At 56.7% G+C, this 57671-nt stretch carries 49 protein-coding genes (1 of these 49 cut by a window edge); 41 read left to right on the top strand and 8 right to left on the bottom strand.

All coding sequences use genetic code 11. From position 1 onward, the window contains the following. The first annotated feature begins 66 nt into the window (after nt 1-66). The 5 genes from MHI24_RS29320 (at nt 67) to MHI24_RS29340 (ending at nt 7976) form a co-directional block, all read left to right on the top strand. Complete coding sequence (locus MHI24_RS29320) at nt 67-2877, top strand: calcium-translocating P-type ATPase, SERCA-type (RefSeq protein WP_340023079.1); 2811 nt, start codon at nt 67-69, stop codon at nt 2875-2877. 111 nt (nt 2878-2988) lie between these two features. Beyond that, nucleotides 2989-3825, top strand: coding sequence for a diaminopimelate epimerase (gene dapF, locus MHI24_RS29325; RefSeq protein WP_340023080.1), 837 nt, complete (start codon nt 2989-2991; stop codon nt 3823-3825). 169 nt (nt 3826-3994) lie between these two features. Then, nucleotides 3995-5659 carry a spore germination protein gene (locus MHI24_RS29330; protein WP_340023081.1) on the top strand — a complete coding sequence of 555 codons (1665 nt, stop codon included), beginning with the start codon at nt 3995-3997 and terminating at the stop codon, nt 5657-5659. Continuing rightward, on the top strand, nt 5649-6845 hold the full coding sequence (locus MHI24_RS29335) for a Ger(x)C family spore germination protein (RefSeq protein ID WP_340023082.1): 1197 nt from the start codon (nt 5649-5651) through the stop codon (nt 6843-6845). The genes MHI24_RS29330 and MHI24_RS29335 overlap by 11 nt, the downstream gene beginning before the upstream one ends. 30 nt (nt 6846-6875) lie before the next feature. After that, a complete protein-coding gene (locus tag MHI24_RS29340) occupies nt 6876-7976 on the top strand; it encodes a GerAB/ArcD/ProY family transporter (protein WP_340023083.1) in 1101 nt (366 codons plus the stop codon). Here MHI24_RS29340 and MHI24_RS29345 read toward each other — a convergent pair. Further along, nucleotides 7949-8206: a hypothetical protein gene (locus MHI24_RS29345; protein ID WP_340023084.1), complete on the bottom strand. Its 258-nt coding sequence runs from the start codon at nt 8204-8206 to the stop codon at nt 7949-7951. The genes MHI24_RS29340 and MHI24_RS29345 overlap by 28 nt on opposite strands. A gap of 166 nt (nt 8207-8372) precedes the next feature. Between MHI24_RS29345 and MHI24_RS29350 the strand changes: the two genes are divergently transcribed. The 16 genes from MHI24_RS29350 to spoVM all read left to right on the top strand — a co-directional run bounded on the left by MHI24_RS29350 (nt 8373) and on the right by spoVM (nt 25526). Further along, a complete protein-coding gene (locus MHI24_RS29350) occupies nt 8373-10247 on the top strand; it encodes a bifunctional homocysteine S-methyltransferase/methylenetetrahydrofolate reductase (RefSeq protein ID WP_340023085.1) in 1875 nt (624 codons plus the stop codon). A 35-nt stretch (nt 10248-10282) separates the two neighbouring features. Continuing rightward, nucleotides 10283-11176 carry a YicC/YloC family endoribonuclease gene (locus tag MHI24_RS29355; RefSeq protein WP_340023086.1) on the top strand — a complete coding sequence of 298 codons (894 nt, stop codon included), beginning with the start codon at nt 10283-10285 and terminating at the stop codon, nt 11174-11176. Between the two features lie 51 nt (nt 11177-11227). Then, on the top strand, nt 11228-11488 hold the full coding sequence (locus tag MHI24_RS29360) for a DUF370 domain-containing protein (protein WP_006209218.1): 261 nt from the start codon (nt 11228-11230) through the stop codon (nt 11486-11488). Between the two features lie 18 nt (nt 11489-11506). After that, a complete protein-coding gene (gene gmk, locus MHI24_RS29365; RefSeq protein WP_340023087.1) occupies nt 11507-12076 on the top strand; it encodes a guanylate kinase in 570 nt (189 codons plus the stop codon). A gap of 58 nt (nt 12077-12134) precedes the next feature. Further along, complete coding sequence (gene rpoZ / locus MHI24_RS29370; protein ID WP_340023088.1) at nt 12135-12335, top strand: DNA-directed RNA polymerase subunit omega; 201 nt, start codon at nt 12135-12137, stop codon at nt 12333-12335. Nucleotides 12336-12564: 229 nt separating this feature from the next. Then, a complete protein-coding gene (gene coaBC / locus MHI24_RS29375) occupies nt 12565-13797 on the top strand; it encodes a bifunctional phosphopantothenoylcysteine decarboxylase/phosphopantothenate--cysteine ligase CoaBC (protein ID WP_340023089.1) in 1233 nt (410 codons plus the stop codon). Continuing rightward, nucleotides 13797-16328 (top strand): primosomal protein N', encoded by a 2532-nt coding sequence (priA, locus tag MHI24_RS29380; RefSeq protein WP_340023090.1) that lies wholly within the window; start codon nt 13797-13799, stop codon nt 16326-16328. The genes coaBC and priA overlap by 1 nt, the downstream gene beginning before the upstream one ends. A 73-nt stretch (nt 16329-16401) precedes the next feature. Continuing rightward, nucleotides 16402-16887 carry a peptide deformylase gene (def, locus tag MHI24_RS29385; RefSeq protein ID WP_340023091.1) on the top strand — a complete coding sequence of 162 codons (486 nt, stop codon included), beginning with the start codon at nt 16402-16404 and terminating at the stop codon, nt 16885-16887. A 5-nt stretch (nt 16888-16892) separates the two neighbouring features. After that, nucleotides 16893-17834 (top strand): methionyl-tRNA formyltransferase, encoded by a 942-nt coding sequence (gene fmt, locus MHI24_RS29390; RefSeq protein WP_340023092.1) that lies wholly within the window; start codon nt 16893-16895, stop codon nt 17832-17834. Between the two features lie 137 nt (nt 17835-17971). Then, nucleotides 17972-19303 carry a 16S rRNA (cytosine(967)-C(5))-methyltransferase RsmB gene (rsmB, locus tag MHI24_RS29395; protein WP_340026834.1) on the top strand — a complete coding sequence of 444 codons (1332 nt, stop codon included), beginning with the start codon at nt 17972-17974 and terminating at the stop codon, nt 19301-19303. 161 nt (nt 19304-19464) lie between these two features. After that, complete coding sequence (rlmN, locus tag MHI24_RS29400) at nt 19465-20505, top strand: 23S rRNA (adenine(2503)-C(2))-methyltransferase RlmN (RefSeq protein ID WP_340023093.1); 1041 nt, start codon at nt 19465-19467, stop codon at nt 20503-20505. Between the two features lie 6 nt (nt 20506-20511). Next, nucleotides 20512-21288: a Stp1/IreP family PP2C-type Ser/Thr phosphatase gene (locus tag MHI24_RS29405; protein WP_340023094.1), complete on the top strand. Its 777-nt coding sequence runs from the start codon at nt 20512-20514 to the stop codon at nt 21286-21288. Next, complete coding sequence (pknB, locus tag MHI24_RS29410) at nt 21285-23564, top strand: Stk1 family PASTA domain-containing Ser/Thr kinase (RefSeq protein ID WP_340023095.1); 2280 nt, start codon at nt 21285-21287, stop codon at nt 23562-23564. Before MHI24_RS29405 ends, pknB begins: the two co-directional genes overlap by 4 nt. 118 nt (nt 23565-23682) lie before the next feature. Next, on the top strand, nt 23683-24588 hold the full coding sequence (rsgA, locus tag MHI24_RS29415) for a ribosome small subunit-dependent GTPase A (protein WP_340023096.1): 906 nt from the start codon (nt 23683-23685) through the stop codon (nt 24586-24588). A gap of 5 nt (nt 24589-24593) precedes the next feature. Beyond that, on the top strand, nt 24594-25262 hold the full coding sequence (gene rpe / locus MHI24_RS29420; protein WP_340023097.1) for a ribulose-phosphate 3-epimerase: 669 nt from the start codon (nt 24594-24596) through the stop codon (nt 25260-25262). Nucleotides 25263-25445: 183 nt separating this feature from the next. After that, complete coding sequence (spoVM, locus tag MHI24_RS29425) at nt 25446-25526, top strand: stage V sporulation protein SpoVM (protein WP_006675261.1); 81 nt, start codon at nt 25446-25448, stop codon at nt 25524-25526. Between the two features lie 74 nt (nt 25527-25600). Here spoVM and rpmB read toward each other — a convergent pair whose 3' ends face one another. Continuing rightward, nucleotides 25601-25789, bottom strand: a complete 189-nt coding sequence (gene rpmB, locus MHI24_RS29430) for a 50S ribosomal protein L28 (protein WP_019911441.1) — start codon at nt 25787-25789, stop codon at nt 25601-25603. 191 nt (nt 25790-25980) lie between these two features. Between rpmB and MHI24_RS29435 the strand changes: the two genes are divergently transcribed. The 4 genes from MHI24_RS29435 to MHI24_RS29450 all read left to right on the top strand — a co-directional run bounded on the left by MHI24_RS29435 (nt 25981) and on the right by MHI24_RS29450 (nt 31112). After that, the gene (locus tag MHI24_RS29435) at nt 25981-27768 is read left to right on the top strand and encodes a DAK2 domain-containing protein (RefSeq protein ID WP_340023098.1); all 1788 of its coding nucleotides are present in this window, start codon (nt 25981-25983) and stop codon (nt 27766-27768) included. Nucleotides 27769-27830: 62 nt separating this feature from the next. Further along, nucleotides 27831-28691, top strand: a complete 861-nt coding sequence (locus tag MHI24_RS29440; protein ID WP_340023099.1) for a DegV family protein — start codon at nt 27831-27833, stop codon at nt 28689-28691. A 14-nt stretch (nt 28692-28705) separates the two neighbouring features. Beyond that, entirely contained in the window at nt 28706-30757 is a 2052-nt protein-coding gene (gene recG / locus MHI24_RS29445) for an ATP-dependent DNA helicase RecG (RefSeq protein WP_340023100.1), read from the top strand. A gap of 67 nt (nt 30758-30824) precedes the next feature. After that, nucleotides 30825-31112 (top strand): stage VI sporulation protein F, encoded by a 288-nt coding sequence (locus MHI24_RS29450; RefSeq protein ID WP_340023101.1) that lies wholly within the window; start codon nt 30825-30827, stop codon nt 31110-31112. 92 nt (nt 31113-31204) lie between these two features. On the opposite strand, the gene MHI24_RS29455 is transcribed toward MHI24_RS29450, so the two are convergent. After that, nucleotides 31205-32077: a YitT family protein gene (locus MHI24_RS29455; RefSeq protein WP_340023102.1), complete on the bottom strand. Its 873-nt coding sequence runs from the start codon at nt 32075-32077 to the stop codon at nt 31205-31207. Nucleotides 32078-32363: 286 nt separating this feature from the next. On the opposite strand from MHI24_RS29455, the gene MHI24_RS29460 reads away from it, so the two are divergent. Both MHI24_RS29460 and MHI24_RS29465 read left to right on the top strand, forming a co-directional pair. Then, entirely contained in the window at nt 32364-32696 is a 333-nt protein-coding gene (locus MHI24_RS29460; protein WP_340023103.1) for a DUF2500 domain-containing protein, read from the top strand. Nucleotides 32697-32790: 94 nt separating this feature from the next. Continuing rightward, nucleotides 32791-35502, top strand: a complete 2712-nt coding sequence (locus tag MHI24_RS29465) for a cation-translocating P-type ATPase (RefSeq protein WP_340026835.1) — start codon at nt 32791-32793, stop codon at nt 35500-35502. A gap of 72 nt (nt 35503-35574) precedes the next feature. On the opposite strand, the gene MHI24_RS29470 is transcribed toward MHI24_RS29465, so the two are convergent. Continuing rightward, on the bottom strand, nt 35575-36516 hold the full coding sequence (locus MHI24_RS29470) for an NlpC/P60 family protein (RefSeq protein ID WP_340023104.1): 942 nt from the start codon (nt 36514-36516) through the stop codon (nt 35575-35577). Between the two features lie 328 nt (nt 36517-36844). Between MHI24_RS29470 and MHI24_RS29475 the strand changes: the two genes are divergently transcribed. The 7 genes from MHI24_RS29475 (at nt 36845) to MHI24_RS29505 (ending at nt 45223) form a co-directional block, all read left to right on the top strand. After that, on the top strand, nt 36845-37918 hold the full coding sequence (locus MHI24_RS29475; RefSeq protein ID WP_340023105.1) for an ABC transporter substrate-binding protein: 1074 nt from the start codon (nt 36845-36847) through the stop codon (nt 37916-37918). A gap of 68 nt (nt 37919-37986) precedes the next feature. Continuing rightward, a complete protein-coding gene (locus MHI24_RS29480) occupies nt 37987-38913 on the top strand; it encodes an ABC transporter permease (RefSeq protein WP_340023106.1) in 927 nt (308 codons plus the stop codon). Further along, nucleotides 38900-39694, top strand: a complete 795-nt coding sequence (locus tag MHI24_RS29485; protein WP_340023107.1) for an ABC transporter ATP-binding protein — start codon at nt 38900-38902, stop codon at nt 39692-39694. The genes MHI24_RS29480 and MHI24_RS29485 overlap by 14 nt, the downstream gene beginning before the upstream one ends. Before the next feature lie 544 nt (nt 39695-40238). Next, nucleotides 40239-41030 carry an SDR family NAD(P)-dependent oxidoreductase gene (locus MHI24_RS29490; protein WP_340023108.1) on the top strand — a complete coding sequence of 264 codons (792 nt, stop codon included), beginning with the start codon at nt 40239-40241 and terminating at the stop codon, nt 41028-41030. 232 nt (nt 41031-41262) lie between these two features. After that, complete coding sequence (locus MHI24_RS29495; protein WP_340023109.1) at nt 41263-41985, top strand: MgtC/SapB family protein; 723 nt, start codon at nt 41263-41265, stop codon at nt 41983-41985. 82 nt (nt 41986-42067) lie between these two features. Next, nucleotides 42068-43060 (top strand): aldose 1-epimerase, encoded by a 993-nt coding sequence (locus MHI24_RS29500; RefSeq protein ID WP_340023110.1) that lies wholly within the window; start codon nt 42068-42070, stop codon nt 43058-43060. 351 nt (nt 43061-43411) lie between these two features. Further along, on the top strand, nt 43412-45223 hold the full coding sequence (locus tag MHI24_RS29505; RefSeq protein WP_340023111.1) for an LTA synthase family protein: 1812 nt from the start codon (nt 43412-43414) through the stop codon (nt 45221-45223). A gap of 16 nt (nt 45224-45239) precedes the next feature. On the opposite strand, the gene MHI24_RS29510 is transcribed toward MHI24_RS29505, so the two are convergent. The 4 genes from MHI24_RS29510 to MHI24_RS29525 form a co-directional block, all read right to left on the bottom strand. Continuing rightward, nucleotides 45240-46235 (bottom strand): hypothetical protein, encoded by a 996-nt coding sequence (locus tag MHI24_RS29510; protein WP_340023112.1) that lies wholly within the window; start codon nt 46233-46235, stop codon nt 45240-45242. Then, nucleotides 46232-47239, bottom strand: a complete 1008-nt coding sequence (locus tag MHI24_RS29515) for a hypothetical protein (RefSeq protein WP_340023113.1) — start codon at nt 47237-47239, stop codon at nt 46232-46234. The genes MHI24_RS29510 and MHI24_RS29515 overlap by 4 nt, the downstream gene beginning before the upstream one ends. Next, nucleotides 47236-48150, bottom strand: a complete 915-nt coding sequence (locus MHI24_RS29520) for a WYL domain-containing protein (protein ID WP_340023114.1) — start codon at nt 48148-48150, stop codon at nt 47236-47238. The genes MHI24_RS29515 and MHI24_RS29520 overlap by 4 nt, the downstream gene beginning before the upstream one ends. 142 nt (nt 48151-48292) lie before the next feature. Beyond that, nucleotides 48293-48481: a hypothetical protein gene (locus tag MHI24_RS29525; protein WP_238649835.1), complete on the bottom strand. Its 189-nt coding sequence runs from the start codon at nt 48479-48481 to the stop codon at nt 48293-48295. A gap of 196 nt (nt 48482-48677) precedes the next feature. On the opposite strand from MHI24_RS29525, the gene MHI24_RS29530 reads away from it, so the two are divergent. The 7 genes from MHI24_RS29530 to mmsB all read left to right on the top strand — a co-directional run. Next, nucleotides 48678-49691, top strand: coding sequence for a substrate-binding domain-containing protein (locus tag MHI24_RS29530; protein WP_340023115.1), 1014 nt, complete (start codon nt 48678-48680; stop codon nt 49689-49691). 33 nt (nt 49692-49724) lie between these two features. After that, nucleotides 49725-51602 (top strand): sensor histidine kinase, encoded by a 1878-nt coding sequence (locus tag MHI24_RS29535; protein WP_340023116.1) that lies wholly within the window; start codon nt 49725-49727, stop codon nt 51600-51602. A gap of 2 nt (nt 51603-51604) precedes the next feature. Then, nucleotides 51605-52825: a response regulator gene (locus MHI24_RS29540; RefSeq protein ID WP_340023117.1), complete on the top strand. Its 1221-nt coding sequence runs from the start codon at nt 51605-51607 to the stop codon at nt 52823-52825. A 480-nt stretch (nt 52826-53305) separates the two neighbouring features. Then, complete coding sequence (locus MHI24_RS29545; RefSeq protein WP_340023118.1) at nt 53306-54520, top strand: IS110 family transposase; 1215 nt, start codon at nt 53306-53308, stop codon at nt 54518-54520. A 368-nt stretch (nt 54521-54888) separates the two neighbouring features. Continuing rightward, complete coding sequence (gene chvE, locus MHI24_RS29550; protein WP_340023119.1) at nt 54889-55983, top strand: multiple monosaccharide ABC transporter substrate-binding protein; 1095 nt, start codon at nt 54889-54891, stop codon at nt 55981-55983. Between the two features lie 98 nt (nt 55984-56081). Next, on the top strand, nt 56082-57611 hold the full coding sequence (gene mmsA, locus MHI24_RS29555; RefSeq protein ID WP_340023120.1) for a multiple monosaccharide ABC transporter ATP-binding protein: 1530 nt from the start codon (nt 56082-56084) through the stop codon (nt 57609-57611). A gap of 6 nt (nt 57612-57617) precedes the next feature. Continuing rightward, nucleotides 57618-57671 carry the start of a multiple monosaccharide ABC transporter permease gene (gene mmsB, locus MHI24_RS29560; RefSeq protein ID WP_340023121.1) on the top strand. Its footprint extends 1110 nt past the window's final position, so 54 of the gene's 1164 nt are visible here — the first part of the coding sequence; the start codon lies at nt 57618-57620; its stop codon lies beyond the right edge, outside the window.

A 57671-nucleotide genomic window follows, 5' to 3' on the forward strand; every position in this document is an offset into this window, starting at 1 on the left:
ATGAACAGGTGGAAAAGCTGTGCGCCGCCGGAAGTCAAGAAACGACCGGGAGGGGAAAGATGAATCATGGAACAAAAAAGCTGGCACCGGCTCGGTGCTGAGGAGCTGCAGGAGATGTTCGGCGTCCAGCCGGCTGTGGGGCTGAGCGCCGAGGACGCCGCCGCAAGACGCAAAGAGAGCGGGTACAATGAGCTGTCTGAGGGCAAAAGGGTATCCCCCTTTACACTGCTCCTCAACCAGTTCAAGGATTTCATGGTGCTGGTGCTGATGGGAGCGACCCTGGTATCCGGCCTGCTCGGCGAATATCTGGACGCCATCACGATTATTGCAATTATTCTGCTCAACGGGGTGCTCGGCTTCGTGCAGGAATTCCGTGCCGAGCGCTCGCTGCGGGCGCTGAAGCAGCTCTCTGCCCCGACGGCCAAGGTGCTGCGCGGCGGGAAGCAGGAGGTGCTGCCGGCCAGGATGCTGGTTCCCGGAGACATCGTGCTGCTGGAGAGCGGAGACCGGATTCCGGCGGATGTCCGCTGGCTGCAGTGCAGCGCTCTCTATGCTGAAGAGTCGGCGCTGACCGGGGAATCGCTGCCGGTCTCCAAGCACGCCCAGGCCATCTATGCCGAGGAGATTCCGCTGGGCGACCAGAAGAATATCGGCTTCATGGGCACGATGGTGACACGGGGCACCGGCCGGGCCGTGGTCATCCGCACCGGAATGGATACCGAGATGGGCAAGATTGCTGATCTGATCCAGAATACGGAGTCCCAGGAGACTCCGCTGCAGCACCGCCTGGAGCAGCTCGGCAAGATTCTGATCTACGTCTCGCTGGGACTGACTATTGTTGTGGTCCTGGCCGGAATTCTGCATGGCCAGCCGGCAACGGCAATGTTCCTGGCAGGGGTGAGTCTGGCGGTGGCCGCTATTCCCGAGGGCCTTCCGGCGATTGTAACAATCGCCCTGGCGCTGGGCGTGCAGCGGATGATCAAGCGTAAGGCGATTGTCCGCAAGCTGCCTTCGGTGGAGACGCTGGGCTGCGCTTCGGTCATCTGCTCGGATAAGACCGGAACGCTCACACAGAACAAAATGACAGTTACCCGGCTGTGGAATGCCGGCCGGACGCTTGAGGTGACAGGGGAAGGCTATGCCCCGGTGGGTCAGGTAATGCAGAAGGGCAGACCGGTCGATCTCAAGAACGACCAGAGCCTGCGGCGGATGCTTCAGGTGGGGGCACTGTGCAGCAATGCCGAGATTTATGAGAGCATCACAGATACGCGCGCCAAGAAGAAGGGCAAGGGGGCAGAGGCAGACAAGGCGGCTAATCCCCAATCCGTCTGGGAGCTGAAGGGCGATCCGACCGAGGGGGCGCTGGTGGCCTTATCCGCCAAAATGGGCCTGACCGCCCAAACGCTCGCCGTCACGTATACCCGGGAGACCGAGTTCCCCTTCGACTCCGAGCGCAAGCTGATGTCTGTCATCGTGAGCCATCCCGGCGGGCGGATGATCTGCACCAAAGGCGCGCCGGATGTGCTGCTGAATAACTGCACCTATATGCTGTGGGAGGGCGCTGTAGTGCCGTGCACGCCGACCCTGCGCCAGAAGGTGCTGGAGGCCAATGAAGAGATGGCCTCGGGTGCGCTGCGCGTGCTCGGCATGGCCTACCGCGATCTGCGCAGCGGCGAGAGTGCGGCCAGCGAGAAGGAGGCGGAGAGCCAACTGGTGTTCATAGGGCTGGCCGGGATGATTGACCCGCCGCGCAAGGAGGTGCGCGATGCGATCAGCGTCACCCGCCGCGCCGGCATCAAGACGGTGATGATTACCGGCGACCACGGGACAACCGCCGAGGCGATTGCCCATCAGCTCGGCATTCTGCCGCGAGGCGGCACGGTCCTTACCGGCAGCCAGCTTACCCGGATGGACGATGATGCGCTCGACAAGGTATCGGACAATGTCTTCGTCTATGCCCGGGTATCGCCCGAGCATAAGCTGCGGATTGTGAAGTCGCTGCAGCGTCACGGTCATGTCGTAGCGATGACCGGCGATGGCGTGAACGATGCGCCGGCGATCAAGGCAGCCGACATCGGGATCTCGATGGGCATCACCGGAACGGATGTCACGAAGGAAGCATCGGCTCTGGTTCTCGGAGACGACAACTTCTCGACGATTGTGGCGGCTATAGAAGAGGGCCGGAATATCTATGAGAACATCCGCAAGTTCATCCGCTACCTGCTGGCCTCGAATGTCGGGGAGATTCTGACCATGTTCTTTGCGATGATGCTGGGCCTGCCGCTGCCGCTGGTGCCTATCCAGATTCTCTGGGTCAATCTGGTCACTGACGGCCTGCCTGCCATGGCGCTGGGGGTGGACCAGCCGGAGAAGGACCTGATGGAGCACAAGCCGCGCGGGGCGAAGGAGAATATCTTTGCCCGGCGTCTGGGCTGGAAGATTATCAGCCGCGGGCTGCTGATCGGCATCTGCACGCTGGCCGCCTTCTGGATCACGCTGCGGATCGCTCCGGGAAGCGCCGGGCAGCTGGTCCGGGCGCAGTCAGTCGCTTTTGCCACACTGGTTATGGCCCAGCTCATTCATGTCTTCGACTGCCGCAGCTCCCGGTCCGTCTTCTACCGGAATCCGTTCCAGAACAAATATCTGGTGCTGGCCGTGCTGTCCTCCGTCCTGCTGATGCTGGCGGTTATGTATGTGCCTGCGCTGCAGCCGGTGTTCAAGACCGTTCCGCTCACCTTCCGCGAATGGTGTCTGGTGCTGGTGATGGCCGGCATCCCGACCTTCCTGATGGGGGCAGGCAGCGTCTGGGGCGGCAAGAAGAACCGCAGCCGCAGCGGCGGCCGCCAGATGATAAAAAGTACAAAGTTTTCAGCATAAAATCAATAGCGTCACGCCCTCCTATAAGGTATGCTGGTGTCACTGAGAAGCTTGGTTTATGATAGATCAGGCATGCGATGAAGCAGATTACTTATAGGAGTGGACTTAACCATGGAATTTACCAAAATGCACGGGCTGGGCAATGACTTCATTATCGTATTCGGCGAGCAGGAGCTGCCGGCAAATGCCGCAGAGCTGGCCGTCAAGCTGTGCAACCGGTTCTTCGGCATCGGCGCGGACGGACTGGTATACATTCTCCCTTCAGAGCGCGGCGATTATATGATGCGCATTATGAATTCCGACGGCTCGGAAGCGGAGCAGTGCGGCAATGCAATCCGCTGTGTTTCCAAATATGTATATGAACACGGGCTGGTGGAATCGGAGCAAATTGTCATTGAGACGATTGGTGCCGGAGAACAAAAGGTATCCCTGAAGGTGCGGGACGGAGTAGTTGAGAGTGTGACGGTGGATATGGGCGAGCCGGTTCTGTCGGGACCGCAGATTCCGGTAGCGGTCGATGCGGAGCCGGTCCTGGACCAGCCGGTTGAAGTAGACGGAACCGCATTCCGCTTCACGGCGGTGTCCATGGGCAATCCCCATGCTGTAATCTATGTAGACGATGCGGTCTCCTTCGACCTCACCACTTGGGGGCCGAAGCTTGAGGTACATCCGCTCTTCCCGCGCAAAGTGAACGTAGAGTTCGCCACTGTGAAGGACCGCGGCCACGTGGATATGCGCGTCTGGGAACGCGGCGCCGGGCCAACTCTGGCCTGCGGTACCGGAGCCTGTGCCACGCTCGTCTCCTCTGTGCTGAACGGGGTAACCGACCGTTCGGCAGTCATCAGCCTGAAGGGCGGCGACCTGTTCATCGAATGGAGCGAGACAGACAATCATGTCTACATGACGGGTCCTGCCCAGGTAGTATATACCGGCTCGGTGGATATCTGAGCCTGGAAGCCGTACCGGCAATAGCATACAGCTTATGCGATCCCCTGCAAGCAACTTGCAGGGGATTTGTTGTGTCCGGACGGGAGAGGACATGTGGAAGGCCAGCCGAATAATGGCAGGGATATCCGCGAATAATAGAACCTTGGATGAAACAGGGGGAGGGGCGGATATGAAGCCACGTGCAAACCGCAAAGTACAGACAGCAGGAGCAGGCTCCGCCGCAGGAGGGCAGGCGGATAAGGCTCCTCGTGAACTTGCCGATACCGTATCTCAGAGTCTGGTCAATATTCAAACTGAGCTGGCCGGCAGCCCGGATCTCAAAATCCGCAGAATCCGCACGGGCGGAGAGCACGGGACAGAGGCGGCCGCTGTCCACTTAAGCGGACTGGCTGACCCTGCGGCTGTGAATGAATTCGTCATGGGATCATTGCTGGGCCATAGCGGTGACCTGTCCCAAGGCACACCGGCGGGGAGCGGGGAAGATTGCCCTGACGCCTCAGGTAACGAAGATCCACTGCCCCGGCTCATCCTCAGCCGCGCGCTGGAGATCGGGGATGCCGAGCTGCAGGAGGACTGGACGGAGCTGATGCTGGCCATTCTGTCGGGGGACACAGTGATTCTGCTGGAGGGCTGCCAGGCAGCGATTGTATGCGGGACCCGCGGCGGGGAACAGCGGGCAGTCAGTGAACCTTCCTCCCAGCTTGTGATCCGGGGACCGAAGGACGGGTTCGTGGAGTCGGCAGCGACGAATATCTCACTGATCCGCCGCAGAATCCGCTCCTCCAAGCTTCACCTGGAGGCGTTGAAGCTGGGGTCTGAGACACGGACCCATGTCGTGCTGATGTATATGAAGGGAATCGCCAGGGAGGATCTGATCCGGGAGGCCAGGAAGCGGCTTACGCAGATTCAGCTTGATGAGGTGCTGGAGTCGGGCTACATTGAAGAAATGATCCAGGACAAGACGTTTACGCCTTTTCCGACCATCTTCAATACCGAGCGGCCGGACGTGGCGGCAGGCAATCTGCTGGAGGGCCGGGTCATTGTGATTGTAGACGGCACTCCGTTTGTGCTGATTCTTCCGGCGGTATTCACGCAGTTCTTTCAATCTGCCGAGGATTATTCCCAGCGGTTCGATATTGTGATCCTGATGCGCCTGGTACGCTATTTAAGCTTCCTGGTGCTGATTCTGGGCCCTTCCGTGTACCTTGCGCTTACTACCTATCATTATGAGATGATTCCGACCACGCTGCTGATCAATCTGCTCTCGCAGCGGGAGAATGTGCCGTTTCCGGCCTTTGTGGAGCTGCTGCTGATGGAGACCGCTTTTGAAATTCTGCGTGAAGCAGGGGTGCGGATGCCGCGGGCCATCGGGCAGACCGTCTCGGTCGTTGGGGCGCTTATTCTCGGAACGGCGGTTGTAGAGGCGGGGATCATTACACCTATTATGGTTATCGTTGTGGCTCTGACCGGGATCGCCAGCTTTGCCATCCCGGCGTATGACATGGCGATAGCCGGACGGATTATCCGGTTTGCTTTTCTAATCATGGCGAGTCTGTTCGGCTTCTATGGCATTACCTTGGGGTTAATCCTGCTGGTGGCTCATATGAACAGCCTGCGCTCCTACGGTGTCCCTTATCTGTTCCCTGTCATTCCGCTATCCGTCAAGGGGTTAAAGGATACGTTCCTCAGGCTGCCGCTCTGGGTAATCGGGCCGAATAAGCCTCCCGAGCAGATGCGTAAAGAGCTGCCCCAATATGCACAGCTGACTACCGGACATCAAGAGAATATGGCCCCGCTCATCCGCAGGACGGAGGAGGAAGGACATGAAGAGTAGAGCGTGCTGCCTGATCCTTCTGCTGGCACTTCAAGCGCTGCTCTCCGGCTGCTGGGACAGTGTGGAGCTGAACCGGCGGGCCATTGTCTCGGGAGTAGCCATCGACAGGGGGGATACCGAAGCTGACAAGTACAGGCTGTCGTTTCAGGTGATTGTGGCAGAGGAAATATCGGGGGAGAAGAGCCGGGGAATCTCCCCGGTTGCAGTGTATACAGGGGTAGGGCGGAGCATGTTTGAGGCGCTTGCGGATGCTTCCCGCCAGACGGCGCGCTTGCTGTCACTGGGACATATCAGAGTGCTGGTAATCTCCGAGACGTTCGCCCGCGAAGGGATTAAGGACATCCTGGATGTCTTGGAGCGCGAGAGCGATGCCCGGCTGAACAGCATGGTCTTCATCTCCAAGGGGCAGCCTGCGCATGAATTAATGTCTACGATGACGGTATTCAGCAAGATTCCTGCCAATGATCTGGTGGAGAAGCTGGAGACAACCTCCAAGCAGTTCGGTTATAACTTCCAGATGGCGGTTGATGATGTCATCCGGGGCATTCAGATCAGGGGCGGCGGTCCGGTAATCAACGGCGTTTTTACCACCGGAGACCGGGAGCAGGCAGGGAGCAATGAGAACCTGAAGAGCATTGTCCCCCGGTCGATCCTCAGAGTCTCCGCGCTTGCCGCCTTCAAGGATGATAAGCTGAAGGGCTGGCTTACAGGCGATGCTGCGCTGGGCACCGGTCTGCTGCACAACCGGATCAAAGATTTCCCGAGCCTGATCCGCGATCGGAGGGGCGGTTATCTGGCCTTCAATGTGTATCAGTCCCAGCTCGCGCTGAAGGTCCGGTCCAGGGACCCGGAGCATCCTGTCTTTACCGTGCGGATCACCCAGCAGGCTGCGCTGAAGGAGTCTCCCAATACACTCGACCTGACATCACCGGAGGTGCTGGATGAGCTGTCGGAGCAGCTGGCTGAAGAGACCGTCAGGAAGCTTAAGACGGCTGTGACCTCCGCCCGGGAATTCAGGAGCGATATTCTCGGCTTCGGCCAGGCGCTGCAGCGGGGGAATCCGCAAGGCTGGAAGAAGGTCAGGGATCATTGGGAGGATGTGTTTGCCCGCTGTACCGTGAACTATGAGGCCGATGTAGTCATCCGGCATACCGATATGCGCAGCAATTCTTTTCAAATCAACTAGCCTTAAGCTGGACAGGAGGTTCGATAGTATATGGGGACGGTCAAATTGGGACTGGGGGAGTTTTTTTGCCTGACGGTTCTGTTCGAGCTGGGCACGGCGCTGGTGGTGAACCTCGGGATGGGGGCAGGCCGCGATGCCTGGCTCTCCATTCTGCTTGGCTGCGCGGCAGGACTGGTCATGTTCACGGGATACGCCTATCTGTACCGCAAGCATCCCGGGCTGCCCTTCACAGCTTATACGCGTAAATTGCTCGGAAAATATATTGGCACTCCAGTAGCGTTGTTCTACATCGTTCTCTATCTCAACCTGGCCGGCCGGGATTTACGCGATGGGAGCTCTATGCTGGCCATGGCCACGATGCATAACACCCCGTTGTTTATCCTCAGCACCCTGATGCTGCTCTCGGGGGCTTATGTTCTGCATAAAGGCCTTGAGGTGCTGGGCAGAACATCGATTGTATTTGCGGTAGTGGTGGTGGGGATTGGCCTGTTCGGGACGGTTATGCTGATATTCTCCGGGACGATTAATCTGAACAGGCTCCTGCCGGTCCTTGAGAACGGTATCCAGCCGGTAATAGCTTCAGTGCTTCATCAGAATTACATGTTTCCGTTCGGGGAGATCGTCTGCTTCACCATGCTGATGCCTTATCTGGACAATGGTAAAAAAGGTCCCTGGGTCATCGCCGCCGCCATGCTGTTCTCCGCACTGCTGCTGAGCTTCACCATGGCGCTGAATGTGTCGGTACTGGGCGCCGACATCGTGGAGCGTTCGCCGCTTCCGCTGATGCCGACGATCAGCAAGATCACCATCTCGGATTTCATCCAGCGGGTGGATATTTTTGTCGTCATGGTGCTGATTATCGGGGTGTTCTTCAAGATGTCTGTGTTCTTCGCTGCCGCGATGATCGGCATCTCCGAGCTGTTCCGCCTGCCATACCGCAGAATGCTCTACCCGTGTGCGCTGATCATTCTCTTCACCTCCATGCTGGATGCACGCAGCTTCGTTGAGCATCTGGAAGAGGGGAGCATTCTGCTGTACAGGGTCTATCCCTTCATTATGATTGTTATTCCCGGGCTGCTGGTGATCGTTAACACCGTCCGGGATCACTTCTCTGACCCGCGTCCCGGCTGATTTCCGCGTATCCAGTACACGGCATCCGGCACGATCAGACACAGGAGCAGCACTGCTGCAGTCAGCTTCTCCGAGGCGGTATAGAGCAGATAATTCAGGATGTAGCCAAGATTCTCATGACTATAGCCGAGCAGCAGATCCATCAGATACAAATACAGCAGGGACAGCGCCGACAGCAGCAGCAGTACGGCGTATTTGCGCAGCAGCAGCCTTCGGGTTTTCTTTTTCATGCCAGCAGCTCCTTTGTAATTGAATTCCAGGCTAGTATGAATCAATTGGCCGGCCGTCATACAAGCGGACAAGCGGGGCAGCCCAATTGCCTGCGAAAGCTTATCAAGCCTCCCGATTTATGTTACATTAGTATGAAACTAATGAGAGTTGGGGGAGGTTCTTGCGGTGAAGCCGGATTTACGCTCTGCATGGGAGAATAACGTATTGGTCGGAGACGGGGCGATGGGAACACTGCTGTATCAGAAAGGGTTCCCGGTTGGTATCTCCTATGAGGAATTGAATCTGACCTCGCCGGGGGTCATTGAGGAAGTGCACCGGAGCTATATCGACGCAGGTGCCGTACTGCTGGAGAGTAACACCTATTCGGCTAACTTCGACAAGCTGTCCAAGTTCGGGCTGGAGTCCAAGGTTGCAGAGATTAACCGTGCCGGAGTACGGATTGCCCGCCAGGCTGCCGGAGAGAAGGGCTATGTGGTCGGGGCGATCGGCTCTATCCGCGCCGGCAAGCGGGCGAATCTGTCTGCGGCTGAGCTGAAGCGGTTCTTCTCGCAGCAGATTGCCGCCTTGCTGGAGGAGCAGCCGGACGGGATCATGCTTGAGACCTTCTATGATGTGGAGGAGCTGCATCTCGCCCTGAAGTCGGTCCGTAAGCTAAGTGCACTGCCGGTCATCTGCCAGCTGGCTGTAGACGATTCGGCGCGGACGCTGGACGGGCTGACCCTGCCGGAAGCATTCCGCATTCTGGAGCAGGACGGGGCGGATGTAATCGGCTTCAACTGCAACACCGGACCGAACGGAATCAAGCGGGCGCTGGGTACGCTTCAGGGCAGTCTGGTGCTTCCGGTATCCATCTACCCGAACGCCGGGGTAGCGGATTATGTGGACGGCCAGTACCGCTACGGCGCATCGCCGGAATATTTCGGCCAGATGGCTACGGTCTTCGCCGATATGGGCAGCCGGATTATCGGCGGATGCTGCGGTACGACACCGCGGCATATTGCCGAGATCTCCGCTGCGCTGAAGGGCTATGTGGTTGAACCGTTGCCTGAACCGGCACCGAGAGCGGCTGAGCGGATCGCCGTCCACGAGCATCTGGCCGAGGATGAGGGCCAGGGAGGCGGCGAGCCTACGCTGGTCGATCTGGTGAAGGAACGGCACACCGTCATTGTGGAGCTGGACCCGCCGCGCGACCTGGATATCGCGAAGTTCATGAAGGGGGCAGAGGCGCTGCGCAGGTCGGGAGCCGATGCGCTGACGCTGGCCGACAATTCGCTCGCCGTGACCCGGATGAGCAACATGGCGCTCGGACACCTCGTCCAGGCCCGCACAGGCCTGCGGCCGCTCGTGCACATCGCCTGCCGGGACCGCAATCTGATCGGCACACAGTCACATCTGATGGGCTTCGATGCGCTGGGCATTGACCATGTGCTGGCTGTAACAGGCGATCCTGCGCGCTTCGGGGACCTGCCCGGCTCAAGCTCGATCTATGACCTGACCTCCTTCGAGATCATCCGGATGATCCGGCAGCTTAATGACGGCGTGGCCTTCTCCGGCAAACCGCTCAAGCAGAAGGCGAAGTTCGTCATCGGCGCGGCGTTCAATCCGAATGTCAAGCATCTGAATAAGGCCGTGGAACGGCTGGAGAAGAAGATTGCTTCCGGCGCGGACTACATTATGACCCAGCCGGTATATGACCCGGAGCTGATTGTCCGCATTGCCGAGGCCACCTCGCATCTTAAGATTCCGATCTTCATCGGGATTATGCCGCTGGCCAGCGGGCGCAATGCGGAATATCTTCATAATGAGGTGCCGGGCATCCAGCTCTCGGATGAGGTGCGCGGACGGATGAAGGATCTTGAGGGGGAAGCGGGCCGCGCAGAGGGCGTCAGAATTGCCAAGGAGCTGCTGGATGCGGCTACTGCCCATTTTAACGGCATTTATCTGATTACTCCATTTATGTTCTATGATATGAGCGTCCAGCTGCTGGAGTATATCTGGACCAAGCAGGGGCGCCAATTATCCCCCTTGTTTCGCTTGTAATAATCAATTACAATAGTGTAATGGATGTGATTCCGTTGTCTTATAGTATGACCGGATACGGTCAGTCGGCCCTGCAATTCGGCGGACACAAGATTACGTTTGAAGTCAAATCGGTGAACAACCGTTACTGCGAAGTTGTGCTGCGGATGCCCCGGGAATGGACGGCTTATGAGGATCTGCTGCGCAGACTGGTTCAGAGTCATATCAAGCGGGGACGGGTAGATGTTATCATTAATAGAGAACCTGCGGATGGGGCGGCCGAGAGCTATGGGCTGAACCGCACTGCCGTGAACGCCTATCTGGAATCAGCGGAGACGCTGGTCCGGGAGTATGGCTTCAAGGGAGAATTATCTCTGGCAGAGCTGCTCGCCCTTCCCGGTGTTATGGTCTCCAGGGAAGATTCTGCGCCTGCTGGTGAGTCCTGCGAAGAGCTTCCGGGACTGCTGGAGCAGGGGCTTCAGCTTAGTCTGGATGCCCTGCTGGAGATGCGCGCCCGCGAAGGTTCCCACCTGGCAGCGGATCTGCTGCTGCGGCTTGACCGTCTGCAGGAGCTTCATGCCGAGGTCAGCGGGCTGGCGCCCCTGGCCGTCCAGGAATACCGCGAGAAGCTGCGGCAGCGGCTGGGCGCGCTGAATGACGGGGCCTTCCCGTGGGACGAGCATAAGTTCGGCATGGAGGTGGCCTTGTTCGCCGACCGCTGCAATATCGATGAGGAACTGACCCGGCTGGAGAGCCATTTCGGGCAGTGCAGAGCCCTGCTGCTCGGCGGCGGGCCTGCCGGACGCAAGCTGGATTTCCTGATTCAGGAGATGAACCGGGAGACCAACACGATCGGGTCCAAGTGCAATCATCTGGCGGTAGTGAATCTCACATTGGATATGAAGGCAGAGCTTGAGAAGATCCGCGAGCAGGCGGCGAATCTGGAATGACAGAAGCCTTATGCAAGCAATGATGGAACTTATGGGGGGAACAACCGGAACATGGCAATCAAATTAATCAACATCGGCTTTGGAAATATCGTGTCAGCGAACCGTATTATTTCCATTGTCAGCCCGGAATCGGCACCGATTAAGAGAATTATCCAAGAGGCCAGAGACCGGCATATGCTGATCGATGCCACCTACGGGAGGCGGACGCGGGCTGTCATTATAACCGATAGCGATCATGTGATTCTCTCGGCAGTTCAGCCGGAGACGGTCGCTCACCGCCTGTCCAGCAAAGACGACGATAACGACGAATAACAACAAATGGAGTGTACTATGTCAAAAGGATTGCTGATTATCTTATCCGGCCCTTCCGGTGTCGGCAAAGGCACGGTGTGCTCTGCACTGCGGCCGAGGATGCCCGAGCTCGTCTATTCCGTATCTGCCACCACGCGTTCTCCGCGTGAAGGCGAACAGGACGGCGTCAATTACTTCTTCAAATCAAGAGAGCAGTTCGCTGACATGATTGAAGGCGACAAGCTGCTCGAATATGCAGAGTACGTAGGTAATTATTACGGGACTCCGCGTGATTTCGTGGAGAAGACTCTTGAGAGCGGAAGAGATATCATTCTGGAGATTGAGGTCCAGGGCGCGCTCAAGGTCAAAGAGAAATTCCCTGAAGGCATCTTTGTCTTCCTGCTTCCCCCGTCCATGGACGAACTGAAGGACCGCATCCGCGGACGCGGCACAGAGCATCCTGATGTAATCAGCCACCGCATGTCAGTGGCCGAGGATGAGATCAGTTTGATCCGTCATTATGACTATGCCGTGGTGAACGATGAGATTGATCTGGCCTGCAAGCGAATAGAAAGCATTATTATCGCCGAACATTGTAAGGTGAGATGAGCGGTTTCCGGGAATTAACCATTGATAGATACAGATCAAAGATGAAGAGGTGTCGTACGTGCTATATCCATCCATTGATGAAATGATGAATAAGGTTGACAGCAAGTATTCTCTGGTAGTAGCTTCCGCCCGCCGGGCCAGAGCGCTCCGTGAAGGCAGTAAGACGGATATTCTTGCGCCGAAGTCGCATAAATATGTCGGTGTTGCGCTCGAAGAGATTTATGAGGACCGGATTCTGGTCACACGCGGCGAGGAATAGGCTGGCGGATGCCGGTTCAAGAATCGTTGTAGCAGGTGTTGAAATGGTGCTGCCCTCGACAGGGCGGCAGAGCCATTTCGGCCCGGCAGGCGCTTAAATGAATTGATAATGGCCCGTACCGGGCTGTTCCTGACAACCGGAAGGTTGTTATTTTTTTCTCTATAGATCAGGAAAATATTAGGAATGGCAGTAGAGCGGGTTCAAATGATGAAGCGGGGGGAGAGCGCAAGTGAAGAGCTTACAAGGGAAAACGATTATACTCGGAATTACAGGCGGGATTGCAGCATATAAGGCAGCGGCATTAACCAGCAAGCTAACCCAGCAAGGGGCAGAGGTGCATGTCATCATGACGGCATCAGCCAAGCAATTCATCACCGAATTGACGCTGCAGTCGCTGTCGAAGCAGCGGGTATACAGTGATACATTCCAGGAACGCGATCCGTCCTCCATCTCCCATATTGATCTGGCGGATGCTGCCGATCTGGTCCTGGTCGCACCGGCTACCGCCAACATTATTGCCAAGATGGCGCACGGGATTGCCGATGATATGCTGTCGACCACCCTGCTTGCCACTACGGCGCCCGTGATGATTGCTCCGGCTATGAATGTGCATATGTATCAGCATCCGGCGGTGCTCAGCAATATGGACATCCTCTATAACCGGGGAGTGCAGTTTATTGAACCGGGCGAGGGGCTGCTGGCCTGCGGATATGTCGGCAAAGGCCGGCTGGAGGAGCCGGAAGCGATTGTGAAGGTGGTCGGGAATTTTTTTGCGCTGCAGCAGGACAGGAAGTCCGGTCCGCTCAGCGGCCGTAAAGTCGTGATTACCGCTGGAGGAACAGTGGAGCGCATTGATCCGGTCCGTTATATCTCCAATGATTCCTCGGGCAAAATGGGCTTTGCGCTGGCGCGCACAGCGCGAGCTATGGGGGCTGAGGTGACACTGATTGCCGCACGCACCGATGAAGCGCCGCCCCGTGATGCCGGGATTACACTGGTCCGCGTCCAGTCGGCGCAGGATATGTATGAAGCGGTTATGGAGCGCTGGGAGGATTGTGATATTCTCATAAAAGCTGCTGCAGTCGCCGATTACCGCCCAAGGCAGAGTGCCGAATCGAAGATTAAGAAGAGCGGCGATACCCTGACGCTGGAGCTTGTGAAGACCACCGACATTCTGGAGAGTCTGGGAAAGGCCAAGAAAGGGCAGTTCCTGATCGGCTTTGCCGCCGAGACCGGAGACACCGAATTCTATGCCAAGGACAAGCTGGCCCGCAAGAACCTGGATCTGATTATCGCCAATGATGTAACCGCAGCAGGGGCAGGCTTCGGCACAGACACCAATATCGTTAAGGTTTATGATGCGGAGGGCCTTGTGCTCGATCTCCCTTTGATCTCCAAGGATGAGGTGGCCCGGCAGGTGCTGCGGCTGGCTGCAGAGCGGGCTGCCGGAGTCTCGTTATAATGGATATTGCCAAGGTCATCGTCGATGTTCCCGTACGCAGTACCGACCGGCCGTTTGATTATATAATCCCGGAAGCTCTGAAGCTGTGGACGGAGGTCGGCAGCAGGGTAGCCGTTCCGTTCGGTGGCCGGACGGTCCAGGGGTTCGTGGTCTCTCTGGAATCGGGAGACACCGGCGGGGGCAGCAAGCTGAAGCCGATTGTGGAGGTGCTTGATCTGCTGCCGCCGCTGTCGCCGGAGCTGGTGGAGCTGGCGGACTGGATGAGCCAGCGGTATGCCTGCAGACGGATCTCCGCCCTGCAGGCTATGCTTCCGACTGCCCTCAAGGGCAAAGCCGAGCGGCTGATCTCGCTCGGGGACGTTGCGGAAGCGGACCAGCCGCCCGCAGACGAGCTGTTCCCGCTCTTCCTGGAGGCTGAGGACGAAGAGCAGCAGATTATCGACTTCGTCAGACGCCACAGTGAGGTGTCGATGAAGCTGCTGACCCGTTCCTTCCCGGATGCGGCGGAGACCATCAAGTTCATGGTGCGGCGCGGGGTGTTATCAGAGAGCCAGTCGATCAAGGATAAGATGGGCAAAAAGAAGCTGAAGGCTGTAGACCTGGCCATTGGCATAGCGGCAGCGCGGGAATCGCTGTCCGGCTTTCCGGCGCGTTCGGCGCGCCAGAAGGAGGTGCTCTCCTACCTCATCGAGATGGAGGCCATCCTGCCCATGCCGCTTAAGGATATCCTGTCCATCCTTCAGGTGACGGCCGGTACGGTCAAAGCGCTGGAGGATAAAGGATATATTGAGATCAGTGAAATTGAGGTCTACCGCGACCCCTACCGGGGGCGGGACTTCAAGCCAAGTGCTCCGCTGCCGCTGACAGCGGAGCAACAATCGGTCTACGATAGGATCGTAAGCGTAATAGAGCGGCAGATGCATGAGGTCTTCCTGCTGCACGGGGTGACCGGCAGCGGGAAGACCGAGATCTATCTGCAGTGTATCCAGCGCTGTATCGAGCAGGGGCGGCAGGCCGTGGTGCTCGTTCCTGAGATTGCGCTGACCCCACAGATGGTAGAGCGGTTCAAGGGCCGGTTCGGCAGCGGGGTGGCGGTGATGCACAGCCGGCTGTCGGTTGGCGAGCGTTACGATGAGTGGCGCAAGATCCGCGAAGGCAAGGCCATGGTGGCGGTTGGGGCGCGTTCGGCTGTATTTGCCCCGTTCGCCAATCTCGGCCTGATCATTATGGATGAAGAGCATGAAGGCTCCTACAAGCAGGAGGAGAATCCGAAGTATCATGCCCGTGATGTAGCAGTGCGCCGGGCGGAGCAGGGCGGGGCGGCCGTTATTCTCGGCTCGGCGACCCCGTCGCTGGAGAGCTATCATGCCGCGCGCAGCCAGAGCGATATCCATTTCTCGCCGGTGCTGCTGGAGATGCCCAGCCGCGCACTCGGCAATGAGCTGCCGAAGGTGGATGTGGTCGATATGCGTTCGGAGCTTAAGGAAGGCAACCGTTCCATGTTCAGCCGCAGGCTTCATAGCGCCCTGGCGGACAGGCTGGAACGCGGGGAGCAGACGGTGCTTCTGCTGAACCGGCGGGGCTTCTCGACCTTCGTCATGTGCCGGAGCTGCGGCTATGTCGCCGGCTGTCCGGATTGCGATATCTCGCTGACCTATCACAGCCGCAGCGACAATCTGCGCTGCCATTACTGCGGCCATGCCGAACCGGCTCCCAAGCTGTGCCCGGAATGCGGCAGCGAGCATATCCGCTTCTTCGGCACGGGTACACAGCGGGTGGAGGAGGAGCTGGGCAAGCTCTTCCCCGGCATCCGGGTGATCCGTATGGATGTCGATACCACAACAGAGAAGGGCTCGCATGAGAAGCTGCTGAACCAGTTCAGGGACAAGAAGGCGGATGTGCTGCTGGGCACCCAGATGGTCGCCAAGGGGCTGGACTTCCCCGATGTCACGCTGGTTGGTGTCATCACGGCCGACTCTGCGCTGAATCTGCCCGATTTCCGGGCGGCCGAGAAGACCTTCCAGCTGCTCACACAGGTGGCAGGCCGCGCCGGGCGGCATCAGCTTCCCGGCGAGGTGGTGGTGCAGTCGTACACCCCTGAGCATTATTCAATTATTCACGCCAGCGGCCACGACTACCGGTCATTCGTCCGGGATGAGCTGAAGCACCGCAAGGAGCTGCACTATCCGCCCTATTGCCGGCTGATTCTGGTTACCTTGTCGCATGAGCAGCTTCCGCTGCTGCTGAAGCTTGCTGAGAATTATGCGCAGGGCATTCAGGGCAAGGCCAGACAATTGCGCTGGTTCGGGAGCCTGGACAAGCTCTCCTCCGATGCGCTGGATCTGTTAGGTCCGGTGGCCTCTCCGCTGCCGCGGCTGAAGGGCCGTTACCGGTTTCAGTGTATTATCAAATGGCGCGGGGCCATCGATGCGATCGGCCTGGCCCGCCAGGTGGCTGAGGAGCTGGAGGATTCGGTCCGGGACAAGGGGCTCCAGATCAGCATTGATGTCGATCCGCAGATGTTGATGTAACCGCCCGGCGTGTTACAATCGTTTCATATAGACAGATATTAGACATGTACAGAACAAGGATGGTGTTAGTGTAATGGCAATCAGACTGATTGTGAAAGAACCGGATGAAGTATTGCACAAAAAAGCAAAAACCGTAACGAATATTACCCCTAACGTTCAAAAGCTGCTGGATGATATGGCAGATACGATGTATGACGCAGAAGGCGTGGGCCTGGCCGCCCCGCAGGTGGGCATCCTGAAACGGCTGATCGTCGTGGATGCCGATGAAGAGCACGGATTGATCAAGCTGATCAACCCGGAGATTGTCAGCATGGAGGGGGAGCAGTTCGGACCCGAAGGCTGCCTGAGTATTCCCGGACTGAACGGAGATGTCCGCCGGGCCGAGACAGTGACCGTACGCGGGCTTAACCGCGAGGGTGAGGAAGTGACGATTACCGGGAGCGGCCTGCTGGCCCGGGCATTTCAGCACGAAATCGACCACCTGAACGGCGTGCTGTTCACAGACATCGCCGAGAAGGTCTATGAGTATATACCGGAACGCAAAGAAGCTGAGGAGTGAGTGTAATGAAGATAGTGTTCATGGGAACACCGGCTTTTGCCGTGCCCTGCTTGCGGATGCTGGTGGAAGAAGGCTATGAGGTTGCCGCTGTGGTAACCCAGCCCGACCGTCCCCAGGGCCGCAAGAAGACGCTGGTACCGTCTCCGGTGAAGGAGGCGGCGCTGGAGCTGGGGCTGCCGGTCCTGCAGCCGGAGCGGCTGCGCCGGCCGGAGGCGGTAGCGGAGCTTGCTGCCTATGAGCCGGATCTGATTGTAACCGCTGCTTACGGGCAGATTCTGCCGAAGAGCGTGCTGGAGCTGCCCAAGAACGGATGCGTGAATGTTCACGGCTCCCTGCTGCCCAAATACCGGGGCGGTGCTCCGATTCAGCGCTGCATTATAAATGGTGAGCAGGTGACCGGTGTTACGCTGATGTATATGGCGGAAGGGCTGGATACCGGTGATATGATCTCCCGTGTAGAAGTGCCTATTGAGGAGGAGGATACCTCGGGCACGCTGTTCGTTAAGCTGAGCGCTGCCGGGCGGGAGCTGCTCCGGGCAGAAATGCCGCGTCTTGCCGCAGGCCGTGTAGAAGCCACCGTGCAGGATGAGAGTGAAGCCACCTATGCGCCCAATCTCAGCCGTGAAGATGAACGGATTGACTGGAGCAGGAAGTCGCGTGAAATATACAACCAGATTCGCGGGCTTGTCCCGTTCTCGGGAGCTTTCACCCTGTGGAACGGCGAGACCTTTAAGACATGGGCTGCTGCGAAGCCGGAGGACGGTCAAGGCGCCGGGGGCGATGCGGCTCCGGGCACAGTGCTGTCTGTGAGCGCGCGCGGGGTAGAGGTGAAGACCGGTGACGGAACCCTTCATCTGATATCCGTTCAGCCCGCCGGCAAAAAAGCGATGAGCGCAGCCGACTTCAGCCGCGGCACAACGCTTGCGCCCGGCACGGTGCTCGGTTGAGCGCGGGCGGCAAGGGAGGAAGCGGCGGCCGTCCGCGCTCTCCCGGCAAGCAGGCTGCCGGTACGCGCAGAGCGGCTTCCGGCGGTGCTGCCAAACGGCCGGGCGGTAAGGCGCCTGCGCCGGCTTCAGCGCGTGAAGTGGCGCTTGATGTTCTTGTCCGTGTAGAGCAGCAGGGCGCATACAGCAATCTGCTGCTCGGCAGCAGCCTACAGAAGGCAGAGCTTGGCCGTGAGGACACGGGACTGGCCACGGAGCTGGTCTACGGTACCCTCTCGCGGATGATTACACTGGACTATGTGCTAGGCGGCTTCGTCAGCAAGGGCCTTGCCAAGCTGGAGCCTTGGGTGCGGGGACTGCTGCGGCTGAGCCTGTACCAGATCATGTATCTGGACCGGGTTCCTTCCCATGCGGCCGTGAATGAAGCAGTGAATATCGCCAAGCGGCGAGGCCATCAGGGAATATCCGGGATGGTTAACGGTGTCCTGCGCAGCGTGCTGCGGGCCGGGGAGCTGCCCGTCCTGCCGGAGGGGCTCAGCCGGGAGGAGCGCATCTCCATCCTGCACTCCCATCCGCTATGGATGGTCCAGCGCTGGTCGGAGGAATACGGGCCTGATACGGCGGAAGCCATGTGTGCGGCGAACAATGAGCCGCCGGCAGTCAGTGTCCGGGTGAATACGACGATGACCAGCCGGGACGCGCTGCTGGCCGAGCTGGCAGCGTCCGGCCTGGATGCCGTGGAATCGGAGATCAGCCCCTTCGGGCTGGTGATCCGCGGAGGCGGTAATCTGGCGCTCTCCTCCTGGTACAGGGACGGCTATCTGTCCGTCCAGGATGAGAGCTCTATGCTCGTTGCCGAAGCCGTGGCTCCCGGGCCGGGCATGAAGGTGCTCGACTGCTGCGCGGCTCCCGGCGGCAAAAGCGCTCATATGGGCGAATTGATGAAGGATCAGGGACTGATCCTGGCCAATGACCTCCATGAGCATAAAGCGAAGCTGATCGCCGAGCAGGCAGCCCGGCTCGGCCTGGAGTGCATTACGACCGCCACTGGCGATGCGCTGAAGCTGGCGGAGTCTCTTCCCCCGGCATCCTACGACCGGATTCTGCTGGATGCCCCCTGCTCAGGGCTTGGCGTGATCCGCCGCAAGCCTGACTTGAAGTGGCGGAAGCAGCCGGAGGATGTAGCCGGTATTGCAGCGCTGCAGCGCGAGCTGCTGCAGTCGGTCTCCCGGCTGCTGAAGCCGGGAGGCGTGCTGGTCTACAGCACCTGCACTACGGAGCAGGCGGAGAACAGCGGAGTGGTTGCCGGATTCCTGGAGCGCAACCCGGACTTCGCTTCGGTAAGCTTCCAGTCCCCCGTATGGGAACGGCTGAAGGGAACCGCCCTTGCTATGGGAGAGGGAATTCAGCTGCTTCCCCATCATTATGGAAGCGACGGGTTCTATATCGCCCGGCTGCAAAGACTCTCTTAACGGATTAACGGATGGAGAATCACCCTGGAATTACGGCCTCCCGCCCGCAGAAGCATTCTGTGCGGCGGGCTTTTCTTTTACCGGATCTGAGATTTGTGTTAGAATAGGAAGAATGAGAAGCAATATGCATATAATTTATGAAAGTTCAGGTGCTTACAACAATGAAACCTTTAATATATGATTTGACATTAGAAGAGTTGCAGCAATGGGCTAAGGACAACGGGGAGCCGGCGTTCCGCGGCGGACAGATCTTCGATTGGCTCTATGTGAAGCGGGTCAATGAGTTCGATGCGATGAGCAATCTGTCCAAGGCGCTCCGCAGCAAGCTTGACGAGCAGTTCAGCCTGTCCGCGCTCACTGAAATTACGAAGCTGGAGTCCAAGGACGGCACGGTGAAGTTCCTGTTCGGCCTGCATGATGACCATGCAATCGAGACGGTTATTATGAAGCATAATTACGGCAATAGCGTATGCGTAACGACCCAGGTTGGCTGCCGGATCGGCTGTACCTTCTGTGCTTCCACGCTCGGCGGGCTGAAGCGTGACCTGACTGCAGGCGAGATTGTGGCCCAGGTGGTCCGCTCCCAGCAGATCCTGGATGCACGCGGCGAACGTGTCAGCAGCATTGTCATTATGGGGACAGGCGAGCCGTTCGAGAATTATGATGCAACGATGAGATTCCTCCGTCTGATGATTCACGAGAAGGGCCTCAACATCGGACAGCGCCATATCACCGTCTCCACCAGCGGCATTGTGCCGAACATCTACAAGTTCGCGGATGAAGATACACAGATTAATCTGGCCATCTCGATCCATGCCCCTAATGATACCCTGCGCTCCAAGCTGATGCCGGTGAACCGCCGGTATCCGTTTGATGATGTGATCGAGTCCCTGCGCTACTACCAGGCCAAGACCGGACGCCGGATCACCTTCGAATATGCTTTGATCGGCGGAGTTAATGACCAGCCTGAGCATGCCAAGGAACTGGCCGGTGTGCTCAAGACGATGCTCTGCCATGTGAATCTGATTCCGGTCAACCATGTGCCTGAGCGCAAGTATGTCCGGACTTCCCGCAATGATATCTTTGAATTTCAGCGTATACTGGCCGATCACGGTGTGAATGTCACCATCCGCCGTGAGCAGGGCCATGATATTGCGGCCGCATGTGGACAACTGCGTGCCAAACATATGGAGTTGGGGTGAGGATATTTGATCAGAACTGTTCAAGCCAGCGACATCGGCCGGGTACGTACGGTCAATGAGGATTCAGTCTGGATCGGCGCGACGCGCCACGGTTATACCCTCGGCATTATCGCCGACGGGATGGGGGGACATTTGGCTGGCGATACCGCGAGCAGGCTCGCGCTGGAGACGGTCAGGAGCCTTCTGGACCCGCTGCCTCCGGAGCTTCCGGAAGAGGAGCTGAAGACGGCGCTGACTGCCGCCATCATGGAAGCCAACGCCACCGTCTACAGCGAGGCCCAGGGCAATGAGGAGTTTCACAACATGGGAACAACTATTGTCGCAGCGCTGCTGAAGGATGCGGCCGGGTTCATCGGCCATATCGGGGACAGCAGGGCATACCTGATTCAGAGTGGCACAGCCAGACAACTAACCGAAGATCATACACTGGTTCATGAGCTGTTCAAGAGCGGTCAGATCAGTCTGGACGAAATGGATCATCATCCGCGCCGCAATGTGCTGAGCAGAGCTCTGGGGACAGATACCGAAGTATCTGCGGATCTCGTTCATGTGGAGCTTGAGCCGGGTGAGCTGCTGCTGCTATGCAGCGACGGGCTCAGCAATTATGTAAGCCCGGAGCATCTGGGCAAGGTAGCCGGAATCCATGAGATATCCCTGGAGGAACGGGCGGATCGATTACTTCAATTGGCATTGCTTGCGGGCGGCAGCGATAATATAAGCGTTGCTATGCTGGAACACCAAGGAGAGGCCGCAGTGCCCGAGACAAAGGAGTGGGATACATGATCGGTCACGAATTGGGCGGCCGTTATCAAATCATTGAACGGATCGGCGGAGGCGGCATGGCGCTCGTCTACAGAGCCCATGATATTCTGCTGAACCGCAATGTCGCTATCAAAGTATTGCGCAACCAGTTTGTGCATGATGAGGAATTCATCCGCCGCTTCCGGCGGGAGGCACAATCCGCTGCATCATTATCTCATCCGAATGTAGTCAGCATCTATGATGTCGGCCAGGAAGATGAAGTTCATTATATCGTTATGGAATATATTGAAGGCAAGAACCTGAACGAGATTATCAAAGAGCGGGCCCCGCTGCAGGTGGACGAAGCTGTGCGGATCGCATCGCAGATCTGTGACGCGCTCGATCATGCGCATATGAACCAGATTATTCACCGCGATATTAAACCTCATAACATTCTGATCGGCCGCAATGGCCGGGTTAAGGTCACCGACTTCGGGATTGCCCGCGCGGTTACGTCCACTACGATCACCCAGACGGGCTCCGTCGTGGGCTCTGTCCATTATTTCTCGCCGGAACATGCCAAAGGCGTAACTACAGGCGAGAAGTCGGACCTGTATTCACTTGGAATAGTACTCTATCAGATGCTCACCGGCGTATTGCCTTTTCTCGGGGAGAGCCCGATTAGTGTTGCCCTGAAGCATCTGCAGGAGGAATTCGAGGAGCCGCGCCTGCTGAATCCGCTGATTCCGCAGAGCGTGGAGAATGTGATTCTGAAGTCGATGCGCAAGAACCCTGACGAACGGTACCAGTCCGCCAAGCAGATGCTCCAGGATCTGGAGACCTGCCTGCTGCCTGAGCGCCGGAGTGAAGCCAAGATGTCATTCCAGGACGAGGATGACGAGGACCGGACGCGCATTATTCCGGCGATCAAGCCGCTTCAGCGTGGGCTGGGCAGCCGGGCCGGGGGCGGAGAGGAGCGGCTCCGCAGCATGGAGGAGGCTTCGCCGCCCGTGCCTGAGAAGCACAAGAAGAGCCGTGCCGCACTGTGGATCAGCCTGACTCTGGTTGTGCTGATTGCCATGGCCGGAGTTGTATGGTACGTCAACTCCAAATTGTCGGTCGATGAAGTATCGGTGCCGGTAGTGACCGGCAAATCCTTCGAGGAAGCCAAGGCGGAGCTTGAGGCCGTGGGTCTTCTTGCCGAGGAGCCGCCGCTGCAGGAATACAAAGAGGGTTTTGCAGAGAATATCGTCTGGAAGCAGAACAAGACCAATACGATGGTCAAAGAAGGCACACATATTATCCTGACGGTCAGCACGGCCAAGACGCTGCCCAAGCTGCCTGATGTTTCCGGTAAGAGCTACGACGATGCGGTCAAGGAATTGATGGCCTTAGGTATCGCCCAGGGCAATATCTCTCCAGACGAGCGGTACAGCGAAGAATTCGATAAGGGCAAGGTCATCAGCTCCGAGCCAGCGGCGAACAGCGAATATGATCCTGAGAACGTTACAGTCAAGCTGATGGTAAGCAAAGGCAAAGAAAGCATCCAGATGCCGGATCTTCTCGGCAAGACGGAGAAGGAGGCCAAGGCCGAGCTGGAAAAGGTTGGACTTGTGCTGGATGCGGTCAAGGAAGAGCCGAGTTATACGATTGAGAAGGGCAAGGTCACCAAGCAATGGGCCTATGAAGCAGGGGATCTGGTTCCTCCTGGTGAGAAGATCACGATCTACATCAGCACAGGGTATGCCCCTGAAGCTCTGGAGTATACATTTAATGTTCCTGTTGCGCCGGTTGCAGAAGGCAAGAAGAGCAAGATCCGCATTGTGTTTGCGGATGCGCGCAACAATGGCGAGAATCAGGAATGGGGCACGCGCACCATCGGCAAGAGCCAGGTCCTGTCCGTGAATATGGTGCTGGCTCCGAACAAAGACGGAATGGTCTCCGTCTACCGGGACGGGGAATTCCTGGAGACCTATCCGATTACGTATGTGGATGTCAAGAACGGCAGCGTGCAGCAGCCAGAGCCTCCACCGATGGAGACACCGACTCCTGCGCCAACCGTTGCGCCGACAGAGACGCCTACGCCAGACCCGACCATAGAGCCTGAGATTCTGCCGCCGGACGACGGCGGGGAAGGCGGGGAGACGGGTGGCGGGGCGAATAACCAGACCGGTTATGTGCCGGGCAGCGCCCAGAATGACAATGTGCAGACTGCTGCGCAGGTCAAAGGTAAAGGCAACAATAACGGCAACGGGCACGCTAAGGGCAATGGCCCCGGCAAAGATAAGTCCGGCAAAGATAAGCCCGGCAAACCATAAAAGATAAGCATCAGCAGACCCGGCGCCGGAACCGGCAGGGCTGAAGCGTGCAAATGACCCGGGGATACCTCATCTTGGGTCATTTGCATAAATATCAGGAGAGGAAGGGTCAGCATGTATGCCTGAAGGAATCATAATCAAAGCATTGAGCGGATATTACTATGTTAAGCCGCTTAAGGATGGACAGATCGCAACCGGGGAAGAAACGGTGCAGTGCCGCGGGCGTGGCATTCTGAAGAAGAAGGGAACGGCTCCGCTGGTAGGCGACCGGGTCGTCTACATGCTTACGGAGAATGGCGAAGGCATGGTGGATGAGCTGCTTCCGCGCGAGTCGGAGCTTGTCCGCCCGCCGGTGGCGAATGTGAAGCTGGCGGTGCTGCTGTTCTCCGTCCGGGAGCCGGATATGAACTTGAATCTGCTGGACAAGTTCCTGGTTCATATCGAGCATTCCGGTCTCGACACGCTGATTGTACTTACGAAGCAGGATCTCGAAGAGGAGGACGGGCAGACTACGGAAGCTGTCAAAGCCCTGTACGAGCGGATCGGCTACGAGGTGATGGTCACCAGCTCCCTGAACGGAACCGGGGCGGAGGAGCTGCGGCAGCGGCTGGCCGGCGTCATCAGTGTCTTCTCCGGCCAGTCGGGTGTCGGTAAGTCCACTCTGCTGAACCGGCTTGTGCCTGAACTGGAGCTTGAGACCGGGGAGATCAGCCTGCGGCTTGGCCGGGGGCGTCATACGACGCGTCATGTCGAGCTTATGGACATCGGGGGCGGCGGTTTTGTCGCCGATACACCGGGCTTCAGCCAGCTGGACTTCCTGGAGCTGGGTGTCGAGGAGCTGTCGGTCTGCTTCCGCGAGTTCGCCGCCTATGCGGAGAATTGCAAATTCCGCGGCTGCAGCCATCTGCATGAGCCGGGCTGCAAGGTGATTGAGGCGTGGGAAGCCGGAGAGATTGCCGACAGCCGTTACGGGCATTACAAGCTGTTCTTTAATGAGATGAAAGATAAAAAGCGGAGGTACTGAAACTCATGGTAAAAATTGCTCCTTCCATATTGTCAGCGGATTTCGCAGCGCTTGGCGCAGAGGTGGCTGAAGCCGAAGCCAGCGGTGGGGACTGGATTCATGTAGATGTAATGGACGGGCAGTTCGTGCCGAATATTACACTCGGACCTGTAATTTGTGCAGCGGTGAAGCAGCATACCTCGCTGCCGCTCGATGTTCATCTGATGATTGAGCACCCGGAGAATTATATTGCTGCATTTGCGGCAGCGGGCGCTTCGGTGATCACCGTTCATGCAGAGGCCTGCGTGCATCTGCACCGTGTTGTACATCAGATCAAGGAGCTGGGCCTGATGGCCGGAGTAGCGATCAATCCGGGCACACCGGCAGCGGCTGTGCGGGAGGTTCTGGCGGATGTAGACATGGTTCTGGTCATGACCGTGAATCCGGGCTTCGGCGGCCAGGCCTTCATTCCGCGTACGCTGCACAAGATCAGGCAGCTCCGGGAATGGGCGGCCGAGATCAATCATAAGGGCCTGCTGATTGAGGTGGACGGCGGAATCGCCGAAGCCACTGCGCCGCTTGTCGCTGAAGCGGGAGCCGATGTGCTTGTAGCCGGCAACGCAGTCTTCGGGCGCAGCGACCGTGCAGCGGCAATCCGCGCCATCCGTGAGGCGGCAGACGGTGCAGTCTCTTAATCCCTGCGGCATTCGCAGACCGAAGGTATAGGCCAAGTTGTGCACGCATAAATATGGTTACATGAGCAGAAATCTCATGTAGCCTTTTTTTGTACCATAAGGGAGGTCTGCAGTCCGTTGGAATACAACAGCATGACAGGATAGTCTCCTACTGCAACGCAAGAATTGATGGGAGGGTGAATCATGAAATTTTACACGTTTAAGCTGCCGAAGTTTTTGGGAGGTTTTGTTAAAGCGATTTTGAACACTTTTCAGAAGAGTTAAGTTCAAACGGATAAGAAAATATGAAAAAAAGCACCTTACGTAGGTAAAGGGTGCTTTTTGCTACAGATATTAAACTATACGCGTTCAACCTTGCCGGCTTTCAGAGCACGGGTGCTGACATAGACGCGTTTCGGTTTGCCGTTCACGAGGATACGAACCTTCTGAACGTTGACTCCCCAAGAGCGACGGTTGCGGTTGTTCGCGTGAGACACGTGGTTACCGCTGCCAGGTTTCTTGCCTGTTACTGTACATTTGCGGGACATAGATTACACCTCCTTGTTACGTACACCTGCATAAAACAATACTTAAATATAATATCACAGCAAAATTTGCTTCGTCAACCGATTCAAAAACATTTATTTCTGAAGACTCTTATAGTACAATATAAATTAGTGCATTATGTCCAGTTAATCTTCGAATTGATTAGGCATGAAGTTAGGAAGGGGAATTCTCATTGAGTAAGCGTTCTATAAACGGGACAGATTTTACCGCAATGGTACTAACCGGTGCGGAACAGCTGCAGCAGCATGCAGAGCACGTAAATTCCTTGAATGTGTTTCCGGTGCCGGATGGAGATACGGGAACGAACATGAATTTGACGATGACCGCAGGCGCGAACGAACTGAAGAAGAATCATACAGCCTCTGTCGGTCAATGTGCCGGCGTGCTGTCGAAGGGACTGCTGATGGGGGCGCGCGGGAACTCCGGCGTTATTCTGTCGCAGCTGTTCAGAGGCTTCGGACGTTATGCGGCCCAATATGAAGAGCTGAATACCCAGCAGTTCGCGGCAGCGCTGCAGACCGGGGTAGACACCGCCTATAAGGCAGTGGTAAAGCCGGTGGAAGGCACGATTCTTACAGTAGCCAAGGAAGCGGCCAAACATGCGGTATATTATGCGCGGCGCACCACGGATATTACCGAGCTGATGACTGAGGTTCTCGCCAAAGCGAAGGAAGCCTTAGCACATACGCCTGAGCTGTTGCCTGTGCTGAAGCAGGTCGGAGTCGTGGATTCCGGGGGCCAGGGTCTGGTCTATATCTATGAAGGCTTCTACCAGCATCTGACCGGGGGGGCATCCGTCGCACCGCTTCAGCCTTCTGTGCAGGGACAAGCCTCAGTGCCGGCAGCAGCGGCGCCATCAGCTGTGCTGACTAAGCCGGAGCATGTGCCGTCCTCCGTACAGTCCTCTGCGCAATCCCAGCTCTCTACTGAAGATATTGAATTTTTATATGATATGGAATTCTTCATTAACCGCCGGCTTGGCGCATCCGTGAATTCGGATTTTGACGAGGATGCGTTTCGGAAAGCGTTGTCAGTGAACGGCGATTCGATTATTGTCATCTCGGATGAAGAGACGATCAAGGTGCATGTGCATTCCAAGACTCCGGGAGAGGTGCTGAACCTGGCGCTCGTCCACGGGGAGATTACCCAGATTCATATCCTTAACATGCGCGAGCAGCACCGTGATCTGCTGACGGCAGGGATGGATATCGCGCCGATGCCGGATGTTTTCGCCGATATTCCGGAAGAGAAATCGAGTGTGCAGGCACCTGCGGTACCTCCTGCGGATGATCTTGCCCCGTACGGCTTCATCGCTGTCTCCTCAGGAGAAGGAATTTCGAACATCTTCCGCAGCCTTGGTGTTGATGCGGTTCTGGCCGGCGGCCAGACGATGAACCCGAGCACAGAGGATTTCGTGAATGCGATCGCTTCAATCTCTGCCAAGCATATCTATATTCTGCCTAATAACTCCAACATTGTCCTCGCTGCACAGCAGGCGAAAGAGCTGCTGGAGGGTGAGCGTGAGATTACAGTGATTCCAAGCAAAAGCATCCCGCAGGGGATCTCGGCTGCGTTTGCCTTCCAGGAAGAGGATAGCGTTGAGGCCAATACGAGCAATATGCTGGAGGCCATCGCGCAGGTCAAATCCGGACAGGTGACCACAGCGGTACGGGATACCGTGATTGAGGCGCTGGAGATCAAGTCCGGGCAATATATCGGCATTGAGAGCTCGAAGATTGTTGCTGCTGCCGATGACCTGCTGGATGCAAGCAAGCAGCTGCTGACGAACATGCTGGTGAACGGTGATGAGATTGTAACGGTGCTGACCGGTGCCGATACCGAAGCGGAAGTGACCGTTGCTCTGGCCGAATGGCTGGAAAAGGCTTACCCGCAGGTTGAGGTTGAGATGCATGAAGGCGGGCAGCCGCTGTATTATTATCTTTTCTCGGTGGAGCCGTAAGCCTTCCTGAGTCTTGAGCAAGCAGTGTGGTTCAGCTATATCACAGTATGGGGAGGATAATCATGAATCGTACCGTAATCGTTACCGACAGCACCTCCGATATCCCGCCTGCCCTGGCGGAGCAGTACGGCATTGAAGTCGTTCCGCTGACGCTGATGTTCGGCGAAGAGGCGTTCCGGGATCAGGTGGACATGACTCCGGAACAGTTCTATGAGCGCCTTCCCCGCTCGCCGCAGCTGCCGACCACCTCGCAGCCGTCACCTGTCGAATATATGAATGTGTACCGCCGTATCCAGGAGCAGTACCCGGGCAGCCCGATTTTGTCCTTCCATATTTCTTCCGGACTTAGCGGGACCTATCAGTCTGCCGTTCTGGCCAAATCGATGCTTGAGGAGGACGGGGAAGCCATCACTGTGGTGGACAGCCTGTCGGCCTCTTACGGCTTCGGCTTCATGGTAGTGGAGGCTGCCCGCCTGGCACAGCAGGGCCAGGAGCCCGCCGCCATCCTGGAGCAGGTGGAGCGGCTGCGCCAGTCGCGCAAGCTGTATTTTCTTGTGGATACGCTCGAATATCTGCAGAAGGGCGGCCGGATCGGCAAAGCGTCCGCTATTCTCGGCACGCTGCTTAATATCAAGCCGATTCTGTCAATCGATGCAGAGGGAATCATCTATGCGGTAGAGAAGGTCCGGGGCCGCAAGAAGGCCGTTGCCCGCATGATAGAGCTGTTCAAAGCGGATCTGCCGGGTGTGAATAACATTAATGTAGCCGTGGGCCATACCGCTGAACCGGCTTCCGGCGAAGAATTCCTGCGGGAATTAGCCGGGCATTTCACTCTGAAAGAGAAGGTTCTGACCAACGTCGGCCCTGTTGTAGGCAGCCACGTGGGCAACGGGACCTTAGCCGTCTTCATCTGGCCCGCCTAGGTTAGGGGATGAGCATGGTGCTGGCTTTGGAATCAATTGAAGTGAAACAAATAACTGGCGTGAGCGCTCAAAAGCAAAGCGAGCTTCACGCCTTTGGCGTCTTTACAGTGAAGGATCTGCTGGAGTATTATCCGTTCCGTTACGAGGATTTCCGGCCTAAGCCGCTCAGCGAGGTGAAGCATGGCGATAAGGCCACGGTGGTGGCTAAGGTTATCGGCATACCGGTGCTCCAGCGCTACGGCGGCAAATCGCGCATGAGCTGCAAGATGGTGGCTGAGCCGTGGATGTTCACCGCCACCTGGTTCAACCAGCATTATGCGCGTGAGCAGCTTACGGTGGGCCGCGAGGTGGTGCTGACAGGCAAATGGGACCAGAAGCGCAACCAGATCACGGTGACGAATTATGAGTTCCCTGACCGCGGAAGCGGCAAGACGGGAACGCTGCAGCCGGTCTATTCAGTGGGCGGCAAGATTACGCAATCGTGGATGCGCAAGATCATCGGCCAGGGGCTGCAGCAGTACGGGGAGATGATCCCTGAGATTCTGCCGCACAGTATTATGCGCAAATACGATTTCATGTCGCGTAAAAAGGCTATAGCGACCATTCACCAGCCGGAGGATACCCGTGAAGGCCAGCAGGGCAGGCGCCGGATGGTGTATGAGGAGCTGTTCCTGTTCCAGCTGAAGGTACAGGCCTTTCGTGTGCTGAACCGCGGCAGAATGGACGGTGTGGTCCATACGGTGGACAATGCGACGGTGCGGCAGTTTGTACGGAGCCTGCCCTTTGAGCTGACCGATGCCCAGAAGCATGTGGAACTGGAGATTCTGCAGGATATGCGCTCCGGGCACTGTATGAACCGGCTGCTGCAAGGGGATGTCGGCTCCGGCAAAACCGTGCTTGCGGCAATCGCGCTCTACGCCACGGTCAAATCGGGCTTTCAGGGTGCGCTGATGGTGCCGACCGAGATTCTGGCGGAGCAGCATATGCGTTCGCTTACCCGGATGTTTGAGCCGTTCGGCATCACGGTCGGTCTGTTAACCGGCAGTGTGAGCGGCCGCAAGCGCAAGGATCTGCTCGCCTCACTTCAGCTTGGCCTGCTGGATGTGGTGGTCGGAACCCATGCCCTGATCCAGGAGGATGTATTCTTCCGCTCTCTGGGGCTTGTCGTCACCGATGAGCAGCACCGCTTCGGGGTGAACCAGCGCAGTATTCTGCGGCGCAAGGGCTACAACCCGGATGTGCTGACCATGACGGCGACCCCGATTCCCCGGACACTCGCGATTACCGTTTTTGGCGACATGGATGTGTCTACACTGTCGGAGCGGCCGAAGGGCCGTGTGCCGATCACCACCTATTGGGTGAAGCCCGATATGATGGAACGGGTGCTGAAGCTGATCAGCCGGGAGATCGACCAGGGACGGCAGGCTTACCTGATCTGCCCGCTGATCGAGGAGTCAGAGAAGCTCGATGTGCAGAATGCGATTGATCTGCATGTGCAGATGTCGCAGGCTTTTCCGGGGTATAAGGTGGGGCTGCTGCACGGAAGAATGACGACGTCCGAGAAGGATGAGGTGATGCGGGACTTCTACCGCAACGAGGTGCAGCTCCTGGTCTCTACAACGGTGGTCGAGGTCGGCGTCGATGTTCCGAATGCCACACTGATGATCATTATGGATGCCGACCGCTTCGGGCTGTCCCAGCTGCACCAGCTGCGCGGCCGGGTCGGCAGAGGGGAGCATCCCTCCTACTGTGTGCTGATGGCTGATCCGAAGTCGGAGATCGGGCAGGAGCGGATGAGCGCGATGACCGACACGGATGACGGCTTCGAGGTCTCCCGGCGGGACCTGGAGCTGCGCGGGCCGGGGGATTTCTTCGGAACGAAGCAGAGCGGGCTGCCGGAGTTCCGGCTGGCGGATATGACCGCTGATTTCCAGGTGCTGGAGATGGCGCGCGATGATGCCGCAGAGCTGCTGCGGGATGCTTCGTTCTGGACTTCACCGGATTATGCCCCGCTGCGCACGTATTTGCAGCAGGAGCAGATTTTCCAGGGGGATTTAATTGACTGAAACAGGCACATGCCGGCACCCGGGCTCATATACTGTGAATGATTGGATATGACAGGAGGTGCTGTGCTTGGGTTATCAGCAATATGGAATCAGTCCGGCGCTGGTGGAACGCATCAAGACGAAGATGAAGAATCCGGCGGTGAAGGAACGCGTCAAGAATATGATTAAAGACATCTCCAAGCAGGAGCTGCAGGACACAGCGGTTGTCCGCAGGCTGGTGCGTAACGCAGCGGCTGTCATGAATGAGAAGCTGACCTCCGCGCAGGAGGAGCAGATTGTGAAATTCGTCATCGCCCAAAAGATTGATCCGAACAACACGTTTCATCTGATCCGCTTGTGGGGGATGTTCCGCTGAAATATCGTGTTCCGCTCCTTGGCTGCAAGCAAAAAAGCGTTCCGTGAATAACGGGAACGCTTTTTTGTATTATGCATGAACTGCCGTCCGGCTCACCCCGGCGGCTTATTGCGGAAGAGCGCCCGGATCCGGTTATTGCGGGCGGCGTTAATAACGATGGTGCTGTCCTTATCGCAGCCGTGCACGATGGAGGCCAGCTGCTCTTCCTCCAGTCTGCTCGCCAGACAGAAGACGGTGCCGGGCTGGCCGTCAGGGCCGGAGGACTCTACGAGCTTGACCTCGCGGTCCAGCGACTGCTGGAGCTTGCGGCGGATCTCCTCCGGCTTGCTGCTGGTAATCCAGACCGCCTGTGTGAGCGACAGGTCCCGCAGCGAGAACCTCAGCGCTTCAAAAGCCAGCAGGTAGGCGATAATGCTGTACATAGCCTGATCCCAGCCGAATAAGGAGCCGCCGTACAGCAGGATGGCGACATTGAACAGCATGATGGGCATCTCCGCCGACTTGGGCGGACCGCCGTTCAGCAGGCGGACGCTCTGCTGCTCGCTTCCCGCCGTCAGGCCGCCGAAGCGGACCGAGATGCCAAGGCCGAGGCCAAGGCACAGGCCGCCTGCAATGGCTGCAGGCAGCGGTTCGCTGACGGCAGCAGGGAAGTGGTGCAGGGCCAGCGAGCCGGCTGTAAGTCCAATCAGGCCCAGCATCGTATACAGTGCGAAGCGGAGACTGATCTGTCTGCGCGACATCAGAATAAAGGGCAGATTGAACAGGAACAGAAACAGGCCCAGGCGCATCTCGGTGAGATGGGCGATCAGGGCAGATAAGCCGGTGATTCCGCCCGGCAGCAGCTTGTGGGGCATCAGGAACAGTTCAAGCCCTACGGCAGCGATGAGGCCTCCACCTGTAACTGCGAGCAGACGCAGCGTCTTGGAATGCCTGCGGGGGGCCGCGCTTCTATAACGGATGTTCAACAAGATTTCCTCCTTTCAGCAGGAAACCGGTATTTGGGGAGCTGTGCGGAAATTGCATCTTCTAGTTTAAGCATAACATAGGATCTGTAGCGGGCCAAATGGATTGCGCTATTTTTACAAGGAAAAAAGAGCGAAAAAACGAAACCGGCGGTGCTACACTGCGTATGGTTAAGTAAATTGAACGTTTAGTGAACTTTTCAGCGAAGGAGCGGTACATATGCATCATATGGGACTAAATCACGTTCTTCTATATCCGGCAGCTTCAAGTGCTCACAGCGGAGGAGGCTTGAATGCGACTTTTGTGCTGCAGCTGATTCTCGTGCTGATTGCGTGCTTCGTTGCCTATACGATTGTGATGCAGATTAAAATCTGGATTACCAATTACACCAGTCCCGTAGAGTCGCGGTTAGCTACAGCGGTGACCAAACGGACAGAGGTCTGGGGCGGAAGAGGGTATCTGGCGGGCACACATACGAGTTACTATGTCACCTTTGAATTCAGGGACGGGAGCCGCAGGGAGCTGCAGGTGAAGCCCAAGGCCCATGCGCTGATAGTGGAAGGGGATACGGGCGAGCTGTCTTACCAGGGCAGCCGCTTCAGGGGATTCGCCCGGCATTAGAATTCTCCTGTTATTTTTGGGCAAAACTCCTTATATGGATAGAGTACACAGAATAGTTCATTAAGGAGCTGATGGCTTGAGTTCGGATTCTGCCATGGAGAAGAGTCAGGAAGGCACGTATTTTCACACGCTGGGTACTGAAGAGGTGCTGAAGCGGCTGGATAGCCGGAAGGAAGGGTTAACCGGGGAGCAGGCCGCCAGGCTGCTGGAGCGTTACGGCAGAAATATGCTGCAGGAAGCGAAGCGCAAGTCGCTGCTGGCCAAATTTATGGAGCAGTTCAAGAATGTGATGATCTTCATTCTGCTGGCGGCTGCGGTACTGTCGGGGATTCTCGGGGAATGGACCGATACGGTGATCATTCTGCTGGTTGTTGTGCTGAACGCCGTGCTTGGCGTCATTCAGGAGAACAAAGCGGAGCAGGCGCTGGAGGCGCTCAAAAGCATGTCCTCCCCGCTCGCCAGAGTGCGGCGGCAAGGCCAGGTGACCGAGATCAAAAGCGAGGAGCTTGTGCCCGGCGATATCGTCCTGCTGGAGGCCGGCAATGTGGTGCCTGCGGATCTGCGGCTGCTGGAGGCGGCTTCCCTCAAGACCGAAGAGGCTGCACTCACAGGAGAGTCCCTGCCTGCAGATAAGCAGACCGGCGTGCTTGAAGGAGCCGATCTTGTTATCGGGGACCGGACGAATATGGCTTATATGAGCAGCAGCGTCACTTACGGCCGGGGTGTAGGCGTGGTGACAGCAACCGGCATGAATACGGAAGTGGGGCGGATTGCCGGGTTCATCTCCGAGGCAGAGAATGAAATTACTCCTTTGCAAAAAAAGCTCGATGAGCTGGGCAAATACTTCACCTTCATTATCCTGGGGGTCTGTGTCGTCATCTTCGTTGTCGGCTGGCTTGAAGGCAGAGAGCTGCTGGATATGCTGCTGACCTCAATCTCGCTGGCTGTCGCTGCGATTCCTGAGGGTCTTCCGGCGATCGTGACGATCATACTGGCGCTTGGAGTTCAGCGGATGGCGGGGCGCAAGGCGATTATCCGCAAGCTGCCTGCCGTTGAGACGCTGGGCAGTACCGAGATCATCTGCTCAGACAAAACAGGCACCCTGACGCTGAATAAAATGACGGTGGAGAAGCTGGTCGTAGGCACTGAGGCGGTGGAGGCGGGTCCTGCGCTGAAGGATACCCCCGGAGGCGGACTGCTGCTGCAAGCGATGACCTTGTGCAACGATTCCAGCATTGATAACGGCGAAAATACGGCAGATTCAGCCGAGAGGGGCCAAAAGGCTGGCGGCACCCGCAGCGGCAAGGTCATCCTCGGTGATCCTACGGAAACGGCGCTGGTCGATTATGCGTTAAGCATAGGGATCGATAAACGGGAGCTGGAGGAGCGCCATCCGCGTGTAGCCGAGCTGCCGTTTGATTCCGACCGCAAGCTGATGACTACGATCCATAAGCTGGAGGACGGCCAATTCCGGGTGCTGACCAAGGGGGCGCCGGACGTGCTGGTGTCCAGATGCAGCCATATCTATGAGAACGGTGAGACGGTTCCGCTGACGGAGGAGCACACCCGCCGGATTGCCGCTGCTAACAAGCAGCTGGCGGACGAAGCCCTGCGGGTTCTGGCTTACGCTTACCGTGACGAGGCGGAGCTGCCGTCAGCGCCTTCGCCCGAAGCGACAGAGCAGGCGCTGGTGTTCGTGGGGCTGACCGGGATGATTGACCCGCCGCGCGAGGAGGTCCGGGACGCTGTGGCCGTATGCAGACGGGCGGGTATCCGGCCGGTGATGATTACCGGGGACCACCGGGACACGGCAGCGGCCATTGCCAAGCGGCTTGGCATCATAGAGGATGACAAGGCGGTGCTGACCGGCCGCGAGCTGGATGGGATCAGCGAGGGGGATTTTGCCGCAAGGGTGGCTGATTATTCCGTGTATGCCCGGGTCTCCCCGGAGCATAAGGTGCGGATCGTCAAGGCTTGGAGGCAGCAGGGCAAGATCGTGGCCATGACCGGTGACGGAGTCAATGATGCGCCTGCGCTAAAATCCGCTGATATCGGAGTAGGGATGGGCATTACCGGGACGGATGTGGCGAAGGGTGTATCGGATATGGTGCTGGCCGATGATAATTTTACGACGATTGTTGTTGCCGTGGAGGAAGGCCGGAAGGTATACAGCAATATCCGCAAAGCGATCCAGTTCCTGCTGTCGGCTAATCTCGGGGAAGTGGTGACGCTGTTCATCGCTACCTTGATCGGCTGGCGGATTCTGGAGCCCATTCATATTCTGTGGATCAACCTGGTGACGGATACCCTGCCTGCGCTAGCCCTGGGGCTGGAGAAGGCGGACCGTGATGCGATGGCGAAGAAGCCGCGGGCCTCCACCAGCAGTATCTTCTCCGGCGGGGTCGGCGTATCGATTATCTATCAGGGGCTGCTGGAGGCGGCGCTGACTCTCTTGGTCTATAACTGGGCGCATACACATTATGATGAGGGCGTGGCGGTCACGATGGCGTTCGCTACCCTGGGGCTGCTGCAGCTTACCCATGCCTTCAACGTCAGATCCAATACGAAATCGCTGTTCCAGATAGGGTTGTTCAGCAACCGCTTCATGCTGGGGGCTTCGGTCATCTCCGGGCTGCTGCTGGTGCTGGTTATTCTGATTCCGGGACTGAACGAATGGTTCGGGGTGGAGCATTTGAACGGCTTGCAGTGGGGCATCGTCTGCGGGGCGGCACTGGCGATCGTGGTCATTGTTGAGCTGGTGAAGCTGGTGCTGCGGATAAGCGGGCGGGGCAAGAATTGGGAGTAGTATAAAAAATGCAAGAAAGATACCGGCATCTGGTGCTGCCGGTGATCTTCCTTGCATTTTCTTCGTTAAAAGTTACAGCACACGCTGCATATGCAGCATCACATTGCTCCAATATCCGCTGTCCAGGTCGCTGATCTGCACACCGGGATCACCCCAGGTGTGAATGAATTTACCGCCGCCGATATAGATGCCGACATGGCCGGGAACGGCATCGCTCTCGAAGCGTCCGGGTACGGTGAAGAAGATCAGGTCCCCTGGCTCCAGCTCGCTCCGCGATACCCGTCTGCCGCGGTTATCCTGGTCTTTGGCCAGCCGGGGCAGATCGATGCCGAACTTCTGGAAGACATGGCGGGTGAAGGAGGAGCAGTCGAAGCGTTTGGTCTCCTCGTAAGGTCCGGCACCGAAGTCATAAGGGACACCAAGGAACTTTTTGGCGTAGGCAACTAATTCACCTGTGTCCACATTCGATACGCTCTGAATCCGCAGCGGCTTGGCCGCTTCCCCTGACCCGGCATTCGGCCCGGAGGTCTCTCTGTCCTTGGGAGGCGAGATATTGATCTCGCCCGTGGACGGATTCCAGCCCACCTCTGTCTGGAGCAGCTTGGACAGGGCGGTGGGTGTGATGTAGATTTGGCCTTCGCGCCGGATAGGGACATCCGGAAGGGTAATCCGCTGGCCTAATGAGAACACCTGGCTGGAATCCGGCTGCAGCATATACATGACATCGCTGTAGCCCAGCTTCGTATATCCGCCGCTTGAGGTGTCATCCTTCATCCTGTAACCGATGGATGCTGCCGCGGGCTTGAGCGGAATCCAGTATTTTCCTTCCTTGTCGGTATACGAATTCTTCTCATAGTAGCTGCCGGCAAAGCTGCCCGTGGGCGTAATGGAGTTGACTTTGGGAGTAGTATCTTTACTGGAATAGTTGCTGCAGGCTGCCGTACCGCCTGCGGCGGTGATCAGGATGGCGGCAGTCATGATGATTTTGCTGAATTGCGGCTTGATTATTGGCATTAGGCACACGCTCCATTTCCAAACTTTATATAAAGTGTGTGCAAGGCCGCATTTTTTATGTGCAGCAGGCTTTAGTAATCAATGTCAAGGAAAAGTACAGTCTGGAGAAGGGATTAAGCCTCCTTTGTGCGTGAATTGTAAAATATGGAGCGGACATAAATGATTGACGGGAAATCTGGCTACATATAATATATGTTTAATAGATCCGGGGAGCGGAGGACGGCAGGGAGACGGATATTTGCTTTAATGCTTTTATAGATGAAAGCGATAATGCTGAACCGCTAACCTTGATTGTCGCGCTGACCCATACAAGAAGAGGGGTTATCTGATGAAGAGAAACAAGATATGGCTGGGCCTGAGCATGGCTCTGATGCTCGTGGCAGCGGGCTGCGGGAACAATAATGCGGCGGATAATGCAGCAGGCAACGGAAACGCTCCGGCCAGCACCGCAGAGGCAACGGCAGACACTGGCGCTGCACAGGAGAACAAATCCTATACCATCGCTATTTCGCAGTATGTGGAGCATCCATCGCTGGATGCCACGCGTGAAGGCTTCATGGCCGCGCTGAAGGATGCTGGAATTGTTGAGGGTGAGAATCTGAAGGTGGATCTGGAGAATGCACAGGCGGATCAAGCCAACAACCTGTCGATCGCGCAGAAGATTGCCGGTGACAAGAATGATCTGGTGCTCGGGATCGCTACACCTTCAGCCCAGGCTGTTGTGCAGAATGTGAAGGACACACCAATTCTGTTCGCCGCTGTAACGGACCCGATCGATGCGAAGATTGTTACCGACCTTGAGCATCCCGGCGGCAATGTGTCCGGCGCTTCGGATACGAACCCTGAATCGATCACCCGGCTGATGCAATTCATCGCTGCTCAGTTCCCGCAGGTGAAGAAGCTGGGGCTTGTCATCAATGAAGGGGAGCCTAATGCTGTGGTTATGGCCGACATTGCCAAGCAAGAGCTGGACAAGCACGGCATCGAGCTGGTGAAGGCGCCGATTACCAACACCTCAGAGGTGAAGCAGGCCGCGGAATCGCTGGTTGGCCGGGCAGATGCGATCTACATTACGCTTGATAACTCTGTAGTCAGCGGTGTGGACACGATCATCCAGACGGCGAATGACAACAAGCTGCCATTCTTCTCGGCGGACCGCGATACGGTAGAGAAGGGCGCTTTTGCCACCGTGGGCTTCAAATACTATGACCATGGCTATCAGGTGGGCCAGATGGCTGTAGAGGTTCTGAAGAACGGTGCCAATCCTGGCGATATGAAGGTAACAATGCAGGAGAAGCTGGACCTCATCCTGAACCTGAAAGCGGCAGCAGCACAGGGGATTGAAGTAACGGATGCCATGAAGGCTGAAGTGGCTGATCCTGCGAACAATATCATTCAATAACATACAGACATTATTACGGGGCGTATCCAATATGGACGCCCTTTGCCGCTTGAAGGAGGAAGGCAGCGATGTACAATTCACTGATCGGCGCCCTGGAAATGGGCTTGCTGTACGCTTTTATGGCCCTTGGGGTCTATATTACATTCCGGATTCTTGATTTCCCGGATCTGACCGTGGACGGGAGCTTCACCACCGGAGGGGCTATTGCCGCAGTTATGATTACCCACGGCTATTCCCCGCTGCTGGCCACACTGTGCGCTCTGCTCGGAGGGATGGCGGCAGGCATGTGTACCGGACTGCTCCACACCAAAGGCAGGATCAATGGACTGCTCTCGGGGATTCTGATGATGATCGCGCTCTATTCCATTAATCTGCGGATTCTGGTCCGGCCCAATGTCTCGCTGATGGGGGACGATACGGTATTCAGCTCCATGAATCCGCTGCTCGTGATGCCGTTTGCCGTGCTGATCGTCAAAATCCTGATGGATCTGTTCCTGCGCACTGATCTCGGACTGGCCCTGCGGGCTACCGGTGACAATTCGCGGATGATCCGCAGCTTCGGGGTGAATACGGATACCACTACCATTCTGGGTATCAGTCTGGCGAATGGTATGGTGGCGCTCTCCGGGGCGCTTATTGCCCAATATTCTTCGTTCGCGGATTCATCGATGGGGATCGGGATGATCGTCATTGGTCTGGCCTCGGTGATTATCGGGGAAGCGATCTTCGGCGCCGGGAACGTCTTCCGGGCGACGCTGGCGGTCGTGCTCGGCTCGATTGTCTACCGGGTTGTCGTCGCCATGGCGCTGCGGGTGCCTTGGCTGAAGGCGTCCGATCTGAAGCTGATTACCGCTATTATCGTTATTATTGCTCTGGTGTTCCCGTCCGTTCAGCGGTTCATGAAGCAGAAGAGCCAGGCCCGCAAACGGACCGCCGAGCTTGCCGAGCTGGCCCAGCGCAGCAAGAGAGGAGGAGCCGCCAATGCTGAAGCTTGATAATGTCTCGAAGCTGTTCAACCCCGGCTCGCCGGATGAGAAGGTTGCCCTGCTCGGGATTGACCTGGAGCTGCGCGCCGGAGATTTCGTAACGATCATCGGCAGCAACGGGGCGGGCAAATCGACGCTGATGAATATCATCTCCGGTGTGATGAAGCCGGACCTCGGGGAAGCGCGTATCGAAGGCAGCTCGATCAGCCATCTGGCCGAATACCAGCGGGCGCGCTGGATCGGCCGGGTCTTCCAGGACCCGATGGCCGGGACCGCGCCGCATATGACGATTGAGGAGAATCTGGCCATGGCCTACAAGCGCGGACGGCCGCGCGGGCTATCGTTCGGGGTCAATGCGGCAAGGCGTAAAGTGTTCCGTGAACAGCTCAGCCGGCTGGGCATCGGCCTGGAGAACCGGCTGCGGGCCAAGGTCGGGCTGCTGTCCGGGGGCGAGCGGCAGGCGCTCAGCCTGCTGATGGCGACCTTCACCCAGCCGCAGATTCTGCTGCTGGATGAGCATACGGCAGCGCTTGACCCTTCGCGCGCCGAGCTGATTACTACGCTCACGGAGTCGATCGTGCGTGAGATGAAGCTGACCACGCTGATGGTCACGCACAATATGGATCAGGCGATCCGGCTGGGCAACCGCCTGATTATGATGGACAAGGGCTCAATTATTCTCGATTTCGATGAGCAGCGCAAGAAGGACCTGACGGTCGAGCGCCTGCTGGGCGAATTCGAAGCGATCAGCGGCCACAAGCTGGCCGATGACCGGATGATGCTGGGATAACGAATGAAGAGGGCTTGAGGCGCTGCCGGTTTGTACGGGCTGCGGCTCAAGCTTTTTTTGATTTATTAGGAAACTATAGTTTCTTCCTGCTGTGGGAAAGGTGTGCGTACATTTGTGAATAAGAGTTCTTGGGAAAATTCGTAGAGTGGCTTAATGCTAAATGTGACTGAAGGCTGAATGTATGTGAAAAACAACATACATTGTATTCGCAAGCAGGCATACGGCCTGTATGTATGTGAAAAACAGCATACATTGTGCTCGCATGCAGACATATGGACCAAATGTATGTGAAAAACAGTATACATTGTGTTCGCAAGCAGACGTATGGTCCAAAAGTATGTGAAAAACAGCATACATTGTGTTTGAGTCAAGGTAATCTTATTCATCTATCCTTTAGGGTGATTTTGTTCTTGTGCGGGGGATTTATGCTATGGGTGCAGGAACCGGGCACAATATAAGGGACATACCGATTCAACATGCGGGATGCGGGTAAAGTTAAGGAAGAACTGGACTGAACCACACAGACCTTAGGAGGCGACTGCATATGACTGCGAAGAAACTGGAGGGTAAAGTGGCAATCGTTACAGGAGGCGGCTCGGGCATTGGCCGGGCATCGGTACTGGAGTTCGCAAGGAACGGGGCCAAGGTGGCATTGCTGGACCGGACGGTAGAGAATGCGGAGGAGGTGGCTGCGCAGATCCGCCGGGAAGGCGGCGTAGCCACTGTATTTGAGTGCGATATTGCCGAGCCGCAGCAGGTCGAGCATGCCGTGAAGGAGGTTGTCAGCAAGTATGGACAACTGGATATTGTCTTCGCCAATGCCGGGATCAACGGGGCGATGACTCCGATTGAGACGATGGATATCGAGGCCTGGGACCAGACGATTCAGATTAATCTGCGGGGGACCTTCGCCACCGTCAAATATGCCATTCCCCATCTGAAGGAGAAGGGCGGCAGCATTCTGATCAACAGCTCCATTAACGGCAACCGGGTGTTCTCCAACATCGGGTTCTCCGCCTACAGCACAACGAAGGCCGGACAGGTCGCATTCATGAAAATGGCGGCGCTGGAGCTGGCCCAGTACAAAATCCGCGTCAACGCCATCTGTCCGGGAGCCATCACTACGAATATTGACGATAATACCTATCCTTCCGATGATCTGAAGGAAGTACAGATTCAGGTGGAATTCCCGGACGGCGGCCAGCCGCTGGAGAAGGGACCCGGACGTCCGGATCAGGTAGCCAAGCTGGCGCTGTTCCTGGCCTCGGAGGATTCGGATCATATCAGCGGAACCGAAATCTTCTGTGACGGGGCAGAGTCGCTGCTGCACGGCTGATTCTTCTAGAAGCTGTCAATTGTTCATAGGATGAATAATGTAAAGTCTTGGCCGAAGCGGACAGTGTTCCATGGCCGGACCCGCGGGCAGTTGCTGCCCCGGGCTCCGGCCAGCAGGAGCGGCGGTCCGTTTCTTGTTGCCGGAACTGTAAATTGAGGTGAAGTTTGCGGTGCTTTTCAGGTATACTGATCTAAGTGCCATGGCGGCGAAGAAGGAGGAAGCATTCATAGATATGGACCTGTTACACACTGAAGCAATTATTAAACTGCTGGTGGCCATGCTGTTCGGGCTGTTCATCGGGATTGACCGGCAATTGAAGCAGAAGCCGCTGGGAATCCGGACCAGTATGGTCATCAGTATCGCCAGCTGTCTCGTTACGCTTGTCTCGATACATGCCTATGACAAATTCGGCGGACCGGAGCATCCGAGCATGGACCCGATGCGCCTGGCGGCGCAGATTGTCAGCGGAATCGGGTTCCTGGGGGCAGGCGTCATTCTGCGCCGGGGCGGGGATGCCATCTCCGGGCTGACCTCGGCGGCGCTGATCTGGACGGCTTCCGGCATCGGGATCGCGGTTGGCGCGGGCTTTTATGTAGAGGCGGGCTATGCGGTGGTGCTGCTGATGTTCGCGGTGAACGCCGTGCCTTATCTGATCAAAGCGATCGGACCCGAGGTGCTGAACAAACATGAGATCTCCATTAAGATTATCATGGAACCGAACTATATTCTTACCGATGTCATTCAGAAGATTGAGCAGCGGCACGCTATCGCCGACACGCGCAAAGCGCGCAAGACCGGACGGACCATCCGGCGGATGAAGATCAAGGATCTCGACGACGGACGGCAGCTGATCGATATGGTCGTCTCCGCACCGGATAAGGAGTATGCGACAGAAATCTACTATGATGTCAAAAAAATTGAGCATGTCATGAGCGTCGAAGTTGAGCAGCTGTAAAAATGACATGTTGCCATTCCGGCAGATGTGGTACTCTATCTAGGAGAGAGTCATTTTGAACTTATGGAAGGAGATTAATGTAATGGCATCAATTACAGCTTTTGAAGGACACTATGAGGGAGAAGCAGCGGTCTGGCTGAAGGCCGGACGTTATGAGGCTGCCATTCTGCCCGGGATCGGAGGCAATCTGATCTGCTTCCGCGATACTGAGAGCGGTTACCGTTTCCTGCATGAGCCTGGCGCGGAAGAGATGGAAGCGTTCAAAGCCAATCCCGGCATTCACGGCATTCCGGTATTATTTCCGCCTAACCGTTACGAGGATGGAGAATTCCCTTGGGAGGGTAAGACCTACCACCTGCCGGTCAATGAACCCGCCACCGGGAACCATCTGCACGGCTTCCTACATACAGCAGCATGGGAAGTAGAGGAATTCGGCAGCGGCGTAAGCGAAAGCTTCGTCACTGTATCCATCAAGGTGGATGAGAATCACCCGTCCTATCAATATCTGCCGTTCAAATACACCGTGAAGCTACGCTATACGCTCGGCGAAGCCGGCCTGTCCCAGCAATTGCTGGTTCACAACGACGGTGATGTGCGGATGCCTTGTCTGCTTGCCTTCCACACGGCGGTGAATGCGCCGTTCGCACCAGGCAGCACAGCCCAGGATTACCGTGTCAAGCTGACCATCGGGGACCGCTGGGAGCTGAGCGACCGGATGCTGCCGACCGGCAAGTTCCAGGAGCTGACTGCGGATGAGCTGGCGATGAAAGGGGAAGGCGTGTATCCGTTCTATGCCTCGATGGACAACCACTATACCGCTGCCGCCCAGAACGGCCGCAACCGGATGGAGCTGACTGACAGCAAGGCCGGGGTTACCCTGGTGTATGATGTCGGCACCTCCTACAAGCAGTGGATGATCTGGAACAACGGCGCGACTGAAGGCTTCTTCTGCCCTGAGCCGCAGATCAACCTGGTGAACGCACCTAAGGTAGATCTGCCGGCGGATGATATCGGCCTGTTCGGTCTGGAGCCGGGCGAGTATTGGGAGGAGAGCAGCCGTCTATATGTGAAGTAGGGGAGATAGCTCGAACAAGTAAAACCCACTTAGGGCTCAACCGTGACTACAGAGAATGTTTGACTTCCGGTCGCTGTTAGGTTTGTATTTCCTGATTTAAACTGCTGTTCGCAGTAGAAATACAACCCTAAAGGCGAACGCTATCGCTCCTACAGTTCAAACTTCTCCTCCATCACTCTACCCTAAGTGTAAAATTACTAATTCAAGCTATCTCTGTGAGAAGAGAGTAGGAAGAGCAAAGAGAGCAGCATCAGCGCTGCTCTCTTTTTTCTGGTTTTGGATGCTGAATTTTAAGGCGGTTTTAAGCAAAAAGGCGTATACTACTCCTTTAACAGTTAGGAGTGGATGGATTTGTTGCGATTATTGCCTACTAAGCGTTTATTGTATTTGCTGATTGTTCTGCTGGCTGTGGGGTTCGGTCTGAATTTCTTTCTGCAGACGGCTACGTTCCGTATGAATCTGTCTCAGGCGCTGGAGTGGATTGGCACCAATCCATTGCTATATATGAGTGGAAGCTTGTTTATTTTCTGTGTCCTGCTGCTAAGCTCTGTGATTGTGCCGAATACCTATGCGGGACCGGCTGTGGTCAGTCTGTTGTTCCTGCTGCTTGGCATCGCCAGTGATCAGAAGCTGGCGACGCGCGGGGAGCCGCTGTTTCCGTGGGACCTGATGCTGCTGAAGAATGCTGAAGGGATGAGCAAGATTACCAGCGGGATGATCTCACCGGTTGCAATTATTGTTGCTGCTGCGCTGGTTGCCGGTCTGGTCTATCTGATTGTTAAGCTGCCGAAGAACCGGATCAGCTTTCCATTGCGGGCCGTGCTCGGCGGGATATCTGTGGGGCTGAGCGCGTACTTCCTCGTGCTGGTCAGCAGCCAATCCCCGGTTGTGGCAGCTATGAATTACCAGAATATCTTCTGGAACCAGAAGGTCAATTATACACAGAACGGATTCGTGTACGCCTTCGCCGGGAATCTGCGGCAGAGCCTGATGGAGAAGCCGGCGGGCTACAGCCGTGAGGCAGTGGAGACGGTGGCCGCCAAGTATGCGGCATTGCCGGATGCGCCGGTGCAGGCCGGCCTGGACGAACAGCCGAACATTCTGTTTATGATGAATGAGGCGTTCTTTGATCCCACCCGTCTGCCCGGGTATACCCTGAGTGAAGATCCGCTGACATTCATCCATGGGGCGGCGGAGCAGACCCCGTCCGGTTATTTGCTGTCCCCGGAATTCGGCGGCAATACAGCCAATGTGGAATTCGAGGCGCTGACCGGGCTGTCGATGTATTTCCTGGGAGATGGAACGATTCCCTATCAGCAGCGACTGGTCAAAATGTCCTCCCTGCCGTCCATCGTCAGTATTCTGAAGGACAGAGGCTATGAGGCGCTGGCGCTGCATCCGTTCGATGAGACCTTCTACAACCGCAACCGTGTCTATCCTATGCTCGGCTTCGGCCGCTTCACCAGCGAGAAGGATCTGCCGGATGCGGCCCGCCTGACCCCGGAAGGATATATCTCGGATAAGGCCGCGGTTGATGAGGCGGTCAGCCAGCTCAAAGCAGCCTCCGGCCCTGCTTTCCTGCATCTGGTGACGATGCAGAATCATTTTCCGTTCACCAAAGGGCTGAACGGACCGAACACCATCACCGTCCAAGGCGGACTGCCGGAACAGAAGGATGAGCTGGAGACCTATATGCAGGACGCCAAGCTGACGGATGAGGCGCTGGCCTATTTGCAGCAGGAGCTGTTGACAATTAAGCGTCCAACCATTGCGGTCTTCTGGGGAGACCATCTGCCGGCACTCTCGGCCGGAATCTATACAGAAGCAGGCTGGGACCAGCAGCCGCGGCTGAAGCATGAGACCCAGCTTATGATTCTGGCGAACTTCGATATTGGAAAAGAGCCGCTGGGCAGCCTGAGCCCAGCCTTCCTGGGTCCCGCAGTCTTCAAGCTGTCAGGCCAGACCTTGCCCGCCTACTACAAGCTGCTGGAGCGGGTGCGCGAAGCCGTTCCGGGCCTGAGCAAGCAGGTGCTGATCGGACCGGGTGACAGCGGCATCCTGAAGGAGCTGACTCCGGAGCAGCAGGCGCTGCTGGACGACTACCGCCTGATTCAATATGACCTGCTCGAAGGGGAGCAGTATGCGGCGAAGCTGATGTTCTAACCGTGAAGCGGGAAGGTCAGCGCAGTCCGATATCATGGAATCGGTTCTCGATCGGCTCACGGAGCAGATGGCGGATGGACTGGATCGCTGCGGTCTCGATACGCTTGGCTTCCCGGAGGAGCGGGAGCAGGGAGTCAGCATCAATGGAACCTGGAGCCGCTGGCGCATGTACAGGCTTTTTGTTAAGAGTGACGGTAATTTCATTATAGACAGCAGTCAGAGCCGCATAATGTTCTGCAACGCCATCAACTTCTGGCCAATACTGGCAGGCTTCCCTTGCGTAGGCAGCAGTGTCCTGTTTCAATCCTGCATAGAAGATCAGCGTCTCATAGGCTCCGGCAGTATCATAGGTCTTGTCCGCCAGGGCTTCCAGCATGGCATCATAGGCCTTCAGGCCGCAGGCATAATGCGCTTCCGGCAGCATCGGATCATGAACCTCTGCCTTGTACACCGCCTGAATGAAGGACTCTCTGATCACCTGAACGATATCCTTCCGGATCTGACCTTCATAGATCTGGCCATACCAATAAGGTGATTCATTCCTTCCGAATTGATCGTAAGGCAGCTCCAGCTCAGCGGCAGACGTATTTTCCCTGTAATAGAAAAGCTGCCGCTCATCATCACAACGGGTAATCACCACGAAACGGTCCTTCCAGCAGACCACCCCGGTGCCTTGTTCAAGGGATTGGCGGATTGCCGTAATGGCCTGCCTCTGATAGAGAGGGAAGGTGGGGCTGAAGTTAAAGCCTGCACCCTGGCTGGCGATAATGCCGATCAGATCTGCAGCTACGTAATGTTCAGCCGCCCAGTTATATGCCGTAGCAGAATCCGGGTGAAGCTGTCTGTGCACAGACAGGCGGAAGCATAAGGCCGTCATTCCGGCCAGCATCGGCCTCGACAGCGTGAACCAGCCTTTGGCCGACAGGACCTGGTGCATGGCATCTGCAAAATAGAGCGGAACACACGGATGATCCACTACGGCAGATACGTGCTTATTATGGTGGTCCTTCATCGTGCGGTATGCACCCCCCATCTCGGCAGCGTGGACCGCTTCAGGTCCGGGTACTGTCCGGAAATTATTTTGACCCGCCCCATGGCCCGTTCCTCCAGCTCCAATGCCTTCTCCAAAGCAGCACAGAGAGCAGGAAGCTGATCCTGCACCAGCAGCTTGCGGCCGCTCTCTTCCTGAATTGCAGCAGCCAGCGGTCCGCCCAGTTCTTCCACCAGCTCAGCATACAAGCGCTGAACCTCCTCCAGCCCCGGCAATACAGACTGAACCTCCTGCAGATAAGCGGAGATCTCAATCCGCGATGTCTGGTAGGATTCGAGGATGTAGACAGCGCCGAAGCTGTCAAATCCGCCCTGCTGAAGCGCACGAATCAGGAAACTGTAGGCCAGGCGGCCTGAACCAAGGCTTACGTCAGGAAGTGTTTTGTGTGAAGTCTCCCAATCCTCCAGTGCAAGCCGAAGCGATTCAAGTACAGCATCCTGCAGCGGAATCTTCACCCGCTCTCCGACAAACATACAGTCCCAAAAGGGCGTGAAGTTAAGGCCGAAGTTATCATACAGCACAATCTGTGTCTCGCCGGACCAGCCGTCCTGTACATAGAACACGCCGTCCTCCTCATCATAACCATGAATTACGCCGAATTCCGGTATCCAGTAGATGCAGGCCAGGCCGCGGTCGAGACTCTGCTTCACATTGTCAATAGCGATCCGCTGGTACTCCCCGAACGAAGCATGTCTAATTCTCCCGCCGTCATCCAGCAAGAAGATCCCGAGATTATCGACAGCCCGGCGATGCTCTGTGCCCCACTGTCCGTAAGCTGTAACAGACATGGGGAGAAGCTTCTCATGTACGGTGAATTTGAAGGCCATGCCGCTTAGGCCGGAGAGCATGAATTTTGGACCCTCGAATAATCCGGCGGCAGTCGTTACGGCATAGAGCGCATCGGTAAAAGATTTCGATTCCCGCTTCATCTGAACGTCAAGAATTACGCCTGATCGCTTGCTCACTGTTCATTCTCCTGTTCCTCCAGCCGTTTCAACGTTGCCTCACAGATGCTGCGGAGCTTGTCCTTCAGCCATTTGGGGGCCAGGACGGCAATCCACTCTGCGCGGAGTAATTGTGCGATGAACGCGCGGGTATCATAAAAATCAACCTCATAGACATCTTCGGCGGCGGCGCGGAGCTTGTAACCGTCCCATGAGCTGTCCAGAGGCAAACTGTTCATACGGATTCTCGCCGTGAATGGCTTCAAGGGTCTGGTCTGCTCCACCGGTGCTTCAGGGCCATCCTCTCCAGGGGTGAAGACCCTGCCGGTCAGCGTTAGCTGGCGGATGCCGGACAGGCTGTAATATTCACTCCGTCCGTCTCCCTCCACAGCAGCCACCAGATAATCATCCTCTACCCGGCGGCTCAGCTGCAAAGGACAGAGATACAGCTCCTGCGGCGTGTCCTGGCCGTTCCGGTAGAGAACGTGGAGCACCCTGCGGGCCCGGATCGCCTGCTCCAGCATCTCCATGACCTGCAAGCGGTGAGGATTCACTTCAAATACAGGCAGCTTCAGCTCCCTCTCCGCAAGAGGCTGTTCCGTGAAGCGCTCAAGCAGATCTCCGACCTTGCGGATCGACTGGGCGTTCTCATAATCATAATGGCTGTACCGGTAAGCCAAATATTTCAGCACCCGCTGCTCCTCGTCTGTAATGTACAGATGGGGGAGAACGAAGCTGTTATCCTCATAGATATATCCGCGCTGCTTCGCTACATACCGGAGCGGGGCCCGCAGCGATTCCGCCAGATATTCAATATCCCGCTGCGCCTGGCGCCTGGAAATCTCGAACTGCTCAGCCAGCTTACTGCTGTTCGGATACGCCAGCTGGCGGATCTGCTGGTCAAACCACTGAATCCGGTGAATATGGCTCATGCTTCTCCCGCTCCTTCCTGTCAGCTTCCAGTATAGCTGGTGAAGACTTTTAAGGCCAGAAAGACCGCTCCTTCGAAAAGAAACAAGGATGCTGCCCGGCATCCATGCACGAAGCATGAAGCAGGGGCATCCTTATGCCAATCTAGCGGGTTGCTGCGTCTACTCTAACCTGCGCGGCTTTGTCGCAGCGCTTGCAGACCTTCAGGGCGGTGCCGTCGGATTTTATTTTGGTATAGAGCAGCTTGATTCTAGTGGAACCGCAGACCGGGCAGGTGCCGCGCCCACGGGAGGGAAGGGTCCAGAGTACCCGTCCGCGTTTGGTTTTTGGCATGTTCGTAATCCTCATTTCGTTTATTTGATGGTACTTGTCCAGTATAAAGCAGCTGGTACGACATAAAATGTCGCAGCAAATCCGGATTTCAAAGCGTAATTGACGAAATGGCTTCCCTGAGATTAGACTGGATTGGTGTTGTGGAAGAAGTGCGGTAAAGCTGCCGATTTTTAGGTTTTTGAAAGGGGTTACAATTATGAAAAAGCTCTGGCTGGTCTATGTGTTACTGATTGGAATCTTCGTGATCTATGTGCTGAATTACAAGCAGCAGAGTGATTCGGCCGACCCGTGGGAGACCGCCGGGCTGCGCGGGAATATTGAAGATAAATATGTGATGGTCACCTTCCAGCTGGGCATTGACTACTGGAAAAGCGTGCTGAAGGGCTTCGAGGATGCCGCTGAGGAGCTTAACGTCTCTGTCGAGTACCATGGCTCGACCCAGCATAATGCAAGCGAGCAGATGACCGTGCTGGAGCAGACCATCGCCAAGAAGCCGGCGGGGATTGCGATTTCGGCCGTGAATTCCAAGCTGCTCACTGCAACGATCAATAAGGCGGTGGAAAGCGGGATTCCGGTGGTGCTGTTTGATTCGGGAGCGCCGGACAGCAAGGCATACTCGTTCCTGGGAACGGATAATTATAAGGCCGGAACCCAGGCGGCGCACAAGATGGCCGAGCTGACCGGCGGTACAGGGGAGGTTGCCATTATTACCACACCGGATCAGCATAATCACCAGGAGCGGACAGAGGGCTTCACCGATACGATCCGCAGCAGGTATCCGCAGATGAAGCTGGTGGCGGTTAAGGACGGGCGGGGAGATCAGGTGGCGTCCAGAGAAGCCGCCGAGCAGCTGCTGGCTGGCTATCCGCGGCTTGCCGGGATTTTCGCTACAGAGTCCAATGGGGGCATCGGCGTAGCGGAGGCGGTTGATGCAGTGCGCAGCGGCGGTCCGGCCCCGCAGATCATCAGCTTTGATACGGATAAAGGCACACTTGATCTGGTGAAGCAGGGCAAGATTGCCGCTACCATGGCCCAAGGGACCTGGAACATGGGGTACTGGTCGCTGACCGAGCTGTTCCATCTGCACCGTGATCTGGCAGCAGACCCTGAGGCCTATACCAATAACAAGCCCCTGCCTGTCCCCGATTCGGTAGATACCGGAATTGATGTGGTCACGCGGCAGAACGTGGAGAATTATTATGCCAAATAGCAGCTTGCGAATGCCGCAGAGGGGGAACCAGTGATGCGCAGGGTCAGCGGGAACATGGAAAAGCTGAAGCTCAATAATATGCCGATCCGCTATAAGCTGATTATTCACTTTTTGCTGATCAGCATTCTGCCTGCCATCGGCCTGGGCTTCCTGATTGGCTGGACGGTGGACCGGATCGTGGAGGAGCAGAGCAACGAGAATACCATGCAGCTCATCCGCAAGGTGAATACGGCCATAGAGAGCGATGTGGAGAATCTGCAGAAAATCACCTATCTCATCTCCTTCGATCCGGGGGTGCAGAACTTCCTTAAGAACGGGGCCGGCACGGTACAGTCCGGACCGGCAGCGGGAAACGGTGAATCGGCTGAATATAACATCCGCAAATTTCTGCAGGGCTTCACGACACTCAGCTCCGAGGTTGCCGGCATTATGCTGGTTAACCGGGAAGGGGCGTTCATCAGCAACGAGATGTATGCCCGCTCCGGTACGCAGCTTACAGAAGAGTCCTGGTACAAGCAGGCTGCGGAGAATAAAGGGATATTCCTCATCGTCGGCCATCCTTACGGCCGGGCGGTCCGCTCACATGCGGATTACAAGGAGAGCGAGGTGGTCTCGGCGGTAAGGGCGATTGTCAATCCGGAAACACAGGTTGTGCAGGGCGTAGTGCTGGTGGATCTGAAGCTGCGGGTCATTGCGGAGACTGCCCGGGATGTAACGCTAGGCAAGACCGGCTACCTTACGGTAGTAGACAATAATGGAGAGCTGATCTATGCCCCTCAACACCCGCTGCTGCGCAAAATTCCGGCAGGCCTGTTCACCGAGCCGTCCGGGATCACCTCAGAGACCGTAGACGGCCGGCGGCTGCAGCTCATCTACCGGACCTCGCCGTTCACCGGCTGGACCACAATGGGGGTGTTCCCGATGGATGAATCCGCTTATGGGGTGCGGGAAATCACATTCAATGTGGTAACCTTTGTGTTTGTGGTCTGTATGCTGGGCATGACGGCTTCGTTCTATCTGGCGTACTCCATCTCCCGTCCGATCGGGCAGTTAGCCTCCTTCATGAGCAAAGCGCAGTCCGGTGACCTGACCATCCGGTACTGGGGGAACCGCTCCGATGAGATCGGGCTGCTCGGCCGCAGCTTCAATACGATGCTGGCCCAAATCGGGCGGCTGTTGTCGCTGACGGAGCTGCAGGCGCGGCAGAAGCGCGAGGCTGAGCTGCGCAGTCTTCAGGCGCATATTAAGCCGCATTTTCTCTACAATACGCTGGATACCATCCACTGGATGGCCCGCAGCAAGGGGGCGGAGGATATTGCCGAGGTGGTGCAATCCCTCTCGAAGCTGTTCCGGCTCGGACTGAGCAAGGGCAGCGATATCATTCCGCTCGCTGATGAGCTGGAGCATATTCACAGCTATTTGAAAATTCAGCATGTCCGCTACAGCTCCAAGCTGACTTATTCCATCGAAGTAGAGCCGCAGCTCCAGGAGCTGTACGTGCTCAAGCTGCTGCTGCAGCCGATGGTGGAGAATGCTATCTATCACGGCATTAAAGAGCGCCGCGGTCCCGGGCATCTCACCATTCAGGTTACGGAGCGGGAGAATACACTCTACCTTACGGTAAGCGATGATGGCGCGGGGATTCCCGCAGACCGGCTCCGGGAGTTGAAGCAGCGGCTGGAAGCGGTGGGAACCCGCGAACAGGAGCCTGCTGAGCCGGAGACTCCGGTGCAGAGCGCCGCTGGTAGCGGCTACGGTATTTTGAATGTACAAGCGCGGATCAGACTGACCTATGGGGCGCCTTACGGTCTTGAAATTGAGAGTGAGCCGGACAAGGGGACTGTGGTCACAGTCCGTCATCCGGTGGTCCGGGAGAATATACCGGTGAAGAATGTGGGAAGAGGAGGATAACCGTGCTGGACAAATGGAGAGTAATGATAGCCGATGATGAGGGGATTATCCGAGATGGTATCCGGCAATGCGTCGACTGGGAGGGTCTGGGCATGGAGGTGGTTGCCGAAGCAGAGGACGGGGAGGAAGCGCTGGAGCTGGCCGTAGCGCAGGCTATCCATATTGCGCTGGTCGATCTGAACATGCCGATTATGCATGGAATGGAGCTGATGAAGCGGCTGAGAGAGCAGCTGCCCGGCTGCAGAATTATTGTCATCACCGGCCATGATGAATTCGCTTATGCCCAGGAATCGATCCGCCTGCAGGTGAATGATTATATTCTTAAGCCGGCGGAGCCGAAGCAATTGATGGAGGTGCTGAGGGGGGTCCGCGACAGGCTGGAGTCGGAGCAGCGGCAGAGCCGGCATCTGGAGCAGTCCTCCCGGCAGCTGCAGAAGAGCTTCCCGCTGCTGCGCGAGCGCTTCTGCCAGGAATGGCTCGACGGGAACCTGAGCGCGGCCGAGATCCGGGAGCAGCTGCTGTTCCTGCGGCTGCCGCCTGAGCGGCCCGAGCTGCTCGGCATCATCCGCTGGAGATGGGAAGGCCGCCAGCCGCGTATGAAGGAGACGGAACGGCAGCTTTTCCTGTTCGCCATGGAGAATATTGCTGCGGAGCTGCTGGAGCCGTATTCCCGGGTGATCTTCCGTGACACGGCCGGTCTGATTGTCATTCTGCTATGGGATGCTGCGGGCGAGCGGGCGCTGGCCGGAGTGGAGGAGGCGGTGCGCACCACGCTCAAAATCGCCGTCGAAGCCGGTATCCGCCACGTTGAGGGCGACCTTACGGAGCTGGGGGCGGTCTACCGCAGCTGCCGGGTGGCGCTGGCTAAGGAGCAGCCGCTATCCCCACTGGTCCGCCGGGCGAAGCAGCACATCCAGGAGCATTACAGCGAATGCGGGCTGACGCTAGAGGGGACAGCGGGTTTGCTCCAGGCCTCCCCCGTCTACCTGAGCCGCCTGTTCAAGCAGGAGCTGGGCGAATCGTTCGGCTCTTTCCTGACGCAGACCCGCATCCGCCGGGCCGCACAGCTGCTGCACGCAACGGACCTGAGCATCAGCGAGGTAGCGGAGCAGTCCGGATACGAGAGCCAGCATTATTTCAGCACGGCCTTCAAGAAGCATACCGGCGTATCCCCGCTGCAGTTCCGTAAGGGCGTGATGCCTGGGGTGGGGGATGGCAGGTAGGGAGATGAAGAATAGGTATTTTTACTATGATTGCTTGGGATGCGGGTTTAGCGTTCAATGAAGAGTGAATCCGCCGAGTAATGTTTGTGAAGCGCCTGTGGTCATTAGACTACAGGCGTTTTTAATGGGCGAAGAAGCCACATGAGCAAATGTAATCGAAAAACCGATTACATTCAACCGCCGCGTGGGCAAGTGAGCAAATGTAATCGAAAAACAGTCATGACAAGACAGAGGCCTTGTCACCCCCAGGAATGAAAATAAGTGGGTGGCATCCGTCGCATCCATTCTAAATGAGGCTGGAGTCGTCAACACTACATATACAAATCAAAGGGCGGAAACGGTTACTGGGACATACCCCGTTCGAAAAACCGTTCTATTGCGCTTTTCGAGCATCGCCTATTGTAGCCCCCAAAAGTACGTGTATTAAATTACACTCATTCGAGCGCATGATTTGTAAACTGACGATGGAGGATGGTAGGAATGGATGCTGTACGTATGTGTTGCGCCGGTCTGGACGTGCACCAGGAAACCGTTGTGGCCTGCGTGATGAAAGGACCGATCGAACAGAAACCCCAATGTCACCTGAAAACCTTTGGGACGACAACCAAAGAATTGCTAGGCCTGCAAGATTGGCTGAGTGAACACGGGTGTCGGGAGGTAGTGATGGAGAGTACCGGCGTGTTATGGAAACCGGTATGGAACATCTTAGAGGGCAGTTGTGACCTCGTCCTGGCCAACGCCCGGCGGGTAAAGAATACGCCGGGTCGAAAAACGGACATGCAAGATGCGCGCTGGTTAGCGCAATTGCACCGTTGCGGGCTCATTGAAGGCAGTATGGTGCCAGAACAAGACATCCGGGATTTGCGGGATTTGACCCGTTACCGGAGTAAGATGGTGCAGGCGGTGACGGCGGAGAAAAACCGCATTCACAAAATCCTTCAGGATGCCAACATCAAGCTGACCACCTTTATGTCCGATCTCTATGGGGTTTCGGGACGGGGCCTGCTCCAGAAGATCATGGACGGCGAGGTCGTGGACGAAGTGACCGTTAAAAACCTGGTCAAAACCCGTTTAAAACAGAAAGTTCCGCAGCTACTCGACGCGCTCAATGGCAAGTTGCGCCGTCATCATCGGGAGATGATTCGAGACCACTGGGACCACTTGGTCTATTTGGAGAAAAGAATCACGGAACTGGAAGCGCGAATCGAGGCGAAGGCAGAACCGTACCTTGACTCCATTCCGGGAATTGAGCGGACGTCTGCCGTGACCATTTTTGCCGAAGTGGGGCCGCATGTCGCGGAGATGTTCCCGAGTGATGCGCAGTTTGCTTCATGGGCGGGAGTGTGTCCAGGGAACAACGAAAGTGCGGGAAAGCGAAGAAAGTCAAAAACGATGCAAGGGAACAAGCATCTGAAAGGGGCGTTGTGTCAGGCGGCTTGGGCGAACGCTCGCTCCTCGAACCGGATCGGCCAATTCTTTCGACGAATCCGGAAGAGACGAGGCGATAAAAAAGCAAACGTCGCCACTGCGCATTTGCTGATTCGAATCCTCCATGCCCTAATGCGGGAGAAGAGGTCATACCAAGAAATAGACGTCTCACTAGGCGATGAGACGTCCAAGAAAAACAGGTTGGATCGGTATGTGCAATATATCCAGCAGTTAGGATATAGCGTGCAACTAAATCCTACCCCATAGTCTTCCCTTTTTCAAAAAAAACGAAACGTTTTTTGGGGGCGGTGGGTCTTTTTTTGTCAAAATCCAGTCTGCGGCGCGTTTTCCGGTACTTTTATTTTCGTATTAAACCGATTACATTCAACCGCCGCGTGGGCAAACGAGCAAATGTAATCGAAAAACCGATCACATCCGGCCCACCGCCATGTGTATGGGGTCACCGGTCCCAATATACGCAGGATGCCCCGCCCCCCTTCAACTGCACATAAGTTATATTTTCACAAAAACAGTAGACTGAGTGTAAATACACCGCCTGCCCTTCGCTGCTATACTCGGTTTGTCACACGGGAATCCCGTGGAGCCAACAGTATATTTCAGGGGGTAGTGCAGGAATGAAACGCTATTCGGTAGTATTGTCTCTTCTGCTAACAATGGTAATGATCTTGTCTGCATGCAGCGGTAACAGTAATTCTTCGGGAGGCAGCGGAGATGGGGGCAAGGGCAAGGTTGGACTTGCGATGCCGACGAAATCCTCGGAGCGGTGGGTGAATGACGGCAACAACATGAAGAAGGAATTCGAGAAGCTCGGGTACACAACGGATCTGCAATATGCCGAGGATGTCGTTGAGAACCAGGTCTCCCAGATTGAGAACATGATCACCAAAGGCGCGAAAGCAATTGTTATCGCTTCCATCGACGGTGAGGCGCTGACGGATGTGCTCCAGAAGGCTCATGACGCTAACGTTAAGGTCATTGCCTATGACCGTCTGATTAAAAAAAGCGAATACGTCGACTATTATGCAACCTTCGATAATTTCAAGGTGGGTGTGCTGCAGGGCTCCTACATTGAAGAGAAGCTTGGCCTGAAGGACGGCAAAGGGCCGTTCAACATCGAGCTGTTCGGCGGCTCGCCGGATGACAACAACGCCTACTTCTTCTTCGACGGCGCGATGTCGATCCTCAAGAAGTATATCGAATCCGGCAAGCTGGTGGTGCGCAGCAATCAGATGACGATGGACCAGGTGGCGACCCTGCGTTGGGACGGTGCGGCAGCTCAAGCGCGGATGGATAATCTGCTGAGCGCGAACTATGCCAGTGAGCATCTGGATGCGGTTTTGTCTCCGTACGACGGCATCAGCATCGGCATTCTCTCCTCCTTGAAGGGGGTAGGCTATGGTTCCGGCGACAAGCCGCTGCCGGTGGTGACCGGGCAGGATGCCGAGCTGGCGTCCGTGAAATCGATTCTGGCCGGAGAGCAGACACAGACGGTGTTCAAGGATACCCGCGAGCTAGCCAAGAAGGCGGTGCAGATGACCGAGAGTGTGCTGAATGGAACGGAAGCCGAAGTCAATGACACCACAACCTACGACAACGGGGTCAAAATCGTCCCGTCCTACCTGCTGGAGCCGGTATCTGTGGACGCAAGCAACGTGGATAAGGTGCTGGTAGAGGGAGGCTATTATACCAAGGAGCAACTGGGGCAATAGCAGCCGGGCAGCATATGGCGGCAGTCCGGCAGCGGTTCGGAAGCAGGGCCGCGCCGGAACAGCCGTTATCTAGTCACAAGGAAAGCTGGGTGGGAGATATGAGCGAATTTATTTTGGAGATGAGAGGCATTACGAAGACCTTCCCCGGCGTCAAAGCGCTCTCCGATGTCCATCTGCAGGTGAAGGCAGGCGAGATTCACGCCCTCTGCGGGGAGAACGGGGCAGGCAAATCCACGCTGATGAAGGTGCTGAGCGGCGTCTATCCGCATGGAACATATGAAGGAGATATCCTGTACCAGGGGCAGGTCTGCCAGTTCAAGGATATCAAGGACAGCGAGGGCCTGGGAATTGTTATTATTCATCAGGAGCTGGCGCTGATTCCGTATCTGTCGATTTCGGAGAACATCTTCCTCGGCAACGAGCAGGCGAGGCGCGGGGTGATCAACTGGCACGAGACGACGGTGAAGACCAAGGAGCTGCTGGCCACCGTCGGCCTCAAGGAGTCGCCGTTTACAGAGGTATCTTCCATCGGTGTGGGCAAGCAGCAACTGGTAGAGATCGCGAAGGCGCTCTCCAAGGAAGTGAAGCTGCTGATTCTCGATGAGCCGACGGCGGCGCTGAATGAGGATGATAGCGAGAACCTGCTGGACCTGATCCTGGAGCTGAAGCAGCGGGGGATATCCTCGATTATCATTTCCCACAAATTGAACGAAATCGAGAAGATAGCGGATTCAGTCACGATTCTGCGGGACGGACAGACCATTAAGACACTGGATATGAAGCAGGATGCGGTGACGGAGGATGTCATTATCAAGGGCATGGTCGGGCGGGATCTGACGAACCGCTACCCGGAGCGCACGCCGGAGCTGGGCGAGACAATCTTCGAGATCCGCGACTGGGAGGTGTACCATCCCACGCAGGCGGACCGCAAAATGCTGGACCAGATCAACCTCCATATCCGGCGCGGCGAGGTGGTCGGCATTGCCGGGCTGATGGGTGCGGGGCGAACGGAGCTGGCAATGAGCGTGTTCGGCAAGTCTTACGGCCGGCGGATCAGCGGGCAGACATTCATGCACGGCAAGGAGGTGCACCTGAACAACATCACCCAGGCGATTGAGCACGGGCTGGCCTATGTCACCGAGGACCGCAAGCATTACGGACTGATCCTGATCGACGACATCAAGCGGAACATCTCGCTAAGCAGCCTGAACAAGCTGTCCCGCCGGGGCGTGATCAATGAGAATGAGGAGGTTCTGGTTGCGGAGGAATACCGCAGGAAGCTGAACATCAAGACCCCCAGCATTCTGCAAAAGACGGTCAACCTCAGCGGCGGCAACCAGCAGAAGGTGGTGCTCAGCAAATGGATCTATGCCGGACCGGATGTCCTGATCCTGGATGAGCCTACGCGCGGTATTGATGTGGGGGCTAAATATGAAATCTACTCGATTATCAACGATCTGGCGGCACAGGGCAAGGGTGTGCTGGTGATCTCCTCCGAGCTGCCGGAGATTATCGGGATGTGCGACCGGATCTACACCATGTGCGAGGGGCGGATCAGCGGGGAAGTTGAGCGGAAGGACGCCACGCAGGAGCTTTTGATGAAATTTATGACACGAAGCAGGGGGTAACACCGCATGGAAGCCATTAGTGAACTATTCAAAAAAAATATCCGCCAATACGGCATGATC

It is taken from the genome of Paenibacillus sp. FSL K6-1096, from assembly GCF_037977055.1.
GTDB lineage: Bacteria > Bacillota > Bacilli > Paenibacillales > Paenibacillaceae > Paenibacillus_AQ.

What these genes read in the sequence shown, in the direction of transcription:
- MHI24_RS29320 (WP_340023079.1), top strand. Translation starts at nt 67, where the DNA reads ATGGAACAAAAAAGCTGGCACCGGCTCGGTGCTGAGGAGCTGCAGGAG.
- dapF (WP_340023080.1), top strand. Translation starts at nt 2,989, where the DNA reads ATGGAATTTACCAAAATGCACGGGCTGGGCAATGACTTCATTATCGTA.
- MHI24_RS29330 (WP_340023081.1), top strand. Translation starts at nt 3,995, where the DNA reads ATGAAGCCACGTGCAAACCGCAAAGTACAGACAGCAGGAGCAGGCTCC.
- MHI24_RS29335 (WP_340023082.1), top strand. Translation starts at nt 5,649, where the DNA reads ATGAAGAGTAGAGCGTGCTGCCTGATCCTTCTGCTGGCACTTCAAGCG.
- MHI24_RS29340 (WP_340023083.1), top strand. Translation starts at nt 6,876, where the DNA reads ATGGGGACGGTCAAATTGGGACTGGGGGAGTTTTTTTGCCTGACGGTT.
- MHI24_RS29345 (WP_340023084.1), bottom strand. Translation starts at nt 8,206, where the DNA reads ATGAAAAAGAAAACCCGAAGGCTGCTGCTGCGCAAATACGCCGTACTG.
- MHI24_RS29360 (WP_006209218.1), top strand. Translation starts at nt 11,228, where the DNA reads ATGGCAATCAAATTAATCAACATCGGCTTTGGAAATATCGTGTCAGCG.
- gmk (WP_340023087.1), top strand. Translation starts at nt 11,507, where the DNA reads ATGTCAAAAGGATTGCTGATTATCTTATCCGGCCCTTCCGGTGTCGGC.
- priA (WP_340023090.1), top strand. Translation starts at nt 13,797, where the DNA reads ATGGATATTGCCAAGGTCATCGTCGATGTTCCCGTACGCAGTACCGAC.
- def (WP_340023091.1), top strand. Translation starts at nt 16,402, where the DNA reads ATGGCAATCAGACTGATTGTGAAAGAACCGGATGAAGTATTGCACAAA.
- fmt (WP_340023092.1), top strand. Translation starts at nt 16,893, where the DNA reads ATGAAGATAGTGTTCATGGGAACACCGGCTTTTGCCGTGCCCTGCTTG.
- rlmN (WP_340023093.1), top strand. Translation starts at nt 19,465, where the DNA reads ATGAAACCTTTAATATATGATTTGACATTAGAAGAGTTGCAGCAATGG.
- pknB (WP_340023095.1), top strand. Translation starts at nt 21,285, where the DNA reads ATGATCGGTCACGAATTGGGCGGCCGTTATCAAATCATTGAACGGATC.
- rsgA (WP_340023096.1), top strand. Translation starts at nt 23,683, where the DNA reads ATGCCTGAAGGAATCATAATCAAAGCATTGAGCGGATATTACTATGTT.
- rpe (WP_340023097.1), top strand. Translation starts at nt 24,594, where the DNA reads ATGGTAAAAATTGCTCCTTCCATATTGTCAGCGGATTTCGCAGCGCTT.
- spoVM (WP_006675261.1), top strand. Translation starts at nt 25,446, where the DNA reads ATGAAATTTTACACGTTTAAGCTGCCGAAGTTTTTGGGAGGTTTTGTT.
- rpmB (WP_019911441.1), bottom strand. Translation starts at nt 25,789, where the DNA reads ATGTCCCGCAAATGTACAGTAACAGGCAAGAAACCTGGCAGCGGTAAC.
- MHI24_RS29440 (WP_340023099.1), top strand. Translation starts at nt 27,831, where the DNA reads ATGAATCGTACCGTAATCGTTACCGACAGCACCTCCGATATCCCGCCT.
- recG (WP_340023100.1), top strand. Translation starts at nt 28,706, where the DNA reads ATGGTGCTGGCTTTGGAATCAATTGAAGTGAAACAAATAACTGGCGTG.
- MHI24_RS29465 (WP_340026835.1), top strand. Translation starts at nt 32,791, where the DNA reads ATGGAGAAGAGTCAGGAAGGCACGTATTTTCACACGCTGGGTACTGAA.
- MHI24_RS29470 (WP_340023104.1), bottom strand. Translation starts at nt 36,516, where the DNA reads ATGCCAATAATCAAGCCGCAATTCAGCAAAATCATCATGACTGCCGCC.
- MHI24_RS29475 (WP_340023105.1), top strand. Translation starts at nt 36,845, where the DNA reads ATGAAGAGAAACAAGATATGGCTGGGCCTGAGCATGGCTCTGATGCTC.
- MHI24_RS29480 (WP_340023106.1), top strand. Translation starts at nt 37,987, where the DNA reads ATGTACAATTCACTGATCGGCGCCCTGGAAATGGGCTTGCTGTACGCT.
- MHI24_RS29485 (WP_340023107.1), top strand. Translation starts at nt 38,900, where the DNA reads ATGCTGAAGCTTGATAATGTCTCGAAGCTGTTCAACCCCGGCTCGCCG.
- MHI24_RS29490 (WP_340023108.1), top strand. Translation starts at nt 40,239, where the DNA reads ATGACTGCGAAGAAACTGGAGGGTAAAGTGGCAATCGTTACAGGAGGC.
- MHI24_RS29495 (WP_340023109.1), top strand. Translation starts at nt 41,263, where the DNA reads ATGGACCTGTTACACACTGAAGCAATTATTAAACTGCTGGTGGCCATG.
- MHI24_RS29500 (WP_340023110.1), top strand. Translation starts at nt 42,068, where the DNA reads ATGGCATCAATTACAGCTTTTGAAGGACACTATGAGGGAGAAGCAGCG.
- MHI24_RS29510 (WP_340023112.1), bottom strand. Translation starts at nt 46,235, where the DNA reads ATGAAGGACCACCATAATAAGCACGTATCTGCCGTAGTGGATCATCCG.
- MHI24_RS29520 (WP_340023114.1), bottom strand. Translation starts at nt 48,150, where the DNA reads ATGAGCCATATTCACCGGATTCAGTGGTTTGACCAGCAGATCCGCCAG.
- MHI24_RS29525 (WP_238649835.1), bottom strand. Translation starts at nt 48,481, where the DNA reads ATGCCAAAAACCAAACGCGGACGGGTACTCTGGACCCTTCCCTCCCGT.
- MHI24_RS29530 (WP_340023115.1), top strand. Translation starts at nt 48,678, where the DNA reads ATGAAAAAGCTCTGGCTGGTCTATGTGTTACTGATTGGAATCTTCGTG.
- MHI24_RS29535 (WP_340023116.1), top strand. Translation starts at nt 49,725, where the DNA reads ATGCGCAGGGTCAGCGGGAACATGGAAAAGCTGAAGCTCAATAATATG.
- MHI24_RS29545 (WP_340023118.1), top strand. Translation starts at nt 53,306, where the DNA reads ATGGATGCTGTACGTATGTGTTGCGCCGGTCTGGACGTGCACCAGGAA.
- chvE (WP_340023119.1), top strand. Translation starts at nt 54,889, where the DNA reads ATGAAACGCTATTCGGTAGTATTGTCTCTTCTGCTAACAATGGTAATG.
- mmsA (WP_340023120.1), top strand. Translation starts at nt 56,082, where the DNA reads ATGAGCGAATTTATTTTGGAGATGAGAGGCATTACGAAGACCTTCCCC.